We start from the raw sequence: 41,920 nt of genomic DNA on the forward strand, positions 1-41,920 counted from the left end.
TTGAAGTTCCGAGGCCGGCCCTTCGTCCAGATCCGCTGGGTCCCCCACAGGGCCATGGGGATCAGCGGCACCCCGGCCTCCTGGGCGAGCCGGGCGGCACCCGACTTGAAGCTCTTCAGCGTGAAGGACTCCGAGATGGTCGCCTCGGGGAAGACGCCGACGATCTCGCCCGACCGCAGCGCCTCCAGGGCGTGCTTGTACGCGTGCTCGCCCTGGGACCGGTCCACGGGGATGTGCTTCATCGCCCGCATCAGCGGCCCGGAGACCTTGTGCCGGAAGACGGACTCCTTCGCCATGAAGCGCACCAGCCGCTTCTGCGGCAGCGCGGCCAGACCGTCGAAGATGAAGTCCAGGTAGCTGATGTGGTTGCTGACGAGGACGGCTCCGCCGGTCCGCGGGATGTGCTCCGAACCCTGTGTGTCGATCTTGAGGTCGAGCGCCTTGAACATGGTGAGCGCGGCGCCGATCACCGGTCGGTACACGAGTTCTGCCATGGGAGGAAGTTACCCCTTCGTCTGTGCCTTCTGGGAGGGCTCTCCCGGCGAAGTTACGCGGCCGTAGGTTTTCGGCTTTGGGCAGATCGTGCCGCATGTGGGCCGCCGTGACCAGTCCAGGCGGCTTCGTACGGGGAGATTCTCGTCACTCGCGGTGGTCGTGCCCGGTGGCCGTGGAGGGAATCGCGCGGTGCCGTGCGACGCTGCACGGGAGGGGCGCGGAGACGGCGGGGCGGACGGAGGGAAGGGCGACGGTGGAACGGCGGGCAAGGACGGCGGTGGACGCGACGGAGCGGCTCGGACCGGAGCGGATCGGACCGGAACGCCCCGGGCCGGAGCGGCTCGGGCCGGAGCGGCTCGGGCCGGAGCGGCTCGGCGGCGCGGAGCTGGGGGAGCGGGCGACGCTCGTCCAGTTCTCCACCGCCTTCTGCCAGCCCTGCCGGGCCACCCGCAGGGTGCTGGACGAGGTCGCCGCCATGGTGCCGGGCGTCGCGCACGTGGAGGTCGACGCCGAGGAGCACCTGGGCCTGGTGCGCGAGCTCGGGGTGGTCCGTACCCCCACCGTCCTCGTCCTCGACGCGGCCGGCCGGATCGTGCGCCGGGCCGCGGGACAGCCCCGCAGGGCCGACGTCATCGCGGCCCTCGGTCACGCGCTGTGAGGCCGGTGCCCCCGGGGCCGGCGCCCGCCGGGTCTGACGCGGTGACACATCTCCCACATCCCGGTACGCACTTGACCGGGGCCGTCACCCGTCGTCACCCTGACGGAGTGACCGGTGACCTCCTTCTCTACGGCCGGGCCCATGTGGACCTGGGCCGCCACGCGAGCGCGCGCTGTCCGGGTGTCTGACGCCCCCGGACCCCGCTCCACGCCGCCCCGCACGAAGGACAACTCCATGACGGTTTCGCCCGAGCTCCGCACCGTTCCCACGATCGGCGCCCCCAGGTCCGCCTCGCCCGACCTGCTCCGCTCCGTCTTCCGCCGGCACGCCGCCGGCGTCGCCGTGATCACGGCCCACGGGGAGCGCCCCGTCGGCTTCACCGCCACCTCGCTCAACTCCGTCGCCGCCGACCCGCCGCTGATCTCCTTCGGGGTGGGCACCGGCTCCTCCAGCTGGCCCGCGGTCGCCGAGGCCGAGCACATCGGCGTCCACATACTCGGCGAGCACCAGGAGGAGCTGGCGGCCACCTTCGCGCGCAGCGGCGCCGACCGCTTCGCCGAGCCGACCCGCTGGAGCCACGGCCCCGAGGGCGTGCCCGTCCTCGACGGGGTGCTGGCCTGGCTGGTCTGCCGGGTGGTGGCCCGGGTGCCCGCCGGCGACCACCGGATCGTGATAGCGCAGGCGGTCGCGGGCGACCCCGACGGCGCGGGCCGGCCGCTGCTCTACCACCACGGGCGCTTCAACGCGCTGCGCGACTGAGGGTTCCCGTGACGGCCGCGTCCGGCGCGTTGGCCAGATCACATTGCTGAGCGCTTGCTCAATGGTCACGAACTGGGTGTACTGGCGAGTAATATCTGGTCGGGGCGTCCGGCGCCCCGACCGGAAACCCGCCCTTCAGGCGCCTATGCTGCGAGCAACAAGGCAGCCCAGTTATGACGATGCAGTAGGAGAGCCGGCGTGAGCTTGAGGATCGTTGTCTGTGTGAAGTACGTGCCGGACGCCACCGGCGACCGGAAGTTCGCCGACGACCTGACGGTCGACCGCGAGGACGTCGACGGTCTCCTGTCGGAGCTCGACGAGTACGCGGTCGAGCAGGCGCTGCAGATCGCCGAGGAGGCGGACGACGCCGAGGTCACCGTCCTCACCGTCGGCCCCGAGGACGCGCGCGACGCCCTGCGCAAGGCGCTGTCGATGGGCGCCGACAAGGCCGTCCACGTCGACGACGAGTCCATCCACGGCTCCGACGTCATGGCCACCTCGCTGGTGCTCGCCAAGGCGATCGAGAAGACCGGCTACGACCTGGTCATCGCCGGCATGGCCTCCACCGACGGCACCATGGGCGTCCTCCCGGCGATCCTGGCCGAGCGCCTGGGCGTCCCGCAGGTCACCCTGCTCTCCGAGGTCAAGGTCGAGGACGGCAAGGTCACCGGCCGCCGCGACGGCGACACCGCCTCCGAGACCCTGGAGGCCTCCCTCCCGGCCGTCGTCTCCGTGACGGACCAGTCGGGCGAGGCGCGCTACCCGTCCTTCAAGGGCATCATGGCCGCCAAGAAGAAGCCGGTCGAGGAGCTGGAGCTCGACGACCTGGACCTCGACGAGGACGAGGTCGGCCTGGCCGGCTCCTGGACCGCCGTCGACTCCGCCGACGAGCGTCCGGCGCGCACCGCGGGCACGATCGTCAAGGACGAGGGCGAGGGCGGCAAGCAGCTCGCCGAGTACCTCGCGAGCCAGAAGTTCATCTGAGGCTCCCGCGAGCCGTGCTGTCCCCTCAGGCCGTCCCCTTTTCGTTCGCAGGAGATTGAAAGTCCCATGGCTGAGATTCTCGTCTACGTCGACCACGTCGACGGAGCCGTCCGCAAGCCCACCCTGGAGCTGCTGACCCTCGCCCGCCGCATCGGCGAGCCGGTCGCCGTCGCGCTCGGCAACGGCGCCGCCGACACCGCCGCCGTCCTCGCCGAGCACGGTGCCACCCGCGTCCTGACGGCCGAGGCCGCCGAGTTCGGCGACTACCTGGTCGTCCCGAAGGTCGACGCCCTCCAGGCCGCCTACGAGTCCGTGTCCCCGGCCGCCGTGCTGGTGCCGTCCTCCGCCGAGAACAAGGAGATCGCGGCCCGCCTCGCGGTCCGCATCGGCTCCGGCGTCATCACCGACGCCGTGGACCTGGAGGCCGGTGCCGAGGGCCCGGTCGCCACGCAGTCGGCCTTCGCCGCCTCGTACACGACCAAGTCCCGCGTCTCCAAGGGCACCCCGGTCATCACGGTCAAGCCGAACTCGGCCCCCGTGGAGGCCGCCCCGGCCGCCGGCGCCGTCGAGTCCCTCGCGGTCTCCTTCGGCGAGCTGGCCACCGGCACCAAGGTGACCGCCCGCACCCCGCGCGAGTCCACCGGCCGCCCGGAGCTGACCGAGGCCGCGATCGTGGTCTCCGGCGGCCGCGGCGTCAACGGTGCAGAGAACTTCGCCGTCATCGAGGCCCTCGCCGACTCGCTCGGCGCGGCCGTCGGCGCCTCCCGCGCCGCGGTGGACGCCGGCTGGTACCCGCACTCCAACCAGGTCGGCCAGACCGGCAAGTCGGTCTCCCCGCAGCTGTACATCGCGGCGGGCATCTCCGGCGCGATCCAGCACCGCGCCGGCATGCAGACCTCGAAGACCATCGTCGCCGTCAACAAGGACGCCGAGGCGCCGATCTTCGACCTCGTCGACTACGGCGTGGTGGGCGACCTCTTCGACGTCGTCCCGGTCCTCACCCAGGAGGTCCAGGCCCGCAAGGGCTGACGACCAGCGCTTCCGCAGGTCCGGGGGCCGCACGGCGAGTTTCGCCGTGCGGCCCCCGGCCGTTTCGGTCAACCATTGACGCAGGCCCGGAGGACTATTAACTTCGCTATGCGGATTGTTGATTCCGTGAAGCGGAAAATAGGAGGGATCAGGGATGGGTCAGCAGGAGAAGGTGTCGACGAGCCTCGCGGGCGCGGTCAGCGAGGGCATCAGCGCCTCCCTCGCCGCGGTGGACGCCGAGCTCGACCGCCGCTACCCGGGCGACCCCGGCACCCGCCAGCCCGTCCACACCGTCTACGTCCCCGGCAACGTCTTCGACGCCGGCACCATCCGCTCCTGGGGCGACCAGGCCCTCGCCGCGCTCGACGAGCACGCCCCGGACGCCGCCTCCTTCGCCGCCGTCCTCGGCCTCTCCGACGAGCTCGCCGAGGACGTGTACACGCGCGTGCGCGCCAAGCTGGAGCGCGAGCCGATCGAGGACCTCCGCGTCGACTTCGAGGACGGCTACGCCGGCGCCGACGAGGACCAGGACGCCGCCAGGGCCGCCCGCCTGATCAACGAGGCGTACGCGAACGGCACCGCCGCCCCGTACATGGGCATCCGGATGAAGTGCATGGAGGCCGCCGTCCGCGACCGCGGCATCCGCACCACCGACGTCTTCCTCACCGGCCTCCTGGAGAACGGCGGCCTCCCCGACGGCCTCGTCCTCACCCTCCCGAAGGTCACCTACCCCGAGCAGGTCACCGCCTTCGTCCGCCTCCTGGAGGCCTTCGAGAAGGCCCACGGCCTCGACGCCGGCCGCCTCGGCTTCGAGATCCAGATCGAGACCAGCCAGTCCATCCTCGCCGCCGACGGCACCGCCGCCGTCGCCCGCATGATCGACGCCGCCGAGGGCCGCGCCACCGGCCTCCACTACGGCACCTTCGACTACAGCGCCTGCCTCGGCGTCTCCGCCGCCTACCAGGCCAGCGACCACCCGGCCGCCGACCACGCCAAGGCGATCATGCAGGTCGCCGCCGCCGGCACCGGCGTCCGCGTCTCCGACGGCTCCACCAACGTCCTCCCGGTCGGCTCCACCGCCCACGTCCACGAGGCGTGGAAGCTGCACTACGGCCTCACCCGCCGCGCCCTGGCCCGCGCCTACTACCAGGGCTGGGACATGCACCCGGGCCACATCCCCACCCGCTACGCCGCCGTCTTCGCCTTCTACCGCGAGGGCTTCGAGACCGCCGCCAAGCGCCTCTCCGCCTACGCCAACCACGCCGGCGGCGACGTCATGGACGAGCCCGCCACCGCCAAGGCGCTCTCCTCCTACCTGCTGCGCGGCCTCCAGTGCGGCGCCCTCGACACCGCCGAGGTCGACGCCCTCACCGGCATGACCCGCGCCGCGCTGGAGCGCTTCGCCGCCCCGCGCCGGGGCGACCTCACCGCCGGCGCGGCCCACTGAGGCGGCGGGTCCGCCGGGCGCGCCGCCTCAGCGGGACGGCGGGGGGAGCTCGCCCGAGCCCCGGGCGAGCAGCCGGGTCCCGATGACGACCCGGCGGGGCGCCTCGGCGGCCCCGTCGAGGCGCCGGAACAACTGCTCGGCGGCCGTCCTGCCGACGGCCGCCGGGTCCTGCGCGATCACGGTGACGCCCAGGACGTCGCCGAGTTCGACGTCGTCGAAGCCGACCAGCGCGGCCGGAGGCCGCCGGCCGTGGACGGTCCGCTCGGCGAGCACCCGGACGGCGGTGACGGTGACCCGGTTGTTGCCCGCGAAGAGCGCCGTCACCGGCTCCGGTCCGGACAGCAGGTCCGCGACGGCCGCCGCCACCCGCTCCGGATCCGTCGAACCCGGCGCCACCCACCGCTCGTCGACCGGCAGCCCCGCCCCGTCCATCGCGGCCCGGTAGCCGCGCAGCCGCTCCGCCGCGGTGTGGATCCGCGGCCGGTCGCCGACGAAGCCGATCCGCCGGTGCCCGTGGGCGATCAGGTGGGCCACGCCCTCGCGGGCCCCGCCGAAGCCGTCCGAGAGGACGGCGTCCGCGTCGATGAGGCCGGCCGGACGGTCGGCGAAGACCGTGGCCACGCCCGCCCGGATCTCCGGCTCCAGGTAGCGGTGGTCGTCACCGGCGGGGATCACGATCAGCCCGTCCACCCGGCGCGCGCACAGCGTCAGCGCCAACTCCTGCTCCCGCTCCGGGTCCTCCGCGCTGGAGCCGTTGATCAGCAGGGTGCCGTGGGCCCGCGCCACCTCCTCCACGGCCCGGCTGAGCTGTCCGTAGAAGGGGTCGGCCAGGTCCTCGAGGACGAGCCCGATGGTCGCCGTCCGCCCCTTCCGCAGCACCCGCGCGCTGTCGTTGCGGCGGAAGCCGAGCGCGTCGACGGCCTCGCGCACCCGCCGCTCGGTGTCCGGGGTGACCCCGGGCTCGCCGTTGACGACCCGTGAGACGGTCTTGAGGCCGACGCCCGCCCGTGCGGCGACGTCCTTCATCGTGGGCCGGTTGCCGTAGCGGGGCTCGGGTCGGGTGGTCTCGGCCACGGTGCGGGAATCCTCCGTCGGGGGTGGGGCGGCGGGTGCCGTCCGGCGGATCGTCCGCCTCCGGACCGAGCATAGGGCCTGGACAACGTTGTCCCGGGCGGGTGCGACCCGGGCCTTCCGCCCCCGGCCGGTACGGGCCGCGGGCGGACGGTCCGCCGCACGGCACCGTGAGAACCTACGTCCATGCCCACCGCCCCCGGACCCGCGCCCTTCGGGCCGCCCGCCCCCGCCCCGGCCTCCGCCTTCGCGCCCGCCCCCACCTCCTCCTCCGGGCCGGTCGCCGCGCTCGACATCGGCGGCACCAAGATCGCCGGGGCGCTGGTCGACGCGGAGGGGCGCGTCCTGGCCCGCGCCCGGCGGCCCACTCCGGCGCGCGAGGACGCGGAGACGGTGCTGCGGGCGGTCGCGGAGGTGCTCGACGCGCTCGCCTCCTCCCCGCACTGGGACGCGGCCGGTGCCGTGGGCATCGGCAGCGCGGGGCCCGTGGACGCCGCCCGGGGCACGGTCAGCCCGGTGAACGTGCCCGGCTGGCGCGACTTCCCGCTCGTCGACCGGGTCCGGCGGCTGGCCGGCGGCCGGCCGGTCACCCTCGTCGGCGACGGCGTCGCCATGACCGCCGCCGAGCACTGGCTCGGCGCCGCCCGGGGCCACGCCAACGCCCTCTGCCTGGTCGTCTCTACCGGTGTCGGCGGCGGCCTCGTCCTCGGCGGCCGTCTCCACCCGGGCCCCACCGGCAACGCCGGTCACATCGGCCACCTCAGCGTCGACCTGGACGGCGAGCCCTGCGCCTGCGGCGGACGCGGCTGCGTGGAACGGCTCGCCGGCGGCCCCCACATCGCCCGCCACGCGCTCGACGGGGGGTGGCGGCCCGGGCCCGACGGCGACGCCTCGGCCGCCGCGGTGGCCGAGGCCGCACGGGCCGGACACCCGGCGGCCCTCGCCGCCTTCGAGCGGGCCGCGCGCGCCCTGGCGGCCGGGATCGCGGCCACCGCGCACCTGGTGGAGGTCGACATCGCGGTCGTCGGCGGGGGAGTGGCCGGTGCCGGCGAGGTCCTCTTCGCCCCGCTCCGGCGCCGGCTCGCCGACTACGCCACGCTCTCCTTCGTCCGCGGCCTCACGGTCGTCCCCGCCGCCACCGGCACGGACGCGGGCCTCCTGGGCGCCGCCGCCGCGGCCCGCGCCGCCGCCTGACCGGCCGCCGCGCTCACTCGCGCACCGGCACGGACCAGGGCTCCGTCCGCTCCGGGGCGCGCTGCTCCACCACGACGAGGAAGGCGTCGGACGCCAGGTCCATCACGACCCGGGCCGGCACCCCCTCGTCGCGGCGCGCGCCCGCGTACTCCTCGGCGGGCCAGTGCCCGCGCGGCCCGCCCGCCGGAAACCGCTCCAGAACCTCACGGTCCATCTCCGCACCCCCTCGTGCTCGGAGGTGTCAACGACGGCGGGGCCCGAAGCGTTACGCATCGGCCCGGACGTGTGTTCGTGGTTTTCGTGGCAGGGTGTTGCGGGCAAGCCACAGGGGGCTCCGACGAAGGGCTTCGGATGAGGGGGGAATCGTGATCGTCTGGATCAACGGTGCTTTCGGCGCGGGGAAGTCCAGCACCGCGCGCGAACTGGTCGGACTGATCCCGCACAGCACGCTGTACGACCCCGAGGCGACCGGCGCCGCGCTGCGCCGGCTCCTCCCCGGCGAGCGCCTCGCCGAGGTGGACGACTACCAGGACCTGCCGATCTGGCGCCGGCTCGTGATCGACACCGCGGCCGCCCTGCACGCCGAGGTCGGCGGCGTGCTCGTCGTCCCGATGACGCTGCTCCGGCAGGAGTACCGCGACGAGATCTTCGGCGGCCTCGCCGCCCGCCGCATCGACGTCCGGCATGTGCTCCTGGCACCGGAGGAAACGATCCTGCGGGCGCGTATCGACGGGCGCGCCGACTACGGCGACCCGGGCGCCGACGCCGACGTCCGGCGCTGGTGCCACGCCCACGTGCGGCCCTACCGGGAGGCCGTCGCCGGCTGGCTCGGCGCCGACGCCCACGCCGTCGACACCTCGGCGCTCACCGTCGCCGAGACCGCCCGGACCGTCGCCGACGCGGTCCTGGGCGGGCTCGCCGCACCCTGCGGGATCGTCCAGACGCCGGAACCCACCCGGGAGACCCTGGCCGCCGGCGTCCTCCTCTTCGACGACCGGGACCGCTTCCTGCTCGTCGACCCCACCTACAAGCCCGGCTGGGAGTTCCCCGGCGGCGTCGTCGAGACCGGCGAACCGCCCGCCCGCGCCGGGATGCGCGAGGTCGCCGAGGAACTCGGCCTGGAGCTCGACGCCGTCCCCCGGCTGCTCCTGGTCGACTGGGAGCAGCCCCGGCCGCCCGGCTTCGGCGGCCTCCGCCTGCTCTTCGACGGGGGCCGGCTCGCCGCCCGCGACCGGGACCGGCTCCGGCTGCCCGGCGCCGAACTGCGCGCCTGGCGCTTCGTCACCGAGGAGGAGGCCGCCGACCTCCTCCCGCCCGTCCGGTACGACCGCCTCCGCTGGGCCCTGCGGGCCCGCGAACGCGGCACCGTGCTCAACCTGGAGGCGGGCGTCCCGGTCGGCTGACCGCCGCCGGCCGCTAGCCGAGCGCGACGGCCCCGGCCGCCGCGGCCGCCGCCAGCCGCTCCGCCGTGTCCTCGGTGACCGCGGGTCCGTGCCCGCAGCACAGCACCGACGGGCGCAGCTCCGCCAGCCTCCGCAGGGACTCCAGGGCCCGCGCGCGGTCCACGTGGAACACGCCGAAGGTCACCCCCCGCACGCTCGCCACGGTGTCGCCCGCGAAGAGCACGCCGTGGCGGGGGAGGTGGACCGCCATCGAGCCCGGCGTGTGCCCGGGGGTGTGGACGGCGACCGCGCCGTCCCCGAAGCCGAGCCCCTCGCCGTCCTCGACCTCCCGGTCCACCCGGGTCGCGGGCGCCTCGGGGCAGGTGAGCCCGTGCTCCCAGAGCGGGCGCTCCCACTCCAGGAGGTCCGGCTCGGGCACCGGCAGCTCGCCGCGCACGTACGGCGCGTCGAGCCGGTGGGCGACGATCTCGGCGCCGTGCCGGTCGGCCAGCTCCTGCGCCGCGCCCACGTGGTCGCGGTGGCCGTGGGTGAGGACGACGCGGGCCAGCCGGTCCGGATCGAGGCCCGCCGCCCGTATCGCCGTGGTCGTGGCGTCCGCCGATCCGGCCCAGCCGGCGTCCACGAGGGTCAGTTCGCTGTCGTCCCGCCACAGGTACGCCTGCCCGATCGAGTAGTCGAGCAGGTGCAGCCGGGGCGTGATCCCGAGGGCTTCCATGGGGCGAACGTACGCGGCGCCCCGGGCCCGGCGGGGCGTTCTACGCTCTGGGCGAGCTTCGCCCAGCGCTGAACCGGCCGGGGCCGGGGCCGGTCGTCCCCGACCCGCCCCGGCCCCGGCCGCCGGTGCGTCAGGCCCCGACGCCGGCCGCGTAGTTGACGAGGAAGAGCGCCTCGGCGACGGCGAGCCGCTCCAGCTCCTCCGGCGAGACGGACTCGTTGACCGCGTGGATCCGCGCCTCCGGCTCGCTCAGGCCGATGAGCAGGATCTCCGCCGTCGGGTAGAGCGTGGCGAGCGTGTTGCAGAGCGGGATCGAGCCGCCCATGCCGGCCGCCTGCATCTCCTGCCCGGGGTACGCGACCCGCATCGCCTCGGCCATCGACGCGTACGCCGGGCTGGCGGTGTCCGCCTGGAACGGCTGGCCCTGGCCGACCTGCTCCAGGGTCACGCGCGCGTTCCACGGCGTGTGCTTCTCGATGTGGGCGAAGAGCAGCTTGGTCGCCTCGGCGGCGTCCTGGCCGGGCGGCACCCGCAGGCTGACCTGCGCGCGGGCGGTGCGCGGGATCGACGGCGTCGCGCCCGCCACCGGGTGGCAGTCGATGCCGATGACGGTGACCGCCGGACGGGCCCAGATGCGGTCGGCGACCGTGCCGGCGCCCGGCAGGTCCACGCCCGGCAGCACCTTGGCGTCGGCGCGGAACTGCTCCTCCGGGTACTGCAGGCCCTCCCACTCGGCGTCCGCCGGCAGCCCGTCGATCACCGTCGAGCCGTCCTCGGCGCGCAGCGAGTCGAGGACCCGGATCAGCGCGGCGAGCGCGTCGGGCGCGGCACCGCCGAACTGGCCCGAGTGGAGGTTGCCCTCCAGGGTGTCGACCTGGACCCGGATCATCGTCATGCCGCGCAGGGTGGCGGTCACCGTCGGCAGGCCGACGCGGAAGTTGCCCGCGTCGCCGATCACGATGGTGTCGGCGGCCAGCAGCTCGGGGTGCTGCTCGGCGTACCGCTCCAGCCCGCCGGTGCCCTGCTCCTCCGAGCCCTCGACGATCATCTTGACGGTCACCGGCACGCCGCCATTGGCCTTGAGGGCCCGCAGCGCCAGCAGGTGCAGGATGAAGCCGCCCTTGCAGTCGGCGGCGCCGCGGCCGTACCAGCGGCCGTCCTCGCGCTCGGTGAGCCGGAACGGCGGAGTCAGCCACGCCGATTCGTCGAGCTTCGGCTGCACGTCGTAGTGGGCGTAGAGGAGGACCGTCGGCGCCCCGGCCGGGCCCGGCAGCACGCCGTACACGGACTGCGTGCCGTCCGGCGTGTCGAGCAGCGCGACGTCGCGGAAGTCCTCGGCGCGCAGCGCGTCGGCGACCCAGTTCGCGGCCCCCTCGCACTCGCTGCGGGGCGCCACGGCCTCGTCCGCGACCGACTCGAAGGCGACCAGTTCCGTCAGCTCGGCCTTCGCGCGAGGCATCAGGGACCGGACGGTCTCGGCGATCGGATTCGGCGTCATGGGCACGCTCCTCGTGGGTGCGACGTTGTGAGCTGGGGGAGCGAACGGCGTATCGGGTGGTACGGCGATCGCACCGTCGATCCTACGACCGGGCTGCGGCCTACCGAGCCGTAGGATGCGAGAAGCAGACGCCGGTCGGATCAGGAGCAGAAGCACATCGTGAGCAGCGAGCACGCAGAGAACGCCGGTCCGGAGCCCACCGAGCCGCTCGTGCCCGGCGATTCGGCCCCGGCGGCCGAGCCGTCCGGCGCGGCGGAGGACGCGGCGACGGATGCGGTGACGCCCCCGGATCCCGGCACGGACCCCGGTGCGGAGTCCGGTCCGGACCGGCCCGAGGTGTGGGACGTGGTGGTCGTCGGCGCCGGCCCGGCCGGTGCGTCGGCGGCGTACGCGGCGGCGGTCGCGGGCCGCCGGGTGCTGCTCCTGGAGAAGGCCGAGCTGCCCCGGTACAAGACCTGCGGCGGCGGCATCATCGGCCCCTCCCGCGACTCGCTCCCGCCCGGCTTCGAACTTCCGCTCCAGGACCGGGTGCACGCGGTCACCTTCTCCCTCGAAGGCCGCTTCGCCCGCACCCGTCGCTCGCGCCGGATGCTCTTCGGCCTCGTCAACCGGCCCGAGTTCGACGCGCAGCTCGTCGAGCACGCGCAGAAGGCCGGCGCCCAGCTGCGCACCGGCGCGACCGTGACCCGGGTGGAGCAGCACGGCCCGGACGTGCCGGACCGGCGGACGGTCGCGCTGGTCCTCGCCGACGGCGAGAGGGTGCTCGCGCGGGCCGTGGTCGGCGCGGACGGCAGTGCCAGCCGCATAGGGGCCCACGTCGGGGTGAAACTCGGCCAGGTCGACCTGGGCCTGGAGGCGGAGATCCCGGTGCCGCCGTCGGTGGCGGAGGACTGGAAGGGCCGTGTCCTCATCGACTGGGGCCCGATGCCCGGCAGTTACGGCTGGGTCTTCCCGAAGGGCGACACGCTCACGGTCGGCGTCATCTCGGCGCGCGGCGAGGGCGCGGCCACCAAGCGGTACCTGGACGACTTCGTCGCCCGGCTGGGCCTCGCCGGCTTCGAGCCCGCGGTCTCCTCCGGCCACCTCACCCGCTGCCGCACCGACGACTCGCCGCTCTCCCGCGGCCGGGTCCTGGTCTGCGGCGACGCGGCGGGCCTGCTGGAGCCGTGGACCCGCGAGGGCATCTCGTACGCGCTCCGCTCCGGCCGGCTCGCCGGCGAGTGGGCGGTGCGGGTCGCGGAGGCCGGCGACGCGGTGGACGCCCGCCGCCAGGCGCTGAACTACGCCTTCGCGATCAAGGCCGGGCTCGGCGTGGAGATGGCGGTCGGCCGGCGCATGCTCGCGGTCTTCGAGCGCCGCCCGGGGCTGCTGCACGCGGTGATCACCGGGGTGCGCCCGGCCTGGAAGGCGTTCGCGGACATCACCCGGGGCTCGGCCACGCTCGGCGGCATGGTCCGGTCGAACGGTCTGGCCCGGCGGGCCCTCGACGTCCTCGACAAGCGCATGGACACGGAGTCCGGCGTCGGCCCGGCGGGCCGGGGCGTGGGCCGCAGGGACGAGGAGCCGGCCGGGGCGGCGGAGGCCGCCGGGGCGGTGGATCCCGTCTGAGCCGCGCGCCCCGCGCGGGGTGGCGGCGGGGGCGGGTGCGGGCCGGGGCCCGTGCCCGCCCTCACGCGTCGGTGGCGGCGGTGATGCGGAAGACGGGGTGCTTGTGCGCGATGGCGCGCAGCTCCTCGTCGGAGGAGTCCGGGCCGACCCCGCCGAAGAAGACGCCGACCTCGGCCTTCCAGCGCTTGAGGTACGCGCGCAGCACGTCCGCCTTGGCGTCGTCGGCGACCTCGGTCGCGGTGAACGGCTCGACGTGCTTGCCCAGGTGCAGCTCGCCGCCGCCGACCGCCCGCATGTTGCGGGTCCACTGGACGTGACCGCGCGGGGCGACCAGGTAGCGGTCGCCGTCGAGGGTGAGCACGTTCACCGGGGTGGTCCGCCAGGCGCCGCTCTTGCGGCCGCGGACGGCGAGGACCCGCGAGCCCCAGACGCTGATGCCCCGGCGGGTCAGCCAGGCGACGGAGCGGTTCATGACGTGGACGGTGAACCAGCCGGGCTTCTTGACGTGGGCGGTGGTGTCGGACATCGGTGTCTCCCGGGGAGTCGTGGCGGAGGTGCGGGGCGGGCGCCGGTGGCGCCCGTCGTGCTGGTGATGCCGGTCCGGTGCGTGGGGCGCGAGCGCCGCTCCGGTCCACGGCCTTCCCCGAACCGTGAGCACTGCTCTCGCTCGAGATCAGTGTGCACGAATCGCCGTCCGCGAGCAAGAGCAGTGCTCTCGTTTCAGTGCACCGATCCGAAACGTGGCAGACTGCTCCCATGACCACCGTCCAAGGAGCCCGCGCCCGCGCCCGGATCGAGATCACCGCCGCCATCAAGGACGAGGCCCGCCGGCAACTCGCCGCCGAGGGCGCCGCGAAGCTCTCGCTGCGCGCCGTCGCCCGCGAACTCGGCATGGTCTCCTCGGCGCTCTACCGCTACTTCCCCAGCCGGGACGACCTGCTGACCGCGCTCATCATCGACGCGTACGACGCCGTCGGCTCCGCCGCGGAGAAGGCCCACGCCGCCGCCGTCCGCACCGCGCCCCTCGACCACCTCGCCCGGTGGACCGCCGTCTGCCGCGCCGTCCGCGCCTGGGCCGTCGCCCACCCGCACGAGTACGCCCTCATCTACGGCTCGCCGGTCCCCGGCTACACCGCCCCGCAGGACACGGTCGGCCCGGCCGCCCGCGTCGGCCTGCTCCTGGTGGCGACCGCCCGCGCCGCGGACGAGGCGGGGGGCGTCGTGCCGCCGCCGCTCCCGGACGGCCTCACCCCGGAGGCGGAGCGGCTCGCCGCCGACCTGGCCCCCGACCTGCCGCCCGCGCTCGCCGTCGCCCTCGTCTTCGCGTGGGCCCAGCTCTTCGGCCTGGTGTCGTTCGAGGTCTTCGGGCAGTTCAACCGGATCGTCGAGGACCGGGACGCCTTCTTCGCCACCGCCGCCGAGCGCCTCGGCCGCGAGGTGGGCCTGACCGCCCGCCCGTGACGCAGGGCCCGGTCCGCCCCCGCGCGGACCGCCGGCGCGGGCTCAGACCGCCGAGGTCTCCCGCCACAGGCGCAGCAGCCCGAAGTCGCCGCTGACGGCCACCGCGGAGACGGGCAGCCGGTTCCACAGCGTCAGGTAGAGCCGCTCGGCGGTGCCGGACACCTCGGCGTCCACCGGGCCCGGCGCCGCCCCGCCGCGCTCCGTGACGGGCGGCGCGGCCGAGAGCCGTACCGTCCAGACGTCTCCCGTGTCCGTGGCCCGGAGCCGCAGCGCGCGCGGGCGGTCGGTCCTGACCCGGCTGCGGTCGCGGGCGTGGAAGCCGGCGAGGAGTTCGTCGACGCCGTCGGCGGCCAGCCCCGCCTCGACCGGCCCGGGGCCCTCCGGCAGCGCCGACTCGGCGTCCGCCCGGTGCACGGTGGTCTCGTGGGCCTGCCGCCGTGCCCAGAAGGCGAGCGGCGAAGGGGCCGGCAGGAAGGTCCAGGCGGCGAGCGTCTCCGGCGCGGCCCGCAGCGCGGCGACCAGCGCGGCGTGGCCCTCGCGGTAGTGGGCGAGGAGCGCGGTGCCGTCCAGGTCCGGCCCGTCCCCCTCGGGCCGGTACTCCCGGTGGCCCTCGGCGACGAAACCGGTGGCCCAGCGGTGGACCGTCGCGGTGTGCCGCAGCAGGTCCCGGACCCGCCAGCCCGGGCAGGTCGGCACCGGCGCGTCCGTCCCCGCCGCCTCCGCCGCCTCCGCCAGAGCCCGGCCGGCCGTCTCCAGCGCGTCGATGTGCTCCGCGGCCTTCATCGTGCCCCCGTTCCCGTTCCCATTCCCGTCCGCGTTCCGCGTCATCGCGCCCCCGTTCCCGATGTGCGTGTCCATGGCGAGGATTCTGGCACCAGAGGACCCGTCCGTGCCCGGTACCGGGGGGAAGCGGTCCGGCCCGGCCGGTTCCGGCGGGCGGACCCGATCATGCGAGACTCGGGCCCATGAACGGCAAGGCGACGACGACGCGTACTCGGCTGGACAGGGGGCGCAGCGCGCTCGGCCCCGCGCTGGAGCTGGTGCACACCGGCCGGGCGCCGACCCGGGCCGTCCTCACCGCCGAACTGGGCGTCACCCGCGCCACCGCCGGGGCCGTCGCCGCCGAGCTGGAGGCCCTCGGGCTCATCCGGGTCGACTCCAACCCCGGGGCCGCCGCCGGTTCCCAGGGCCGGCCCTCGCACCGGCTCGCCGTCGACGAGAAGGGGCCGGTGGCGCTCGCCGCCCAGGTCCACGCGGACGGATTCCGGGCCGCGCTGGTCGGCCTCGGCGGCACGCTCGTCGCCACCCTTCCCGGCTCGGTGACGGTCTCGGCCGACCCGGCCCAGGTCCTCGGCGCCGTCGTGGACGCGGGCGCCGCACTGCTCCGCGAGACCGGGCGGCGCTGCGTCGGCGCGGGACTCGCCGTGCCGTCCGCGGTCGCCGAGCCCGAGGGCACCGCGCTCAACCCGCTCCACCTGGCCTGGCCGGCGGGCGCGCCGGTCCGCGAGATCTTCGCCGAGCGGGTCCGGGAGGCAGGCATCGAGGGCCCGGCCTTCACCGCCAACGACGTGAACCTCGCCGCGCTCGCCGAGCACCGGCACGGAGCCGGGCGCGGCGCCCGCGACCTGCTGTGCGTGGCCACCGGACACCGGGGCGTCGGCGGGGCGCTCGTCCTCGACGGGCGGCTCCACACGGGCAGTTCGGGGCTCGCGCTGGAGGTGGGCCACCTGACGGTGAACCCGGAGGGCCGCCCCTGCCACTGCGGCGGCCGCGGCTGCCTGGACGTCGAGACCGACCCGCTGGCCTTCCTCACGGTCGCGGGCCGCGAGCCCGGCCCCGAGGTCTCCCTGCTCCAGCAGGCCCGCGACCTGCTGCGGACCGCGCCGGACGACCCGGGTGTGCGGGCCGCGGTGGAGGAGCTGATCGACCGCCTCGGCCTGGGCCTGGCCGGCCTGGTGAACATCCTCAACCCGGACCGGATCATCCTCGGCGGCCTCCACCGCGAGCTGCTCGACGCCGACCCGGAGCGCCTGCGCGCGGTCGTCGCCGACCGCAGCCTGTGGGGCCGCAGCGGCGGCGTCCCGATCCTGCCCTGCACCCTGGACCACAACAGCCTGGTGGGCGCGGCCGAACTCGCCTGGCAGCCGGTCCTCGACGACCCCCTCACCGCCCTGGGCGGCGCGCCCGTCTGACCCGGCGGGAGCCGGCCCGGCCCGCGCCCCCGGCCCGCCGGCGCCCCCGGCCCGTCCCGTACGCCGGCGGGACGCGAGGCACCGCCCCCGTGCGGCTCCCGGGGGCGAGGAACACCGGGGGGACGTGCGGGAAAAGGGGTGGGCGTGCGGCGCCGTGACCGGTAGCGTCGCCGCCCGTGACCACTTCCGACGCCGCGCTCCCGCCCCGCCTGGGCAGCCTCACCTTCCACGGTCCGCTCTCCGAGGAGCGGGCCGAGCGCCTCCTCCGCAGGATCGCCGGATCCGGCCCCGCCGACGTCCTCGACATCGGCTGCGGCTGGGGCGAACTGCTGCTCCGCGTCCTCGACGCGGTGCCGGGGGCGAAGGGCACCGGCATCGACGTCAACGGCGAGGACCTGGCCCGGGGCCGCGCGCTCGCGGCGGAGCGCGGCCTCGCCGACCGCGTCGTCTTCGTCGAGGAGTCCGCCCGCGGCACCGGCCGCGGCCCCGTCGACGCGATCCTCTGCCTCGGCTCCAGCCAGGCCCTGTGCGACCCGGAGCTGCCCCACGACCCGGCGGAGGCGCTGCGCGAGCTGCGCCGGCTCGTCCGGCCCGGCGGCACGGTGGTGCTCGGCGAGGGGTTCTGGGAGCGGACCCCGACGGAGGCGGAACTCGCCCGGATGTGGCCCGGCGCGTCCGCCGCCGACCACTTCCCGCTGGGGGAGCTGGTCGACCTGGCGATCGGGGCGGGTTTCCGGCCGGCCTGGATCGAGACGGCGGGCCGCGACGAGTGGGAGGCCTTCGAGTCCGGCTACCGGCACGACACGGAGCTGTGGCTCGCCGCCCATCCGGACCACCCGCTGGCCGCCGAGACCCGCGAGCGGGTCGACCGGCAGCGTTCCGCCTGGCTCGACGGCTACCGGAACGTCCTCGGCATCGCCTATCTCACCCTGGTCGCCGCGGCCTGAGGTCAGACCCCGCGCCCGGCACTCGCCGCGAGCGCCGGGGCGTCCGCGGGCGTGCCGAGGGGGATGCCGGCCAGTCGGCTGTACGAGACGACCGGGGCCAGGGGCACGAAGCCGAAGTCGAAGTCGGCCTCGGCACCGGCCAGGGCCGGGCCGTCGGCGCACGGCGGTGCCGTCAGGGTGAACCAGACGACCTTCCCGCTCGCGCCCCGGGGCCGGACGCCCCAGCTGTCGCTGAGCGCGCCGACGATGGCGAGGCCGCGGCCCGAGGTGGCGAGCGCGTCCGGCTCGTCCCACAGGTCGAGGGCGGCCGACTCCGTCGCCACCGGCATCCGGGGGTCGTTGTCCCGGACCGAGACGGTCAGCCGGTCGAGCAGGAGTTCCAGCTCGACGGTGCACTCCTTGTCGGGCTGCGCGTGGCGGTGCACGTTGCTCAACAACTCGGTCAGTCCCAGTTGGACGGGATCGACCAGGTCGTCGAGCTGCCAATGGCGCAGATGGGCGGAGACGATCCTGCGGATCTGTCCGATCCGCGACGGCAGGGCCTGGAGCTCCACCGCGTAATACCTGCTCGGCTCGCTGATCACGGCTGCGACTCCCCGAAGTAGTCCTGAAGAAGACGGAGATTCGGATCTGTCCTGCGGTACATCAGGGCGGCGCACTGAGCACAGTGTCACCACCGTTGAACCCTCAGTGAGGTGGTTCCAGCGTGAGCCACCCGTCACCGCCCCGCAACCCGCCGCGAGCTTCCCCAGGTCAGCGCCCCGGAGCCGCGGTCGCCCGCCCCGCTCCGGAGCCCTCCGTCACCTGCCGCCGGCCGCCCGCCTGAGCGCGGCGAGGAAGCGGCCCGCCTGCTCGGCGTCCCGGGCGTCGTCCTCCCCGGCGCCGTCCATGGTCAGCCGGTAGCGGGTGCCGTTCACCTTCGCCACCGTCTCGTCCGCCTTCGCGAACCACGGCCGCCCCGCCCGCACCGCCTTCACGGGCGCGCTGTCGATCTCGGAGCCGTAACTCGTCAGCAGCGCGAGCCGGCCGTCCTCGATGCGGACCTCCCCGGCCCGGGTGAGCGAGCGCGGCCACCGCGCGATCCGTACGCCCCTGGCGCTGAACTCCGCTTCCGCCATGCCGTCCACCCCTTCCGTACGACCGTCCCCACCCAGTGTGCCGGGCCGCAGGGACGGGCACCAGGGAGCCTCGCACACCTGCTCCCCAAGGCCTTCCTATGGACCGTCAAAGAGATCGTTTGCCCAGGTGAGAGGGGTATCGTCGAGGGTGGGAAGCCAGGGTCCGCCCCGGCGGGACAGCGAGGAGAGAACCGTTGAGCACCACCCCCCGACCCCCTCTGGACGCGGCCGCCGTCGCCACCGCGGACGTCGACCGGAGCGATCCGGCCTACCGCGCCTGGCTGAAGGAGGCCGTCCGCAAGGTCCAGGCCGACGCCAACCGCTCCGCCGACACCCACCTCCTGCGCTTCCCGCTCCCCGAGAAGTGGGGCATCGACCTCTACCTCAAGGACGAGTCCACCCATCCCACCGGCAGCCTCAAGCACCGGCTCGCCCGCTCGCTCTTCCTCTACGCGCTCTGCAACGGCTGGATCCGCCCCGGCAAGCCCGTCATCGAGGCGTCCAGCGGCTCGACCGCCGTCTCCGAGGCGTACTTCGCGAAGCTCATCGGCGTCCCCTTCGTCGCCGTGATGCCCCGCACCACCAGCCCCGAGAAGTGCCGGCTCATCGAATTCCACGGCGGGCAGTGCCACTTCGTCGACGACTCGCGCACCATGTACCAGGAGGCCGCGGCGCTCGCGGCGCGCACCGGCGGCCACTACATGGACCAGTTCACCTACGCCGAGCGGGCCACCGACTGGCGCGGCAACAACAACATCGCCGAGTCGATCTACCAGCAGCTGCGGCTGGAGCGCTACCCGGAGCCGGCCTGGATCGTCGCCACCGCCGGCACCGGCGGCACCTCCGCCACCATCGCCCGCTACGTCCACTACACCCAGCAGGACACCCGGATCTGCGTCGCCGACCCGGAGAACTCCTGCTTCTTCGACGGCTGGGTGCACCACGACCCCGACGCCACCGCCGACTGCGGCTCCCGCATCGAGGGCATCGGCCGGCCCCGGATGGAGCCCAGCTTCGTACCCGGCGCCGTCGACCGCATGATGAAGGTCCCGGACGCGGCGAGCGTCGCCGCCGTCCGCGCGCTGGAGAGCGCGATCGGACGGAAGGCCGGCGGATCCACCGGCACCGGCCTGTGGAGCGCCCTCAAGATCGTGGCCGAGATGGTCGCCGAGGAGCGCACCGGCAGCGTCGTCACCCTGATCTGCGACCCCGGCGAGCGCTACCTCGACAAGTACTACTCCGACGACTGGCTCGCCGGCCAGGGCCTCGACATCGCCCCGTACGCGGCGGCTATCGAGCGGTTCCTGGAGACGGGCGTCTGGCCGGAGTGAGCCGCAGGTCCAGCAGCGCCGCGGCCCGGCGGAAGGACAGGCCCAGGCCCGGCGAGGCCAGCCGCAGCCCCGCGCGGAACGGCGCGGGGCCGTCGGCCGCCATCGTCCAGCGCAGCCGGGTCCCGGCGCCCTCCGGCGCCAGGGCCCACTCCTCGGCCAGCGCCGACACCGCGGGCGCGTTGGTCAGGTCGACCCGGTAGGCGTAGCGCAGGTCCGGCTCGGAGGCCAGGACCGTCTCCTCGAAGCAGATCCCGCCGCGCAGCCGGATCGTCCGGCGCGCCCCGTCGTCCAGCGGGACGGCCGAGGCGACCGGGGTGAACCAGGCGGGCAGACTGCCCACTTCGACCGCTATCGAGCGGTAGACCGCCGGGGGCGGGGCCTGGAGCACGGCCTCGAAGGCGAGGCGGACGGGCGCGGTGGCGGTGAAGTCGAGCTCCACCGGCCGCAGTCGGCGTGGCATGGACCGGACCTCCCGGATCGAGGGAAGAGGCACCCTAGCCGACGAGCCGTCAAGACGAAAGCCCGTTCGAGGATTGGGGGTCGTGCGGCCGCCGCCCGCCGCCAAGCAGCCCGTCCAGGGCCCGGCCGAACACCACCCGGCCCGCCCGCGCCAGCACCCCGTCGAAGACCCCCGGCACACCGCGCACCGACAGCTCCTCGGTCCACACCACCCGGCAGCCCCCGGCCTCCGCCGCCACCTCGATCTCCGCCCGGCCCCGCACCCACCGCCCGTGCTTCTCCAGCCGGCAGACCCCGGGCCGCTCCGCGCGCGGCGGCTCCCAGCGGACCACCTCCATCGGGTCGTCGAAGCCCAGCGGACCGAGCCCGGTGCGCGCGGTGAAACGCGTCCCGACCCGGTTCGGGCCGGACGTCAGGACCGTCGTCCGCGTCAGCGGCACCTGCCGGCCGTGCGCCGGCCAGTCCGTCAGCCGCCGCCACGCCTCCTCCGGCGCCAGCGGCACCGAGCGCACCACACGGAAACGGCTCACGTCGCCGCCTCGCCGGCCACGAGCAGCCCCGGCACGTGCTCCGCGACCTCGGCCCGCACCTCCGCGGCCATCCCCCGGTCCGTCACCCAGGTGTCCACCTCGTCCAGCGAACCGAACGAACTCAGGCCCACGGTGCCCCACTTGGTGTGGTCCGCGACCACCACCACCCGGCGCGCCGAACGGATCAGGCACCCGTTGGTCTCCGCCTCCGCCAGGTTCGGCGTCGACAGCCCCGCCTCCACCGACAGCCCGTGCACCCCCAGGAAGAGCAGGTCGAAGTGGAGCGAGCGGACCGCCCGGTCCGCCACCGGCCCCACCAGCGCGTCCGACGGCGTCCGCACCCCGCCCGTCAGCACCACCGTCGGCGCCCCCCGGCCCTCGCCGGTCGCCCGGCGCGCCTCGTGGAAGACGTCCGCGACCCGGACCGAGTTCGTCACCACGGTCAGGTCCGGCACGTCGAGCAGCTGCCGCGCCAGCGCGTACGTCGTCGTCCCGCCGGACAGCGCGATCGCCGAACCCGGCAGCACCAGCGCCGCCGCCTGCCGGGCGATCTCGTCCTTCGCGCTCGGCTCCAGCGCCGACTTCGCCTCGAAACCCGGCTCGTGCGTGCTCGGCTCCGACACCGGCACCGCCCCGCCGTGCACCTTCGCGAGCACGCCCTGCCGGGCCAGCGCGTCCAGGTCGCGGCGGATCGTCATGTCCGAGACGCTCAGCCGCCGCGTCAGCTCGTTGACCCGTACGCCGCCGCGGCGCCGCACCTCGTCGAGGATCAGGGCGCGCCGCTGCTCCGCGAGGAGGTTCTGATTGTCAGTCACCGCCGGGGCCGGTCCTTCCGCAGGAGACGAGGGGATGGCTGTCGGATTCGGTGAGAGACCGTGCGCGGGCGCGCGGTCGTCCGCGATCCTGGAGCCGACGTCGCATCCTCCCACTCACGAGAGGAAGACTCCTAAGTGTCCCCTGCCACACCCGCCCCCGAGCACGGGGGCGCGGCGCTCGAACTCCTCGTCCACGGAGTCGGCGGCGCCACCCCCCAGTCCATGCTGGACGACCCCAGGACCGTACGGGTCACCGGCGACGAGACCGCGGCCGTGCACCGGCGCGCCGGGGACCTCGACGCCGAGGACCATCCCGAGCGGTACGCGTCCCGGCCGGTGCCGGAGGCGTACGTCTGGTCCCACCTGACCTCGGGCGACGGCGCCCGCGCCCTCTGGCTGCTGCTCCTGCCCTTCATGGTGGTCAACCTCGCGCACTGGATGCGACCGCCCGCCACCGGGCGCCCCGGCCTCGTCCGGCTCTACGGCGTCCTCGTCCGCCTCCTGGCCCTCAGCCTCACCGTGCTGCTCACCGCCGCCGCCTGCGAGGTCGCCCTCGACCTGACGGCCTGGCAGTGCGCCGGAACCCCCGCCTGCGCCGACGGCCGTGCCTGGCTCGGCTTCCTCTCCGCCGACCGGGGCGGCTGGTGGTCGCAGCCCGGGCGCCGCCTCGCCCTCGCCGCCGTCCTCCCGACCGCCCTCGTCGGCCTCCTCTGGTACCTCTCCCACCGCACCTGGAGCGCGTACGAGGCCCAGCGCCCGCCCACCGACGCCGCCGCCGTACCGGCCGGGGACCCGCGCCCCGCGCTCGGCCGGCCCGGATTCTGGTACGGGAGGCGGCTCGTCGCCCGGCTGCGCGCCGCGCACACCGCCGCGGGCCTCCTCACCGTCGCCGCTGCCCTCGCCGCCGCCCCCGCCCGGCAGGACACCGGAGCCCTCGCCGCCGGCGGACTCGCCCTGCGGGCCGCCCTGGCGGCCTGCGCCGTGCTCGTCCTGTGGGCGGTCTGCGGCCGGGGCCGCAGCGAACGCCGGCTCGACCAGCGCGTCGAGCGCTCCCTCTTCACCCGCCTGCCGGCCGCCGCCCTCGTCCTGCTCGCGCTGACCGCCCTGCACACCGCCTGGGCCCGGCCCGGCCGCCACTCCACCGGCTCCCTCCCCGGGAACACCGCCTTCGGGACCCTCACCCTCGCCCAGGGCGGCCTCGTCGTCGCCCTCGGAGCCGTCGCCCTGCTGCTCCAGCGGCCCCGGCGCGACCCCCGTACCGCCCTCGCCGGACTCGGCGGGCCCGCCACCGCCGTGCTGGCCTGCGCGCTCGGCGGGGTCATGTCCGGCGGCGTCGCCCAGTGGGTCGCGGACTGGCTCGACGGGGCAGCCACCCCCGGTTCCGACGGCAGCCCCCTCGTCGGCCCGCCCGTCCTCCTCAGCTGGCAGGCGTCCGTCATCCCCGTCCTGCTCCTGCTGCTGCTCGCGCCCGCCGCGCTCCTCGGCGTCCGGACCGCGCTCGCCGCCCGCCGGCTGCGGGCCGCCGTGGAGGCCGACTACGCCGGCGAACGCCCCGACCCGGTCCGCACCGGCCAGATCGCCGCGAGCCGCGCCCGCGCCTCGCTCACCGACTCCGCCCCCGTGCTCGTCGCCGTCGTCTCCGGCACCGCGCTGCTGCTCGGCGCCGCCTCCGTCGCCGGCGCCTGGGCCAGCGACGCGGTCCCCGGCCGCGCCTTCTCCGGCGCCCACCCCGCGATCGCCGCCCTCGCCGCCACCACCCAGGCGCTCGGCTCCTGGATGATCGGCTTCGGCTTCCTGCTCTTCGTCACCTGGGGCCGCCGTGCCTACCGCGACGCCTCCGCCCGCCGCACCATCGGCATCCTCTGGGACGTCGGCACCTTCTGGCCGCGCGCCGCCCACCCCTTCGCACCGCCCTGCTACGCCGAGCGGGCCGTGCCCGACCTCACCTGGCGCATGAGCTCCTGGACCCGGAACACCGGCGGCCGGCTGGTCATCTCCGGCCACTCCCAGGGCAGCGTCCTCGCCGCCGCGGCCGTCTGGCAGCTGCCCTCCGCCACCCGCGCCCGGGTCGCCCTCCTCACCTACGGCTCCCCGCTGGAACGGCTCTACGGCCGCTGGTTCCCCGCCTACTTCGGCCCCGAGGCGCTGCGCGGACTCCACCGGGCCGTGCACTGCTGGACCAACCTGCACCGCGCCACCGACCCCATCGGCGGCCCCGTCCGGGTGCCCGCGGAGGACGGCCGCCCCGCCGTCGACGCCCCGGCGCTGCGCGACCCGGTCGCGTACGGACGCACCCCCGCCCACCCGCTGCCCGAACCGGTCCTCGGCCACTCCGACTACCAGGCCGACCCGGCCTTCGCGATCTGCCGGGCCGCCCTCCTGGACCGGCTGCTGCCCGCGCTGCCCCGCCAGCGGACCGACCGCCTCATGGACGAGGACGGCCTCGGCCGGAACGGTCCGGGGCGGGACGGTTCGGGTCAGGGCAGCTCGGGAAGGTCCTCCGGGTAGAGCAGGGTCAGGTCGTCCGTGCTCGCCTCGGCGAGCACGGCGACCCGGCCCGCGTGCCGCTCCACCATCGACTCGAAGGTCTGGCGCGCGGTCCGCCCGTTGCCGAAGGCCGGCCCCTTCGGCAGCTTCTCGAAGTACGCCAGGAGGGCGTCCTCCGCGCCCTCCGCGAGCCGGTACTCGTGCTCGTCCGTCTGCTGCCGCACGATCCGCAGCAGTTCCTCAGGCGTGTAGTCGCCGAAGCTGATGGTCCGTGAGAAGCGGGACGCCACACCGGGGTTGACGGTCAGGAAGCGCTCCATCTCGGCGGTGTAGCCGGCCACGATCACCACCACCGCGTCCCTGTGGTCCTCCATCAGCTTCACCAGCGTGTCGATCGCCTCGCGCCCGAAGTCCCGTCCCGAGTCCTCCGGCGACAGCGCGTACGCCTCGTCCACGAACAGCACCCCGCCGCGCGCCCGGTCGAACGCCTCCTGGGTGCGGATCGCGGTCGAGCCGATGTGCTCGCCCACCAGGTCGACCCGGGAGACCTCCACCAGGTGCCCGCGCTCCAGCACGCCGAGCGAGGCGAGGATCTCGCCGTAGAGCCGGGCGACCGTGGTCTTGCCGGTGCCTGGGTTCCCCGTGAAGACGAGGTGGCGGCGGACCGAGGCGGCCTTCAGCCCGGCCTCCCGCCGCTTCCGGCCCACCTCGATCATGTTGGTGAGCGTCCGCACCTCGTGCTTGACGCTGTCCAGGCCGACCAGCGCGTCGAGCGCCCCGAGCACGTCGTCGGGGGACCGCGGCGCGGGCACCGGGACGGCGGCCGGCGCCGCCGCCGGCGCGGGTGCCGGCGCGGCGGCACGCGGCGGGGGATAGGCGCCGAGCAGGCCGGGGGAGTGCTGGGCGGCCGTCAGGACCGGCGCCACCGCGGGCTCGGGCACCGGCGGGGTCCGTACGGCGCTCTCGTCGCCGGTGCAGTCCTCGACCACGGGTCCGTCCTCGGGGAACTCGTACCCCCCGCGCGCGCACCGCTCGGTCCGGCAGCGGCGCAGCACCGTCCGGCAGCCGTCCATCACGTGGAAGCCGTAGCCGCCGCTGCCCGTGACGCGGCAGCCGTGGAAGGTGCCCCGGCCCTCCGCCGACACGTAGAACCCGGCCTCGGCGGGGGAGGTCACCACGCAGCGCTCCACCGTCGGATCGGCGCCCTTGGTGACGATCACGCCGGTCTGCACGGTGTCCACGGTGCAGTTGGCGAGGGTGCCGCCGCTGCCGTGGTCGCGGAACCAGGCTCCGGTGGAGGCCTCCTTGATCCGGCAGTCGTCGAGCTGGGCGGTGGCGCCGTCGCTCACCGACACGGCGGTGTTGCGCACCTGCGTGAGGTCGCTGTCCACCACGTCCACCCGCGAGCCGCGGTCCAGCACGAAGAGCGCGTCCGGCACGTCGTGCACCCGGCACGCGTCGAGGACGGCGCTCGCGCCGTCGCTCACCCACACCGCCGGGTAGTCGCCCGTGCTGTCGTGGATCTCGCACTGGTGGGCGTCCACCCGCGTGCCGGGGTCCCACACGGACAGTCCGTTGCGCCCGAACCGGCGCACGGTCGACCGGGTGAGCGTGAGCACCGACCGCGACCGCAGGTCCACCGCGTTCTCGGGCACGTCGTGGATGTCGCAGTCGGAGAGCGTCAGCACGGCGTCGGTGTCGAGGGTGACGCCGTCGGCGGAGGTGCGGTGCACGGAGGAGTCGACCAGGTGCGCGGTGGCGCGGGCCGCGATCTGGAGCCCGGCGCCCTTGATCTCGTACACCTCGCAGCCGATGCCCTCCAGGCCGCTGCCCTCGCCGGTGACGGCGATCCCCGCGCCGGAGGCGTGGTGCACCCGGCAGCGTTCGAGCCGGGGGTGCGCCCCGCCGCGCACGGAGATCCCGGCCTGCCCGGCCGCGACGACCTCGCACTCCTCGAAGACCCCGCCCGCGCCGTCGACGGTGGCGATGCCCACCCCGGCCGGATTGTCGACCGTGCAGCGGCGGGCGGTCGGCCGGGCCCGTCCGCGCACCTCGATCCCGGCGGCCGACCGCGTCATGATCCGCAGGTCGAGCAGCTCGGGCGTGCCGTCCTCGACGAGCAGCGCCGGCGCCGCCATGTCCTGGCCCTCGATGTGCAGGTCCTGCACGACGGCCGAGGCGCGCAGCGTCAGCGGCACCCCGTCGGGCGGCGCGATCCGCACCGGCCCCGCCCCGTCCTCGGGGCCCCGCAGGGTCACCGCCCGGGTGATGACGAGGTTCTCGCGGTACGTGCCGGGCGCCACGGTGAGGACGTCGCCGTCGCCGGCCGCCTCCAGTGCGGCGGCGAGGGAGGCGTACTCGCCCGTGCGGCGCCGCCACCGCGACGTGCCGGTGTGCGTCACCTGGACCGTGCCCTGTGCCATGGGTGTGCTCTGCCCCCGCCTCGTGCGTCGACGCTGAACCGGATCCAGGATCCGGTGTGGTGGATCCAGTGGTAGGGGATCCACGATCGTGGATCCCGAATTTTGGATCCAATCTCGTGGAGCGTGGATCCGGTGTCCCACCGTAGCGCGCGAGGCGGCGCGGGGTTGACGGGTCGTCGAGCCGCACCCGTACGGGGCACGGAACCTCCGGTTCCAGGGGAGCGTCAGCTCCCGGTGCCGGTCCGTCCCCAGTCGGGCCCGACCGACGCCCACGCGCGGTCCAGCCGTGCGTACCGGCGCAGCCGCAACCGCCGCATCACCAGCCGCCGCACGAGCTCGACGGCGACTCCGGCGAGGACGGCCACCGTCAGGCCGACGAGGACGGCGTGGGCCCGGGCGGTGTCGCGGCCCAGCGGCGCGGACACGGGCCGGCCGTCCCGGTCGGTCCACAGCGCGAAGGAGTCGCCGGGCGCGGAACTGCCCCGGGAAGTGGTGACGGTGCCCGTGCGGGAGGTGCCGTCCGGGGCGGTCCAGCGGGCCACGACCGCCCGCCGGAACCGCTGTTCGGCCGCCTGCTCGCTCGACGCCGCGGCGCTCGGCGGCGTCGGGGCGGAGCGGAGCACACGGGCCGTGGTCTCCACGCGTCCGGCCTGCTGGGCGTGGACGGCGCGCTGGAGCGAGTGCTGTGCCGCGGTCCCGGCCGCCCAGCCGGCCGCGGGCACCGCCGCGCACAGCGTGACGGCGGCCACGAGCGCCACCCACGCCTCGACCAGGTCCGTCCCGCGGCGCAGGGGATTGTGCCGCCAGCGCCAGAGACCGGTGACTGCGCGCATGTGCAGGAACCCCCTCGTTCGTCGCTCCTCCGACGAGTGTGCCCGCGGGGCGCGCGGTTCGCCTGTCGAGCGGGGAGGGGCCGGGGGTCAGTCGAGGACCTTCACCGGGTCGCCGACGCGGACGGTCCCCCGGTGCTCCGGGACGAGGTTCTGGCCGAAGACCAGCTTGCCGTTCAGCTTCCGGTGGCGGCCGAGCGTCCGCAGGGGTTCCTTGCCGCGGGCGGCGGTGGTCTGGTCGGTGGTGGTCACCACGCACCGCCCGCACGGCTTGGCCACCCGGAAGGTCACCTCGCCCACGGCGAGCCGGGTCCAGCCGTCCTCCGCCCACGCCTCGGTGCCGTCGACGACCAGGTTGGGCCGGAAGCGGGTCATCGGCAGCGGGCCCTCGTGGGCGTGGTCGCCCCGCTCGATCAGGGAGTTCAGCGCGTCGAGGGAGGCGGTGGAGGTGACGAGCAGCGGGTAGCCGTCGGCGAGGCTGACGGTCTCGCCGGGCCGCGCGTACGCGGGGTCGATCGGGCGCCGGTGCTCTGGCGCGTCCAGGTGCACGAGGCGCGCGTCGGTCTCCAGGTGGGCGGAGAACCAGGCGGCGGCGGGCTCGCCGGCCGGCACCGTCTCCACGGCCTGGTCGAAGACGTCCGCGGTCACCGTGGCCGAGGGCTCCGGCACCGCGACCACGAGCGGCTCGCGGCCGGGAGCGGTCAGCCGCAGCCCGCCGTCGGGGAGGGGTTCGGCGGACGCGAGGGCGAGCCGGGGGTGGCGGCGCTGGGTCATGACCGTGCCGCGGGCGTCGACGACCGCCCAGCGGCGGTCGTGCTCGAGGCCCCAGGGCTGCACCTCGGCCTCCGCGCGGTCGAGCGCGCGCAGGGCCTTCACCGGATGGACGTGGACGGAGCGGAGGACGGGATCAGCCATGGGCCCATCCTGCCAGCCGCTCCGTCCCCGGCGGGACGGGCTCCGCGCGGCCCGTCAGTAACCGCCGCCCTGGTAGGGGCGGTTGTACGGGTCGTGGTACTGCGCGGGGGCCGGGACCGGCGCCGGTGCGGGGCGCGGGGCGGCCGGGCGCATCGCCTCGTAGCCGGTGGCCATCGGGCGGGCCGGCTGCGGGACCGGTCCCCCCGGGTAGCCGCGCGGCGCCGCGGGCTGCTGCGGGATGTACGGCGTGGGCGCCGGCTGCAGCGGCGCGGGCGCCATCTGCGGGGCCGGCTGCGGGTAGCCGTAGCCGCCCTGGTACGCGGGCGCCGGCTGGGGGGACGGCGCTGAGGGGAGGGCGGGCAGGGCCGCCGGGAGCGCCGGCAGGTAGGAGCCGGTCGGCGCGGGCGGCTGGTAGCCGACGGGAGCCGGGTATCCGGTGGGGGCCTCGTACGCGGCGGGCACTCGGATCGGGGCGATCTGAGGCGTGCCCCGCTCCGCGACCAGGGAGTCGTAGATAGGGGTGTCCGGGAAGGACGGCGCGGTGTGGTAACCGCCTCCATAGCTGGAGCGGGGGGAGGTCATGGCACATAAGTTAAGCCCACGATCTGCCGATTGGGGAGCCCGCTCAACACCTTCTTTGACGGGCTTCCGGCGGCCGTGGATCCCCAACCCGAGCGAACATGCCAAAAACGGGCACTCCGCTGTCCCATGATCGCGCAAAACCCGAGCTGAGAGGGGGTTACCGATGGGTCGGGCCGGACGGCGCCGAACCCTCCGCCCGGTATGAAGAACGGATAAAGAAAAGGAGACCGGAAGGAGTGGGAGAAGTGATCTTGGGTATGCCGAAACGTCAATCCGGCACCGAAGGGCAGTGCGCACACGCGCCGAATTCGCCGTGTTACTCCCCGTGGCGGGGAGTGAATTCCGCGCCCCCCGCCGCCGCCCGGCTTCCCGAGTGGACCCGCCCCTTCCAGGCCCCGCCCCGCCCGCGGTGGTGGAGCACCGCCGAATCCACCGTCATCACCAGATAGAGGAGGGCGGTGAACGGCAGCAGCGGAGCCGTCCACACCGGCCTGCGGTAGTAGCGGAGCATCGGCGCGTACGTCCCCGCCATCACCGCCCACGCGGCCCCGCCCGCCCACGCCGCCGGCCCGTCCCCGGCCGCGAGCCCCGCGACCAGCGCGGCCGGCGGCACCAGATAGACGAGCACGAGCCCTGCGACCGTCCCCAGGAGCAGCGACGGGCGGTACCGGAGCTGGGCGTACGCGCTCCGCGTCACCATCCGCCACAGCTCCCCGAGCCCCGGATAGGGACGCACCGAGTCGACCCGCTCGGCCAGCCCCAGCCAGATCCGGCCGCCGGCCGCCCGCACCGCCCGCGCCAGCGACACGTCGTCGATCAACGCCGTGCGGATCGCGTCCGGCACCCCGGCCGCCACCGCCGCCTCCGTCCGCAGCAGCACGCACCCCCCGGCCGCGGCCGTCGCGCGCGGCCGGTCGGCGTTGATCCAGCGGAAGGGGTAGAGCTGGGCGAAGAAGTAGACGAAGGCCGGGACCACCAGGCGCTCCCAGAAACCCGCCGTCCGCAGCCGGGCCATCTGCGAGACCAGGTCCCGGTCGTCGTCCAGGGCCGCGGCCACCAGCAGGCGCAGGCTGTCGGCCCCGTGGGCGATGTCCGCGTCCGTGAGGAGCAGGAACTCCGGCCCCCGCGCGCGTGCCAGCGCCATGCCGTGCCGCAGCGCCCACAGCTTCCCCGTCCATCCCGGCTCCGGCTCGCCCGGCGACACCACCGTGAGCGGCAGCCCGCCGTGCCGCGCGGCCAGCTCGCCGGCCAGCCGCCCCGTCCCGTCGGTGCTCCCGTCGTCCACCAGGATCACCTCGGCCCGGCCCGGATAGTCCTGGGCCAGCAGCGACGGCAGGCTCAGCGGCAGCACCCCGGCCTCGTCCCGCGCCGGCACCACCACCACGACGCCGGGCCACTCCTCCGCCCCCGCGCGCGCGTGGCCCCCGCCGGAGCGCCGCGAGGTCCGGGGCAGGCGCTGATCGGTGCGCCAGAAGAAGCCCTGGCCGAGCAGGAGCCAGAGCCAGACGAGCAGGGAGGCGCACGCGAACCAGGCAAGGGTGCTCATTTGCCGCAGTCTGCCCCAGAACACCGGGCGCGAGGGGCCCATCGGCTAGGGTGACCGGGTGAAGATCGCGCTCATGGACTCCGGAATCGGCCTCCTCGCGGCGGCCGCCGCGGTGCGCCGGCTCCGTCCGGACGCCGAGCTGCTGCTCTCCAACGACCCCGACGGCATGCCGTGGGGACCGCGTACCCCCGAGGACCTGACCGGGCGCGCCCTGGCCGTCGCCCGGGCCGCCGCCGACCGGCGGCCGGACGCGCTGATCGTGGCCTGCAACACCGCCTCCGTGCACGCGCTCCCCGCCCTGCGCGCCGCCCTCGAACCGGCGGTCCCGGTCATCGGCACCGTCCCCGCGATCAAGCCGGCCGCCGCGGCCGGGGGGAAGGTCGCCATCTGGGCGACCCCCGCCACCACCGGCAGCCCGTACCAGCGCGGACTCATCCGCGAGTTCGCCGCGGGCGCCGAGGTCACCGAGGTGCCCTGCCCCGGCCTCGCCGACGCCGTCGAGCACGCCGACCCCGAGGCCGTCGCCCGGGCCGTCGCCGCCGCCGCCGAGCTCACCCCGCCCGACGTCCGTGCCCTCGTCCTCGGCTGCACCCACTACGAACTGGTCGAGGACCGGATCCTCGCCGCCCTGGCCCCCCGCCGCCGGCCCGGTCTGCCGCCCCTCGTCTTCCACGGCTCCGCCGACGCCGTCGCCGCCCAGGCCCTGCGCCGCGTCGGTGCCGAGCCGGCCCCCTCGGCGGCCCCGACCGGCACCCTCTCCGTCCTGCTGAGCGGACGCCCCGGCCCGCTGCCGGCCGCCGCCCTCGCCTATGCCGCGGGCCGCCTCCTGGCCGCCGCCCCGGCCCCCTCGCTCTGAACCGTCACCCAGGGTCACCGGAGCGCTCCGTTCCGCCGCGCTGAACCGGACAGGGCTGGGTAATATTCCCGACATGAGGAAGGAAACCCGGCAGGACGGCACCGGCGGGCTCCGACCCGCCGTCTGGACCGGCCGCGCGACCAACCGCTTCCAGTGGATCGCCGCCGCGGCCGGCGCCGCCTTCATGGCGCTCGGGATCGCCCTCGCCGTCGCGTCCCCCTGGACCTCCGGCGTCACCGCCCTCGTCATGGCCGTCTTCGGCTGCGTCGCCGCCGGACTCCTCGTCCTCTGCGGCACCCTCGCCTTCGTCCACGTGGAGGTCCGCGTCGACGAGCGGGCCATGGAGGTCCGCTGCGGCCACATCGGCCTCCCGCGCCGCACCATCCCGCTCACCGAGGTCGTCGAAGCCGACTACGCCCCCCGGGTCACCCCCCGGCACTGGGGCGGCTGGGGCTACCGCTGGCGCCCCGACCTGGGCACCGCCGTCGTCGTCCGCCGGGGCGAGGGCCTGGTGGTGCGCCTCGCCGACGGGCGGAGCTTCACCGTCACCGTCGACGGCGCGGAAGGAGCGGTCGACTCCATCCGCGACCACCTCCGCCGCCCCACCCCGCCGCACACCCCCGCCGGCGCCTGACCGGCCCGGGCGCGCACCGGTGGCGCGGCCCCGCAGGCCCGGGCGCGCGGCCCGGCCCCGCACCCTGCCGGGCCGGGCGTCAACAGGCACGCCCCGTACACTCCGCAAGGTGAGCACCACCATCACCCCCGAGGCGGCCGGAGCCGCCGACGACGCGCCCGCGACCGACGCCCGACCGCGCCGCTTCGCCCGGGCCACGCGGTTCGTCCGCCCCGGAGCGGCCCTGCTCTCCGGCGTCCTGCTCTACCTGAGCTTCCCGCCGCGCCCCCTGTGGTGGCTCGCGCTGCCCGCCTTCGCCCTCCTCGGCTGGAGCCTGTACGGCCGCCGCCTCCGCGCCGGCTTCGGCCTCGGCCAGCTCGCCGGACTCGGCTTCCTCCTGCCGCTCCTCGTCTGGACCGGCGAGGAGGTCGGCCCGGTGCCGTGGCTCGCCCTCGCCGCCGTCGAGGCCCTCTTCGTCGCCGCCGCCGGACTCGGCATCGCCGCCGTCTCCCGGCTGCCCGGATGGCCGGTCTTCGCCGCCGGCGTGTGGATCCTCGCCGAGGCGGCACGCGCGCGCGTGCCCTTCGGCGGCTTCCCCTGGGGCAAGATCGCCTTCGGCCAGGCCGACGGCGTCTTCCTCCCCCTCGCCGCCGTCGGCGGCACGCCCGTGCTCGGCTTCGCCGCCGCCCTGTGCGGCTTCGGCCTCTACGAGGCGGTCCGCGTGCTCCGCCTCCACCGCGCCACCGGCACCGTCCCGCGCGGCCCGCTCGCCGCCGCCGCGCTCTCCGTGCTTGTCCCGGTCACCGGCGCCGTCGCCGCCCTGCCCCTGGTCAGCGACGCCCCCGAGGACGGCACCGCCACCGTCGCCGCGATCCAGGGCAACGTCCCCCGGCTCGGCCTCGACTTCAACTCCCAGCGCCGCCAGGTCCTCGACAACCACGCCGCCCGCACCCGCGAACTCGCCGCCGAGGTGAAGGCCGGGACGAAGCCCCAGCCGGACTTCGTCCTGTGGCCGGAGAACTCCTCCGACATCGACCCCTACGCCAACCCGGACGCCGCCGCCGTCATCGAGGGCGCCGTCGACGCCGTCAAGGCCCCCACGGTCGTCGGCGCCGTGATCGCCCCGCCCACCGGCAAGCTCCGCAACACCCTCATCCAGTGGGAGCCCGGCCGCGGACCCGTCGCCACCTACGACAAGCGGCACGTCCAGCCCTTCGGCGAGTACATCCCGATGCGGTCGGTCGTCCGCCTCTTCAACAGCAACGTGGACCGCGTGGCCCGCGACTTCGGCCCCGGCACCGAGGTCGGCGTCTTCGACCTCGCCGGCACCCGGGTCGGCCTCGCCACCTGCTACGAGGCCGCCTTCGACTGGGCCGTCCGCGACACCGTCACCCACGGCGCGCAGCTGCTCACCGTCCCCAGCAACAACGCCACCTTCGGCCGCAGCGAGATGACCTACCAGCAGCTCGCCATGTCCCGCGTGCGGGCCGTGGAGCACAGCCGCTCCGTCGTCGTCCCCGTCACCAGCGGCGTCAGCGCGATCATCCGCCCCGACGGCGAGATCGTCTCCCGGACCGCGATGTTCACCCCCGACTACCTGGTCGAGGAGGTCCCCCTGCGCTCCACGCGGACCCCCGCGACCCGGCTCGGCACCCTCCCCGAGGCCCTGCTCGCCGCCGTCGCGGCCGCCGGGCTCGGTTGGGCCGCCGCTCGCGCCGTACGGGCCCGCCGCGCGCGGTCCTGACCCCGGGGGCCGACCGGCACGATGATCTAGGGTCGGTCGCATGGCTACCCCTGACTTCATCCGCGAACTGCGCAAGACCGCCGGGCAGCAGCTCCTCTTCCTGCCCGGCGTCAGCGCCGTCGTCCTCGACGACCGGGGCAGGGTCCTGCTGGGCCGCCGCGCCGACAACGGCACCTGGTCCGTGATCGGCGGCATCGTCGAGCCCGGCGAGCAGCCCGCGGACGCGGCGGTCCGCGAGGTCGAGGAGGAGACCGGGGTGGTCTGCGTGGCCGAGCGGATCCTCCTGGTCGAGACGCTGCGCAAGCCGGTCGTCTACGGCAACGGCGACATCTGCCAGTTCATGGACGTCACCTTCGCCTGCCGGGCCGTCGGCGGCGAGGCCCGGGTCAACGACGACGAGTCGACCGACGTCGGCTGGTTCGAGATCGACGCCCTCCCCGAGATGAAGCGCTTCTCCCTCCGGCGGATCGAGAAGGCGCTCGCCGACGAACCCGCGTGGTTCCGCACCACGGACCGCGGCTGAAGTACGGGCCGGACGCACATCGGTGCGGTCCCGGCCCGTCCCCAGGGTGCGGAGCATGAGCGCCCCCACCACCAGCACCACCGCGTCCGGCACCGCCGAGCCCACCGCCCCGGCCGGGCCGCCGCGTCCGGCGGCCCTCGACCTCGGCGGCCGCACCGCGCTCGTCACCGGCGCGGTCGGCGGCATCGGCCGCGCCTGCGCGCCGCGCCTCGCCGCGGCGGGCGCCCGGGTCAGAGCCGTCGACCGCGCCGCCGACGGCCTGGAGGGCCTCTCCAGGACCGCCGCCCCGGAAGGCGCCCCGCACGGCGTCACCTCCCACTGCGTCAGCCCCGGCCACGTCCGCACCCCGCTCGTCGAACGCCGGATCGCCGACCAGGCCGCCGCCCACGGCATCCCCGAGGACCGCGTCCTCACCGAGGTCGTCCTCAAGGACTCCGCCCTCAAACGCCTCGTCGAACCCGAGGAGGTGGCCGAGGCCGTCGCCCACCTCCGCACCCCGCAGGCCGCCTTCATCACCGGCACCTCCCTCACCCTCGACGGCGGCTGGACCGCCCACCGACGCGCTCGCCCCTCCCCGGGCACGCGTCGTCCACAGGAAGTCGTCCACAGGGTGGTGCCGGCCCGCCTCCGGCAGGTATCCCTGTGTCCATGTCCCACGAACACGTCTCCTATCTGGAACTCCTCGCCCGGGGAGCCGCCACGGAGGCATACGACCGACCCGTGCTCCTCGCCCGCGCGAGCGGCGCGGGACCCGAGGCGCTGGCCGGGCTCGAAGAGGCCAAGCAGCTCGCGCTGCGGGTGCGCGCCGAGCTGGAGGGCCGGCGCCGGCGCGAGGCCGAGCTGTCCGCGCTCTTCGCCACCGCCCACGACCTCGCGGGACTCCGCGACCTCGACGCCGTGCTGCGCGCCATCGTCCAGCGCGCCCGCTCCCTCCTCGGCACCGAGGTCGCCTACCTCAGCCTCAACGACCCGGCGGCCGGCGACACCTACATGCGGGTCACCGAGGGCTCCGTCTCGGCCCGCTTCCAGCAGCTGAGGCTGGGCATGGGCGAGGGCCTCGGCGGACTGGTCGCCCAGACCGCCCGGCCGTACGTCACCGACGACTACTTCGACGACGCCCGCTTCCAGCACACCCGCACCATCGACACCGCGGTCCGCGACGAGGGCCTGGTCGCCATCCTCGGCGTGCCGCTCACCCTCGGCAGCCAGGTCATCGGCGTGCTCTTCGCCGCCGACCGCCGGGCCAGGGTCTTCGAGCGCGAGCAGGTCGCCCTCCTCGGCTCCTTCGCGGCCCACGCGGCCGTCGCCATCGACACCGCCAACCTGCTCGCCGAGACCCGCTCCGCCCTCGCCGAGCTGGAGCGGGCCAACGACATCATCCGCGAGCACAGCGCCGTCATCGAGCGCGCCTCCGAGGTCCACGACCGCCTCTCCGAGCTGGTGCTGCGCGGCGGCGGCGTCCACGACGTCGCCGAGGCCGTCTCCGAGGTCCTCGGCGGCACCGTCGAGTTCACCGGGACGACCGCCGGCGCCGCCCGCGGGGCCGGCGGGCACGCGGTCAGGGACGGCGACGACTGGGTCGCCGCCGTCTCCGCCGGCGGCGAAGACCTGGGCGCGCTCGTCCTGCGCGGCCGGCCCGGCCTCGACCCCGTCGACCTGCGCACCCTGGAGCGGGCCGCGCTCGTCACCTCCCTCCTGCTGCTCGCCCGCCGCTCGGCGGGCGAGGCCGAACAGCGGGTGCGGGGCGAGCTGCTCGACGACCTCCTCGACGCCCCCGACCGCGACCGCCGCCTGCTGCGCGAGCGCGCCGCCCGCCTCCGCACCGACAGCGCCGCGCCGCACGTGGTGCTCGCCGCCGGCATCGACCGGGCGGGCCCCGCCGGCGGAGCCGAGCCGCAGGGCCGCGAGGGCGCCGACCGGCAGCGCCTGTGGTCCGCCGCCTCCCACCTGGCCGCCACCCGCAGCGGCCTCGCCTCCGCCCGGGACGGGGGCACGGTCCTCCTGCTGCCGCTGCGCCCCGGCGAGGACGCCGCCGAACTGGCCCGCCAGGCCGCCCGCCACCTCGGCGGCGCCCTGAGCGAACCCGTCACCGTCGGCGCCTCCGCGCCCGTGCGGGCGCCCCTCGACCACCCGGACCAGGTGGCCGGCGCGTACCAGGAGGCCCGCCGCTGCCTCGACGCGCTCCGGCGGCTGCACCGCACGGGGGAGGGGGCGGCGGCCGAGGACCTCGGCTTCCTCGGGCTGCTGCTCGCCGACGGGCGCGACATCGGCGGCTTCGTGGAGCGCACGATAGGCCAGGTCGTCGCGTACGACGGGCGCCGCGGCACCGACCTGGTGCGCACCCTGGAGGCGTACTTCGCCTGCGGCATGAGCCCGGCCCGTACCAAGGACGACCTGCACGTCCACGTGAACACGGTGGCCCAGCGCCTCGAGCGGGTGGGCCGGCTGCTCGGCCCGGACTGGCAGTCGCCCGCCCGCGCCCTGGAGATACAGCTGGCGCTCCGTCTGCACGCCCTGTCCTCGCCCGTCTCCCGCGACTGACCCGGCACGGCGAAGGCCCCGCGCCCCCTCCCGGGGCACGGGGCCGGCTCTCCGTAGATACGGACGCGGACGCGGACGCAGGGGTCGGGTGTCAGGCGTCGGCGCCGACGCGGGCGACCGGGGCCGCCGGCCCGTCCGCCTCGGCCAGGTCGGCGTTGCGGGTCTCCCGGGCGCAGGCGACGGCCACCACCGTGAGCAGCGCGGCGGCGATCACGTACAGGGCGATCGGGGTCGAGCCGTCGTACTCGGTGAGGAGCGCCGTCGCGATCAGCGGGGCGGGCGCGCCGGCCGCGACGGAGGAGAACTGGGCGCCGATCGAGGCGCCGGAGTACCGCATCCGGGTCGCGAACATCTCGGAGAAGAACGCGGCCTGCGGGGCGTACATGGCGCCGTGCAGGACCAGGCCGACGGTCACGGCGAGCAGCAGGCTGCCGAAGGACCCCCGGTCGATGAGGGCGAAGAAGGGGAACATCCAGGCGCCGACGCCGACCGCGCCGATCAGGTACACCGGGCGGCGGCCGATCCGGTCGGAGAGCGCGCCCCAGAGCGGGATGACGGCGAAGTGCACGGCGGAGCCGACGAGGACGGCGTTGAGCGCGGTCTGCTTGGACAGGCCGACGGAGGTGGTCGCGTAGACGAGGATGAAGGCGGTGATGACGTAGTAGGAGATGTTCTCGGCCATGCGGGCGCCCATCGCGACGAGGACGTCCCTCCAGTGGTCGCGCAGGACGGCGACGAGCGGCGGCCGCTCGGCGCCGGCGTCGGCGGCCCTGCGCTCCTCGGCGGCGGCGAGGGCGGCCTTGAAGACCGGCGACTCGTCCACGGAGAGCCGGATCCACAGGCCGACCATCACCAGCACGCCGGAGAGCAGGAACGGGATCCGCCAGCCCCACGAGGTGAACGCCGACTCGGACAGCAGCGCGGTCAGCGCCGACAGCACGCCGGTGGCGAGCAGCTGGCCGGCCGGGGCGCCGGTCTGCGGCCACGACGCCCAGAAGCCCCGCCGCTTCGCGTCGCCGTGCTCCGACACCAGCAGCACGGCGCCGCCCCACTCGCCGCCGAGGGCGAAGCCCTGCACCAGCCGCAGCGCGGTGAGCAGCAGCGGGGCGGCCGCCCCCACCGTCGCGTGCGTGGGCAGCAGGCCGATCGCGAAGGTCGCCCCGCCCATCATCAGCAGGCTCAGCACCAGCAGCTTCTTCCGCCCGAGCCGGTCCCCGTAGTGCCCGAACACCAGCGCGCCGAGCGGTCGGGCGGCGAATCCGACGGCGTAGGTGAGGAAGGAGAGCAGCGTGCCGACGAGCGGATCCGACTCGGGGAAGAACAGCTTGTTGAAGACGAGCGCGGCGGCGGACCCGTAGAGGAAGAAGTCGTACCACTCGATGGTCGTGCCGATGAGGCTGGCGGCGACGATGCGCTTGAGGGGTCCGGGCGGCGTCGGAGCGGTTCTTGCGGCGGCCATGTGCACCACTTCCAGGCAGGTACGGGGGACGTCTACGTGTCGCCACACGGTAGGAACACGCAGGTCACCGTCGTATGTGGTGGGACACCACAGTTCGCCGCCGCCGCATGCGGACAGCCGCCATGGTCTTCTTGCACGGCCGCTCCGAAGGGCATCGGCCCGCCCCCGATCGGGAGGGCAACGGCTTTCGCGGCCGACGCGGCCCGTAGGGGGAAACGAACGTCAGTGGGGGACCGGGGGACCGGGGGCGCGGGTGTAGCGGCCGGTTGTGCGCTGTGGTGTCAGTCCTGTGCGCAGGAGGGCAACCCGGCCGGTCCGGCCGCTCGTAGCGTGCGGGAGTGCCGGGTCGCGACGCGCGACGGGCACGCCACCGACAGTTCCGAAAGGACCCCTCGTGTTCGACATCTCCCAGGTGCAGGCCGCTCCGAGCAAGGACCTGCTCACGCCCGACAACTCGGTCATGCTGTTCGTGGACCACCAGCCGCAGATGTTCTTCGGCACCGGCAGCGGCGACCGCGCCGCGATCATCAACAGCACCGTGGGCCTCGCCAAGGCGGCGAAGGCGTTCGACGTGCCGGCCGTCCTGACCACGGTCGCCGCCGAGTCCTTCTCCGGCCCCCTGCTGCCCCAGCTCGCCGAGGTCTTCCCCCAGCACGAGGTCATCGACCGCACCACCATGAACGCCTGGGAGGACGAGGCGCTCGTCGCGGCGGTCAGGGCGACCGGACGCAAGAAGATCATTCTGTCGGGCCTGTGGACCGAGGTCTGCCTCGTCCTTCCCGCGCTCTCCGCCCTCGGCCAGGGGTACGAGGTCTACGTCGTCGCCGACGCCTCCGGCGGCGTCACCCCGGCCGCCCACGAGCACGCGATCCAGCGGATGACCGCCGCCGGCGCCGTGCCGGTGACCTGGGTGCAGGTGCTCCTGGAGCTCCAGCGCGACTGGGCGCGCCAGGAGACGTACCCCGCGGTCATGGAGATAGTGAAGGCCCACGCGGGCGCCTACGGCCTGGGCGTCGTGTACGCGCAGACGGTCATCGGCGCGCACGCGGCGGGCTGATCTCCGTGGACACCGGCATTCTCGTCCTGCGGCTGCTGGTGGGCCTGCTCGTCGCCGGCCACGGAGTGCAGAAGGTCAGTTCGCACCTGGGCGGCGGCGGACTCGAGGGCGGGGCCGAGGAGTTCCGCGCCGACGGATTCCGCGGCGGTGTCCTCACCGCCCTGGCGGCGGGCGGCGGCCAGATCGGGTCCGGTCTGCTGCTCGCCGCCGGCCTGCTCACCCCGCTCGCCGCGACCGGCACGATCGGGGTCATGACGGTCGCGCTGACCGTGAAGTGGCGCAACGGCCTGTGGGTGCAGCACGACGGGTACGAGTACCCGCTCGTCCTCATCGGCACCGCCGCCGCCCTCGCCGCCACCGGGCCCGGTGCCCGGTCCCTCGACGCGGTCCTCGGCCTCGCCCCGTACCCCGGATGGTGGGCCGCGCCCGTCCTCGTGGCCGGTCTCGGCTCCGGCCTGATCGCCCGGCTGGTCCTGCACCGGCCCGCCGCCCCGGCGACCGCCGAGGGCTGAGCCCCCGGCGCGAGCCGCTCGGACCGGGCCCGGCCGCCCGCACCCCCGGCCGGGCGACCGGGCCCCTCCCCTCTTCCCTCCCGAACAGGAGCACCCCATGGACACCCTCACGGCACCGCACGGCGGTGGTCAGCCGCTGCTGCATCAGAAGGGCGCCGAGACACAGGCGTTCGGCACGCTCAAGCAGCTGCCGATCGGCCTCGGCCATGACACCCGCATGTACGCCTGCCAGCGGCTCAACCGGGTCCTCGCCGACACGCAGATCCTCTACTCCCTCTACAAGAAGCACCACTGGCTGATGCGCGGGGCGACCTTCTACCCGCTGCACGTCATGCTGGACAAGCACGCGGAGGCCCAGCTGGCCATCGTGGACGCGCTGGCCGAGCGGGTCCAGAGCCTGGGCGGCGTCGCCGTCGGGGACCCTCGCCACGTCGCGGAACTGACGGTGATCCCCCGGCCGCCGGACGGCGTGGAGCCGGTGCCCGTCATGCTGTCGCGGCTGCTCGACGCGCACGAGCGGATCCTGATCGACGCCCGGGACGCCGCCGCCCGGCTCTCCGGGGAGGGCGACGAGGGCAGCGCCGACCTGCTCGTCTCCGACGTCGTCCGCACCGGCGAGGCCCAGGTCTGGTTCCTGGCCGAGCACCTCGTGGACACCCCCCTGGTACGCGGCTGAGGGACGCGTACGACGCCGTCGTGACCGGCGGCGGACCGGTCTGACCGCGGCGACGGCGTCACCCTCGCCCGCGACGAGGCCCTCGGCGACGCCCGGGCGCGCAGGCTGCGCGTCCTTCCGTACTGCCCGTTCGCCCGGGGATGGATCGGCGAGCACCCCGAGTACGCCGACCTGGTGCCCGAGCCGCACCGCGCCCGCTTCGGGCTCTGAACCCGACCGCGCCGTGGAGCCCCGCTTCGACCCGAAGCGGGGCTCCACGGCTTTTGTGCGTGCCGGCACGACCGGGGCCGTGGCCGGGCGGAGCCCCCCTCCCTCCCCGATCGGGAGCGCGACCGAACCGGCACGACGCGAACACTGCGCTCACGGGCAAGACCCGGTGCGTGACACGGCAAGAGGGGGCCCTTTCCGGGCCATAGCGTGACGGACGTCCGCACCGCACAGAGGCGCGGACCAGCCAAGACCGCACCGAGGAGACGAAGATGCCGTACATCACCGTGGGCCAGGAGAACACCAGCCCGATCGAGCTGTACTACGAGGACCAGGGCGCCGGCCGGCCGGTCGTCCTCATCCACGGCTTCCCGCTCGACGGACACTCCTGGGAGCGCCAGACGGCCGCCCTGCTCGACGCCGGATACCGCGTGATCACCTACGACCGCCGCGGATTCGGCCAGTCCTCGCAGCCGAGCACCGGCTACGACTACGACACCTTCGCCGCCGACCTGAACACCGTGATGGAGACCCTCGACCTGAACGACGCCGTCCTCGTCGGCTTCTCCATGGGCACGGGCGAGGTCGCCCGCTACGTGTCCGCGTACGGCTCCGGCCGCGTCGCCAAGGTCGCCTTCCTGGCCTCCCTGGAGCCCTGCCTGCTCAAGTCCGACGACAACCCGGACGGCGTCGCCCCGAAGGAGTTCTTCGACGGAGTCGTCGCCGCCGTCAAGGCCGACCGCTACGCCTACTACACGGCGTTCTTCGAAGACTTCTACAACCTCGACGAGAACCTCGGCACCCGGATCAGCGAGGAGGCCGTCCGCCACAGCTGGGACACCGCGGCCCGCGGCGGCTCCTTCGCCGCGTCCGCCGCCCCGGCGACCTGGTACACCGACTTCCGCGCCGACATCCCCGCCGTCGACGTGCCCGCCCTGATCCTGCACGGCACCGCCGACCGCATCCTGCCCGCCGAGGGCACCGCCCGCCCCTTCCACAAGGCACTTCCGGCGGCCGACTACGTCGAGATCGAGGGCGCCCCGCACGGCCTGCTGTGGACCCACGCCGAGGAGGTCAACACCGCCCTCCTCGCCTTCCTGGCGAAGTGACGCCGTTCCGTCGACCCGCGGGGGGGGGGGGCGCGACCCCCGGGCCCCCCCCCCCCCCGCCCCCCCCCCCCCGGGGCCCCCCCCCCCCCCCGGGGGGCCCCCCCCCCGGGGGGGGGGGGGGGGTAT

The 41,920-nt window shown here is 75.3% G+C and carries 40 protein-coding genes and 2 pseudogenes (1 of these 42 running past the window's edge); 24 read left to right on the forward strand and 18 right to left on the reverse strand.

The window, feature by feature from the left end; translation table 11 throughout:
• Positions 1-494, reverse strand: the 5' portion of a protein-coding gene (locus ACFW6A_RS29025) for a lysophospholipid acyltransferase family protein (RefSeq protein WP_351845986.1). The gene continues 232 nt to the left of window position 1, outside the view; the window shows 494 of its 726 coding nt (coding positions 1-494); its start codon is at positions 492-494; the stop codon falls past the left edge of the window.
• Between the two features lie 311 nt (positions 495-805).
• Here ACFW6A_RS29025 and ACFW6A_RS29030 point away from each other — a divergent pair, with 311 nt between their 5' ends.
• The 5 genes from ACFW6A_RS29030 (at position 806) to ACFW6A_RS29050 (ending at position 5,372) form a co-directional block, all read left to right on the forward strand.
• Entirely contained in the window at positions 806-1,153 is a 348-nt protein-coding gene (locus ACFW6A_RS29030) for a thioredoxin family protein (protein WP_351846124.1), read from the forward strand.
• Between the two features lie 234 nt (positions 1,154-1,387).
• Positions 1,388-1,912 (forward strand): flavin reductase family protein, encoded by a 525-nt coding sequence (locus ACFW6A_RS29035; protein ID WP_386644137.1) that lies wholly within the window; start codon positions 1,388-1,390, stop codon positions 1,910-1,912.
• Positions 1,913-2,110: 198 nt separating this feature from the next.
• Positions 2,111-2,896, forward strand: a complete 786-nt coding sequence (locus ACFW6A_RS29040) for an electron transfer flavoprotein subunit beta/FixA family protein (protein ID WP_351845982.1) — start codon at positions 2,111-2,113, stop codon at positions 2,894-2,896.
• A 66-nt stretch (positions 2,897-2,962) separates the two neighbouring features.
• Positions 2,963-3,925, forward strand: coding sequence for an electron transfer flavoprotein subunit alpha/FixB family protein (locus tag ACFW6A_RS29045; RefSeq protein WP_386480160.1), 963 nt, complete (start codon positions 2,963-2,965; stop codon positions 3,923-3,925).
• 154 nt (positions 3,926-4,079) lie between these two features.
• Positions 4,080-5,372 (forward strand): DUF6986 family protein, encoded by a 1,293-nt coding sequence (locus tag ACFW6A_RS29050; RefSeq protein ID WP_351857175.1) that lies wholly within the window; start codon positions 4,080-4,082, stop codon positions 5,370-5,372.
• A 27-nt stretch (positions 5,373-5,399) separates the two neighbouring features.
• Here the strand turns inward: ACFW6A_RS29050 and ACFW6A_RS29055 are convergent, their stop codons facing one another.
• Complete coding sequence (locus tag ACFW6A_RS29055) at positions 5,400-6,446, reverse strand: LacI family DNA-binding transcriptional regulator (RefSeq protein WP_386644140.1); 1,047 nt, start codon at positions 6,444-6,446, stop codon at positions 5,400-5,402.
• A gap of 183 nt (positions 6,447-6,629) precedes the next feature.
• On the opposite strand from ACFW6A_RS29055, the gene ACFW6A_RS29060 reads away from it, so the two are divergent.
• A complete protein-coding gene (locus ACFW6A_RS29060; RefSeq protein WP_351857171.1) occupies positions 6,630-7,637 on the forward strand; it encodes an ROK family protein in 1,008 nt (335 codons plus the stop codon).
• Positions 7,638-7,650: 13 nt separating this feature from the next.
• Here the strand turns inward: ACFW6A_RS29060 and ACFW6A_RS29065 are convergent, their stop codons facing one another.
• The gene (locus ACFW6A_RS29065; protein WP_386480168.1) at positions 7,651-7,851 is read right to left on the reverse strand and encodes a hypothetical protein; all 201 of its coding nucleotides are present in this window, start codon (positions 7,849-7,851) and stop codon (positions 7,651-7,653) included.
• Between the two features lie 151 nt (positions 7,852-8,002).
• Here ACFW6A_RS29065 and ACFW6A_RS29070 point away from each other — a divergent pair, with 151 nt between their 5' ends.
• Positions 8,003-9,040, forward strand: a complete 1,038-nt coding sequence (locus ACFW6A_RS29070; RefSeq protein WP_351857167.1) for an NUDIX domain-containing protein — start codon at positions 8,003-8,005, stop codon at positions 9,038-9,040.
• 13 nt (positions 9,041-9,053) lie between these two features.
• Here the strand turns inward: ACFW6A_RS29070 and ACFW6A_RS29075 are convergent, their stop codons facing one another.
• Both ACFW6A_RS29075 and ACFW6A_RS29080 read right to left on the reverse strand, forming a co-directional pair.
• Positions 9,054-9,755 carry an MBL fold metallo-hydrolase gene (locus ACFW6A_RS29075; RefSeq protein ID WP_351857165.1) on the reverse strand — a complete coding sequence of 234 codons (702 nt, stop codon included), beginning with the start codon at positions 9,753-9,755 and terminating at the stop codon, positions 9,054-9,056.
• Between the two features lie 130 nt (positions 9,756-9,885).
• Complete coding sequence (locus ACFW6A_RS29080; protein ID WP_351847911.1) at positions 9,886-11,253, reverse strand: dipeptidase; 1,368 nt, start codon at positions 11,251-11,253, stop codon at positions 9,886-9,888.
• 276 nt (positions 11,254-11,529) lie between these two features.
• Between ACFW6A_RS29080 and ACFW6A_RS29085 the strand changes: the two genes are divergently transcribed.
• On the forward strand, positions 11,530-12,861 hold the full coding sequence (locus ACFW6A_RS29085; protein WP_386644182.1) for a geranylgeranyl reductase family protein: 1,332 nt from the start codon (positions 11,530-11,532) through the stop codon (positions 12,859-12,861).
• 61 nt (positions 12,862-12,922) lie between these two features.
• On the opposite strand, the gene ACFW6A_RS29090 is transcribed toward ACFW6A_RS29085, so the two are convergent.
• Positions 12,923-13,387, reverse strand: a complete 465-nt coding sequence (locus ACFW6A_RS29090) for a nitroreductase family deazaflavin-dependent oxidoreductase (protein ID WP_351847908.1) — start codon at positions 13,385-13,387, stop codon at positions 12,923-12,925.
• 230 nt (positions 13,388-13,617) lie between these two features.
• On the opposite strand from ACFW6A_RS29090, the gene ACFW6A_RS29095 reads away from it, so the two are divergent.
• Complete coding sequence (locus ACFW6A_RS29095; protein ID WP_386644145.1) at positions 13,618-14,322, forward strand: TetR/AcrR family transcriptional regulator; 705 nt, start codon at positions 13,618-13,620, stop codon at positions 14,320-14,322.
• Between the two features lie 42 nt (positions 14,323-14,364).
• Here ACFW6A_RS29095 and ACFW6A_RS29100 read toward each other — a convergent pair whose 3' ends face one another.
• A complete protein-coding gene (locus ACFW6A_RS29100) occupies positions 14,365-15,105 on the reverse strand; it encodes a maleylpyruvate isomerase family mycothiol-dependent enzyme (RefSeq protein WP_386480180.1) in 741 nt (246 codons plus the stop codon).
• A 182-nt stretch (positions 15,106-15,287) separates the two neighbouring features.
• Here ACFW6A_RS29100 and ACFW6A_RS29105 point away from each other — a divergent pair, with 182 nt between their 5' ends.
• Complete coding sequence (locus ACFW6A_RS29105; RefSeq protein ID WP_351847902.1) at positions 15,288-16,514, forward strand: ROK family protein; 1,227 nt, start codon at positions 15,288-15,290, stop codon at positions 16,512-16,514.
• Positions 16,515-16,690: 176 nt separating this feature from the next.
• Positions 16,691-17,461, forward strand: a complete 771-nt coding sequence (locus tag ACFW6A_RS29110; RefSeq protein ID WP_351847898.1) for a methyltransferase — start codon at positions 16,691-16,693, stop codon at positions 17,459-17,461.
• 2 nt (positions 17,462-17,463) lie between these two features.
• On the opposite strand, the gene ACFW6A_RS29115 is transcribed toward ACFW6A_RS29110, so the two are convergent.
• Both ACFW6A_RS29115 and ACFW6A_RS29120 read right to left on the reverse strand, forming a co-directional pair.
• Positions 17,464-18,045: an ATP-binding protein gene (locus tag ACFW6A_RS29115; protein WP_351847893.1), complete on the reverse strand. Its 582-nt coding sequence runs from the start codon at positions 18,043-18,045 to the stop codon at positions 17,464-17,466.
• A gap of 216 nt (positions 18,046-18,261) precedes the next feature.
• The gene (locus tag ACFW6A_RS29120; protein ID WP_351847889.1) at positions 18,262-18,579 is read right to left on the reverse strand and encodes a hypothetical protein; all 318 of its coding nucleotides are present in this window, start codon (positions 18,577-18,579) and stop codon (positions 18,262-18,264) included.
• A 194-nt stretch (positions 18,580-18,773) separates the two neighbouring features.
• On the opposite strand from ACFW6A_RS29120, the gene ACFW6A_RS29125 reads away from it, so the two are divergent.
• Positions 18,774-19,910: a PLP-dependent cysteine synthase family protein gene (locus ACFW6A_RS29125; RefSeq protein ID WP_386644150.1), complete on the forward strand. Its 1,137-nt coding sequence runs from the start codon at positions 18,774-18,776 to the stop codon at positions 19,908-19,910.
• Here ACFW6A_RS29125 and ACFW6A_RS29130 read toward each other — a convergent pair.
• The 3 genes from ACFW6A_RS29130 to ACFW6A_RS29140 are packed head-to-tail and all read right to left on the reverse strand — an operon-like array spanning position 19,870 to position 21,714.
• Positions 19,870-20,370, reverse strand: coding sequence for an SRPBCC family protein (locus tag ACFW6A_RS29130; protein WP_386644153.1), 501 nt, complete (start codon positions 20,368-20,370; stop codon positions 19,870-19,872). The genes ACFW6A_RS29125 and ACFW6A_RS29130 overlap by 41 nt on opposite strands.
• Positions 20,371-20,419: 49 nt before the next feature.
• A complete protein-coding gene (locus ACFW6A_RS29135; RefSeq protein ID WP_386644156.1) occupies positions 20,420-20,899 on the reverse strand; it encodes an SRPBCC family protein in 480 nt (159 codons plus the stop codon).
• The gene (locus ACFW6A_RS29140; protein WP_351847872.1) at positions 20,896-21,714 is read right to left on the reverse strand and encodes a DeoR/GlpR family DNA-binding transcription regulator; all 819 of its coding nucleotides are present in this window, start codon (positions 21,712-21,714) and stop codon (positions 20,896-20,898) included. The genes ACFW6A_RS29135 and ACFW6A_RS29140 overlap by 4 nt, the downstream gene beginning before the upstream one ends.
• 135 nt (positions 21,715-21,849) lie before the next feature.
• Between ACFW6A_RS29140 and ACFW6A_RS29145 the strand changes: the two genes are divergently transcribed.
• A complete protein-coding gene (locus tag ACFW6A_RS29145; RefSeq protein WP_386644159.1) occupies positions 21,850-24,222 on the forward strand; it encodes a hypothetical protein in 2,373 nt (790 codons plus the stop codon).
• Here the strand turns inward: ACFW6A_RS29145 and ACFW6A_RS29150 are convergent.
• From ACFW6A_RS29150 to ACFW6A_RS29170, 5 genes are all read right to left on the reverse strand, one after another.
• Entirely contained in the window at positions 24,192-26,624 is a 2,433-nt protein-coding gene (locus ACFW6A_RS29150; RefSeq protein WP_386484577.1) for a right-handed parallel beta-helix repeat-containing protein, read from the reverse strand. The two genes, ACFW6A_RS29145 and ACFW6A_RS29150, sit on opposite strands and share 31 nt — an antisense overlap.
• Positions 26,625-26,848: 224 nt before the next feature.
• Complete coding sequence (locus tag ACFW6A_RS29155) at positions 26,849-27,457, reverse strand: hypothetical protein (RefSeq protein WP_351847862.1); 609 nt, start codon at positions 27,455-27,457, stop codon at positions 26,849-26,851.
• Between the two features lie 87 nt (positions 27,458-27,544).
• Positions 27,545-28,369, reverse strand: a complete 825-nt coding sequence (locus tag ACFW6A_RS29160; protein WP_351847859.1) for an MOSC N-terminal beta barrel domain-containing protein — start codon at positions 28,367-28,369, stop codon at positions 27,545-27,547.
• A 54-nt stretch (positions 28,370-28,423) separates the two neighbouring features.
• Positions 28,424-28,951, reverse strand: coding sequence for a DUF6643 family protein (locus ACFW6A_RS29165; protein WP_386644163.1), 528 nt, complete (start codon positions 28,949-28,951; stop codon positions 28,424-28,426).
• Between the two features lie 316 nt (positions 28,952-29,267).
• Positions 29,268-30,497 carry a glycosyltransferase gene (locus tag ACFW6A_RS29170; protein ID WP_351847853.1) on the reverse strand — a complete coding sequence of 410 codons (1,230 nt, stop codon included), beginning with the start codon at positions 30,495-30,497 and terminating at the stop codon, positions 29,268-29,270.
• Between the two features lie 58 nt (positions 30,498-30,555).
• On the opposite strand from ACFW6A_RS29170, the gene ACFW6A_RS29175 reads away from it, so the two are divergent.
• The 6 genes and pseudogenes from ACFW6A_RS29175 (at position 30,556) to ACFW6A_RS29200 (ending at position 36,774) form a co-directional block, all read left to right on the forward strand.
• On the forward strand, positions 30,556-31,353 hold the full coding sequence (locus ACFW6A_RS29175) for an aspartate/glutamate racemase family protein (RefSeq protein WP_351847850.1): 798 nt from the start codon (positions 30,556-30,558) through the stop codon (positions 31,351-31,353).
• Positions 31,354-31,426: 73 nt separating this feature from the next.
• A complete protein-coding gene (locus ACFW6A_RS29180; RefSeq protein ID WP_386644166.1) occupies positions 31,427-31,987 on the forward strand; it encodes a hypothetical protein in 561 nt (186 codons plus the stop codon).
• 109 nt (positions 31,988-32,096) lie between these two features.
• Positions 32,097-33,710, forward strand: a complete 1,614-nt coding sequence (lnt, locus tag ACFW6A_RS29185; protein ID WP_386644169.1) for an apolipoprotein N-acyltransferase — start codon at positions 32,097-32,099, stop codon at positions 33,708-33,710.
• Positions 33,711-33,750: 40 nt separating this feature from the next.
• Positions 33,751-34,233, forward strand: coding sequence for an NUDIX domain-containing protein (locus ACFW6A_RS29190; protein WP_386644172.1), 483 nt, complete (start codon positions 33,751-33,753; stop codon positions 34,231-34,233).
• A gap of 55 nt (positions 34,234-34,288) precedes the next feature.
• Positions 34,289-34,789, forward strand: a pseudogene (locus ACFW6A_RS29195) (SDR family oxidoreductase); the annotation flags it as partial.
• A gap of 92 nt (positions 34,790-34,881) precedes the next feature.
• Positions 34,882-36,774, forward strand: coding sequence for a GAF domain-containing protein (locus ACFW6A_RS29200; RefSeq protein WP_351847840.1), 1,893 nt, complete (start codon positions 34,882-34,884; stop codon positions 36,772-36,774).
• A gap of 91 nt (positions 36,775-36,865) precedes the next feature.
• Here the strand turns inward: ACFW6A_RS29200 and ACFW6A_RS29205 are convergent, their stop codons facing one another.
• A complete protein-coding gene (locus tag ACFW6A_RS29205) occupies positions 36,866-38,233 on the reverse strand; it encodes an MFS transporter (RefSeq protein ID WP_386644175.1) in 1,368 nt (455 codons plus the stop codon).
• A 394-nt stretch (positions 38,234-38,627) separates the two neighbouring features.
• On the opposite strand from ACFW6A_RS29205, the gene ACFW6A_RS29210 reads away from it, so the two are divergent.
• The 5 genes and pseudogenes from ACFW6A_RS29210 to ACFW6A_RS29230 all read left to right on the forward strand — a co-directional run bounded on the left by ACFW6A_RS29210 (position 38,628) and on the right by ACFW6A_RS29230 (position 41,794).
• The gene (locus ACFW6A_RS29210) at positions 38,628-39,290 is read left to right on the forward strand and encodes a hydrolase (RefSeq protein ID WP_351847835.1); all 663 of its coding nucleotides are present in this window, start codon (positions 38,628-38,630) and stop codon (positions 39,288-39,290) included.
• A gap of 5 nt (positions 39,291-39,295) precedes the next feature.
• On the forward strand, positions 39,296-39,802 hold the full coding sequence (locus ACFW6A_RS29215) for a DoxX family membrane protein (RefSeq protein ID WP_351847833.1): 507 nt from the start codon (positions 39,296-39,298) through the stop codon (positions 39,800-39,802).
• A 97-nt stretch (positions 39,803-39,899) separates the two neighbouring features.
• The gene (locus ACFW6A_RS29220) at positions 39,900-40,478 is read left to right on the forward strand and encodes a DNA starvation/stationary phase protection protein (RefSeq protein ID WP_351847830.1); all 579 of its coding nucleotides are present in this window, start codon (positions 39,900-39,902) and stop codon (positions 40,476-40,478) included.
• Positions 40,479-40,562: 84 nt separating this feature from the next.
• Positions 40,563-40,688 (forward strand): annotated as a pseudogene (locus tag ACFW6A_RS29225) (GNAT family N-acetyltransferase); the annotation flags it as partial.
• 269 nt (positions 40,689-40,957) lie between these two features.
• Positions 40,958-41,794: an alpha/beta hydrolase gene (locus tag ACFW6A_RS29230; protein WP_351847828.1), complete on the forward strand. Its 837-nt coding sequence runs from the start codon at positions 40,958-40,960 to the stop codon at positions 41,792-41,794.
• The last annotated feature ends 126 nt before the right edge of the window (positions 41,795-41,920 follow it).

The sequence above is a fragment of the Streptomyces sp. NPDC058758 genome (assembly GCF_042746075.1).
Lineage (GTDB): Bacteria > Actinomycetota > Actinomycetes > Streptomycetales > Streptomycetaceae > Streptomyces.

Excerpts from the sequence above, each read along its gene's own strand:
- ACFW6A_RS29120 (WP_351847889.1), bottom strand. The coding sequence starts at position 18,579 with ATGGCGGAAGCGGAGTTCAGCGCCAGGGGCGTACGGATCGCGCGGTGG.
- ACFW6A_RS29220 (WP_351847830.1), top strand. The coding sequence starts at position 39,900 with ATGGACACCCTCACGGCACCGCACGGCGGTGGTCAGCCGCTGCTGCAT.
- ACFW6A_RS29160 (WP_351847859.1), bottom strand. The coding sequence starts at position 28,369 with ATGGCTGATCCCGTCCTCCGCTCCGTCCACGTCCATCCGGTGAAGGCC.
- ACFW6A_RS29200 (WP_351847840.1), top strand. The coding sequence starts at position 34,882 with ATGTCCCACGAACACGTCTCCTATCTGGAACTCCTCGCCCGGGGAGCC.
- ACFW6A_RS29180 (WP_386644166.1), top strand. The coding sequence starts at position 31,427 with ATGAGGAAGGAAACCCGGCAGGACGGCACCGGCGGGCTCCGACCCGCC.
- ACFW6A_RS29170 (WP_351847853.1), bottom strand. The coding sequence starts at position 30,497 with ATGAGCACCCTTGCCTGGTTCGCGTGCGCCTCCCTGCTCGTCTGGCTC.
- ACFW6A_RS29130 (WP_386644153.1), bottom strand. The coding sequence starts at position 20,370 with ATGCCACGCCGACTGCGGCCGGTGGAGCTCGACTTCACCGCCACCGCG.
- ACFW6A_RS29075 (WP_351857165.1), bottom strand. The coding sequence starts at position 9,755 with ATGGAAGCCCTCGGGATCACGCCCCGGCTGCACCTGCTCGACTACTCG.
- ACFW6A_RS29095 (WP_386644145.1), top strand. The coding sequence starts at position 13,618 with ATGACCACCGTCCAAGGAGCCCGCGCCCGCGCCCGGATCGAGATCACC.
- ACFW6A_RS29105 (WP_351847902.1), top strand. The coding sequence starts at position 15,288 with ATGAACGGCAAGGCGACGACGACGCGTACTCGGCTGGACAGGGGGCGC.
- ACFW6A_RS29060 (WP_351857171.1), top strand. The coding sequence starts at position 6,630 with ATGCCCACCGCCCCCGGACCCGCGCCCTTCGGGCCGCCCGCCCCCGCC.
- ACFW6A_RS29190 (WP_386644172.1), top strand. The coding sequence starts at position 33,751 with ATGGCTACCCCTGACTTCATCCGCGAACTGCGCAAGACCGCCGGGCAG.
- ACFW6A_RS29080 (WP_351847911.1), bottom strand. The coding sequence starts at position 11,253 with ATGACGCCGAATCCGATCGCCGAGACCGTCCGGTCCCTGATGCCTCGC.
- ACFW6A_RS29050 (WP_351857175.1), top strand. The coding sequence starts at position 4,080 with ATGGGTCAGCAGGAGAAGGTGTCGACGAGCCTCGCGGGCGCGGTCAGC.
- ACFW6A_RS29150 (WP_386484577.1), bottom strand. The coding sequence starts at position 26,624 with ATGGCACAGGGCACGGTCCAGGTGACGCACACCGGCACGTCGCGGTGG.
- ACFW6A_RS29205 (WP_386644175.1), bottom strand. The coding sequence starts at position 38,233 with ATGGCCGCCGCAAGAACCGCTCCGACGCCGCCCGGACCCCTCAAGCGC.
- ACFW6A_RS29065 (WP_386480168.1), bottom strand. The coding sequence starts at position 7,851 with ATGGACCGTGAGGTTCTGGAGCGGTTTCCGGCGGGCGGGCCGCGCGGG.
- ACFW6A_RS29100 (WP_386480180.1), bottom strand. The coding sequence starts at position 15,105 with ATGAAGGCCGCGGAGCACATCGACGCGCTGGAGACGGCCGGCCGGGCT.
- ACFW6A_RS29090 (WP_351847908.1), bottom strand. The coding sequence starts at position 13,387 with ATGTCCGACACCACCGCCCACGTCAAGAAGCCCGGCTGGTTCACCGTC.
- ACFW6A_RS29155 (WP_351847862.1), bottom strand. The coding sequence starts at position 27,457 with ATGCGCGCAGTCACCGGTCTCTGGCGCTGGCGGCACAATCCCCTGCGC.
- ACFW6A_RS29045 (WP_386480160.1), top strand. The coding sequence starts at position 2,963 with ATGGCTGAGATTCTCGTCTACGTCGACCACGTCGACGGAGCCGTCCGC.
- ACFW6A_RS29165 (WP_386644163.1), bottom strand. The coding sequence starts at position 28,951 with ATGACCTCCCCCCGCTCCAGCTATGGAGGCGGTTACCACACCGCGCCG.
- ACFW6A_RS29230 (WP_351847828.1), top strand. The coding sequence starts at position 40,958 with ATGCCGTACATCACCGTGGGCCAGGAGAACACCAGCCCGATCGAGCTG.
- ACFW6A_RS29035 (WP_386644137.1), top strand. The coding sequence starts at position 1,388 with ATGACGGTTTCGCCCGAGCTCCGCACCGTTCCCACGATCGGCGCCCCC.